Genomic DNA, 57671 nt, shown 5'->3' with positions numbered 1-57671 from the left:
ACGGAGCTGAGCAACCCGGAGACGTTTGTGAAGCTGGGCGCGGGAACGAATGACTACCTGGCGAAGCTGGAGGCGAAGAAGGCGGAGCTGGAGGGGAAGTTTGCGCGGTGGGCGGAGCTGGAGGAGATCAAGGCGGCGTGTGGGGGGTGAGGGGTGGGCATGCGGACATCTCCAAAGGGATGCTTTCATTTCCTTCTTGCCACTCATAACGCCATCCGTTATTACTGTATCATGCATTGATGCATGATACGATCCTTTGCCTGCGACAACACCGAACGCCTGTTCCATCTGGAGAAGGTCCGCGCCTTTCCGCCGGATATTCAGCGCACGGCTTTGCGCAAGCTGGCTCAGCTTCATGCCGTCACTGAACTGTTGCAGCTTCGTGTGCCTCCCGGCAACCGCCTGGAAGCGCTGAAGGGCAGCCGCAAAAGCCAACACTCCATCCGCATCAATGACCAATGGCGCATCTGCTTTCGCTGGGAATCAGACGGGCCGCATGATGTGGAGATCGTTGATTACCATTAACTCTTTCATGACATGAAAAAACACGCCCCCATTCATCCTGGAGAAGTTCTGCGTGAGGATTTCCTGCTGCCGCTGGGCTTGTCTGAATATCGTCTGGCGACGGACATCGGTGTGCCGCCGCGGCGCATCAATGAGATCGTGAAGGGCAGGCGCTCGATCACGGCGGACACGGCCCTGCGTCTGGCGCGGTATTTCCCATGGCCTGCGGAGGTCTGGCTGAACCTGCAATCGCACTATGACCGTCAGGTGGTGGAGGCGGAGATGCGGCCTGTGCTGGCACGCATCAAGCCGTGTGCGCTGGCGGCGTGATCATGGTGAGGGTGGGAGCAAGACCGGGATGCATTGGGAATGCCGAGAGCTAGAGCCTGGCGCGATGGCTCCGTGGCTATGTTCGCCAACGGCTTTTAATACCTGAGGTGTACGCACTGGGCGGAGCTGGAGAAGATCGAGGAGGCGTGTGCGGGTGACTAGGACATGCGCCATATTTGGGCCAATTTCTTCAACTTCGGCAGGGCGTGCGGATTCGCTTCACTTATGGCAAGGGCCATGTTTGTTTCCGCAGCTTGCAAATCACCTGCAAAGTTATAGGCGAGGGCAGCCTTGGCGAACATCTTACTGCGAACGAACTCGGCGGCGACTTCCTCCCAAGTCTTCAGCTTGTTCAACCAAGGCAAGGCGTAGTCTGAAATGTCGTCAGACACTTCATGCATCAATTCCTCCGGGTCGGAACCAGAGGTTACATCCCACCATTTATCGTTCTTGTTCGGAAGCAGGGAGCCAATTCTGGTCCGCAGTTCGCAGTCATATTCTTTGAGTGCTCCCTCCACGGCCGGGGTGCCCCAGGCCGATCTCATAGGAGGTATCGAGATTCCAATGTTGATTGTGAATTTCGCTTCTTCAGCACTGTTAAAACTGGAGAGCTGGATGTTGATCACCTGAGGCCACTCGAGTGATCGAATCCAAGTCGTGCCGGTTTTACCAAATCCAAGCCCCTTCAGGTGCTCTTTATGCAGCGATGATACCATCGCCTTGATGATGTCTTGGGGTTTTGGCATGAGTGAAATGCTAGAACCTGCTTACTCCAGCACCTTGATCTTCAGATTTCGGTAGTAGACGGGGGCCTGGGCTTTGCCGTGGAGGCCTTGGAGGCCGATGGGGCCGGAGCGGGCGAAGTCTTTGAGGGCTTTTTTGAATTTGTTGGGGGTGCCGTCGGGGTTTTTGCCGACTTCGGGCCAGTTGTCGAGGTTGGCATTGATGACTTCGACGCCGTTGAAGAGGACGGTGACGAGGGGGCCTTTGCAGGTGATGGTGTAGTGATTCCACTCGCCTACGGGCTTGGCCGCGCTCTGGCTGGGGGGCATGGCGTCGTAAATGGCGGCGACCATGCCGTATTTGCTGCCGTCCGCACTGTCGTGGACCTGGATTTCAAGGGCGGAGAGGACGTCTTTGATATTGCCGGAGCGGAGGAAGACGCCGCTGTTGGATTCTTTTTCGACCTTGAATTCGAGGTCGAGGATGAAGTCGCCGTAGGAGTCTTTGGTCCAGAGGGTGTCGTGGTCTTTGGCAACGAGGATGCCGTCTTTGAGCTCCCATTTGCCGGGGGCGACGGTGTTGGAGAGGTCGGGGGCGAAGAGGTCCTTCCAGCCGGTGGTGTCGGGGTGATCAGCAGCGAAAGTGACGGAGGCGGCGGCGAGGAGGGCGAAAAGGATGCGTTTCATGGGGTATGGGAGGGGAAGTAACGCGGGATGGCGGGGAAAGATTCTTGTTTTTGGCTCAAATGTGGGTGCTGGGGGTGGGACGGGGCCGCAGGTGTGGGCCGATGTGAGCCTATGAAGATGGGGGCTTGGATTTATAGGATTGCTTTTTTTCCTGGGTTGGCCAATTCTCAGTCAATTAGCCATAAAATTATCTGAATTCATGAAAGCAGTCCACTCCCTGGTCCTCCTCTCGGTCATCTCCGCTCTTTCCCTGACCTCCTGCGGTCAAAGCTGGACCTGGTCCGACCACGGCTACAAGCGCGTGCCGCTCGGTGGTACGTACTACAACAGCAATTTCAACGGAGCGCCGAGCTTTGGCGGTCACGGTGGCGGCTATGGCAACGGCTACAGCGTGTGGCCGCAGCCGACGCTGAACTACGGCGAGTACTTCACCTATGATGATGTGCCGACGAATGTGGGCAACAGCTGGGAACACTAAGAGTGACCGGCCTTTGCGGCTGGCACGCGATTTAAGTCTTTGAAAGAGCCTCCTGCAGACCGCAGGGGGCTTTTTTGTGAGGTGGCTGTATCGTTTTCGCCAACTGATTTGCGGTAGTGTTTGCGTCGAGACGCTCGGCGGAGGCTGGAGGACCAGCCCCCTACCCTGCGCTGGGAGTGCGCGTGCCTGTGAGGTGTGCTTTGCATAAGCGAAGCGGGCGCTTCATAATTGAGGGATGAATTTGAATCTAGCGGGACAGTCGGTGGCGGTGTTTGGAGCGGCGCGTGGCATTGGCCGGGCGATTGCGGAGGGGTTTGTGGCGGAGGGGTGCGTGGTGCGTGGCTTTGACCGGGAGAAGACGGCGGAGTTTGTGACTGCGGGGGATGTGGCGAGCTATGACGCGGTGAAGGCGTTTGCGGGGGAGTTTGAGGCGGTGGACCACGTGGTGTTTTGCGTTGGGATTGGCTCGGGGAAGTTTGGGTTTCCGTTTTGGAATCTGGAGCCGGGTGACTGGGCGCGGGTGCTGGAGGTGAACCTGATCGGGGCGGTGAATGTGGCGCATGCGTTTGCGCCGAGGCTGATCGAGCGAGGTGGGGGATCGATGCTGTTTCTGGTGTCGGTGGCGGGGCAGATGGGGTCGCAGACGGATCCGCCGTACAGCGCGTCGAAGGCGGGGCTGATTAATTTTACTCAATGCGCGGCGAAGGATCTGGGGCCGCACAACGTGCGGGTGAATGCGCTGGCGCCGGGGATGGTGAAGACGGAGCTGAACCAAAGCATCTGGGCGGCGGGGCAGAAGAAGCTGCCGGAGGAGAAGCGGCAGAGCTTTGATGAGTGGGCGGCGGAGAAGATCAAGAAGGTGTCTCACCTGGGCCGCTGGCAGATGCCGGAGGAGTATGCGGCGATGGCGACGTTTCTGGCGTCAGATCATGCGAAGAACATCACCGGGCAGACCATCAATATTGATGGGGGGCAGGTGATGCATGCGTGAGGGGGGCGAAGGTAGATCGAAGGGACGTTCGATTTAGCCGCAGAGGGGCAGAGGGGGCAGAGTTTTTTAACCACGGATTACACTGCCAGCACGGATGAGGTGATCTCGTTTTGTGGGTGGTTTTTAGTGGAGCTGAAGCTGGTGGGCGTGGGGAGATTGAAAACTGAGAACTGAAAACTGGGAATTTTAAATTGGAAGGAGGGCGCGGAGTGCAGGGTGATAGCGAAGCGCCGCACAGGGACTGTGCGAACCCAGGGCTTGCTGCGCCGCGCCCTGGGCTGAGTCCTGCGGGCCGTTGGCCCGCGATGTGGACCGGGGGGCTTTACGCTGATGCACTTCTGCGTTTTGAGATCCAAGGTCGATGTGCCGCGGTGACTTCTGATGTGGGCACAATGGATGAGCGAATGGTGCGCAGGACCTGGGAAGGATCGCAGCCGTAGAGGCCGGCGCCCCAGCAGGGGTTTGATTCGATGATGGCCCAGATGCCGTCGGTTGTTTTACCAATGTCGAGGGTGCATGCTGGAGGAAATGGAACATCTGCGTCTGACAGGATGCTTTCTGCGAAGGTGCGGGCCTCGGTTTCTTCCCGGAGGAAGAACGGCCATTGGTCGTCTGCGGATCGGGCGAGCTCCCCTTCCCTCCAGTAGGGGCTCATGGTCATGATGCGACGTCCCAGAACGAAGCAGCGGACTTCGAGCCGGAAGTCCATGATGCCGGAACGGAGGACGGGGATGTCTTGATCTACCTGCTCTTCGGAGGGGAGGTCGCTGCCAGAAGCATAGACGCGAGGCTCGAAGATCTTGCCGTCGGCGGGTTTGACAAAGGCCGGTGAGTCCAAGAGGCGCGCGCTGCCGAGAGTCATGAACTCGATCTGACGGGAGAGGTATTTCTGAGGAACGGTGGTGAGCCAGTCGATGGAAGGTTCCAGGAGGGCGAGGTCCATTTGATCGGCGACGGCCTCTGCGAAAAGGGGCTCTCCGTAGATGATGATGCTGTTTGGACAGGAGCGCAGTTCTTCGGGAACGCGCCAGGCCTGGATGCGGTGGACAGGCCATTGATTGGCAACGCAGACGCGCCAGATGGCGACGGAGTCATCCGTAGCGCGTGGGCCGAGGAGGACTGTGATTGAACGATCCTCTTTGCCTGGCTCACTCATACAACCTGAAGAGGCCGGAGTGGTCGAGGTCGCCGAGGTGTTTTTCGTGGACGAATTTTTCCCACTGGGCGAGGGAGTTTTTGAGGGTGGGAGAGTCGAGGCCGACGGAGTCGGCGAGCTGGGACATGAGGCGGACGTCTTTGAGCTGGAGGGTGGCGCGGCCGCCAGGGGCGAAGTCGCGGCGGACCATGCGGTCGCCGTGGAGGTCGAGGATACGGCTTTCGGCGAAGCCGCCGAGAAGGGCCTTCCTAACGAGGGCGGGATCGACGCCGGAGAGTTCGGCGAGGCGGAGGGCCTGGGCGACGGCGTCGATGGTCTGAGCAACGATGAGCTGATTGGCGAGCTTGGTGACCTGACCACTGCCGACGGGGCCGAGGTGGGTGATGTTTTTGCCGACGGCCTGGAAGATGGGGAGGGCGCGCTGGAAGTTTTCCGAGCTGCCGCCGGCCATGATGGTGAGGGTGCCTGCCTCTGCGCCGACCTGGCCGCCGGAGACGGGGGAGTCGACCCAATGGACGCGTTCGCCGAATTTTTTGGTCTCGGGGACGCCGGTGGTGCCGAAGTCGATAATGAGGGCGTCTGGGTGCAGGCCTTCGATGAGGCCGCCGGGGCCGAAGACGACGGCTTCGACGACGTCGGTCATGGTGAGATTGATGCAGATGATGCCGGGGCCGATCTCGCGGGCGAGCTCTGGGAGGGAGGCGGCGCGGCGCATGCCGAGGGCGACGGCGGCCTCGGCGGGGGCGGCGCTGCGGTTCCAGACGACGACGTCGGCTCCGGCTTCATGGAGGTGGCGTGCATTGGCGCGGCCCATATTGCCGAGTCCGACGAATCCGATCTTGTATCCTGAGAGTGGCTTGCTCATGTCGGTGGCGAACTCACATCAGGCTGGACCTGATGGCAAACTCCTTCCCAACCCAACTCATGAAAATCATCATCACCGGCGGCGGCGGCTTCCTTGGATCACAGCTGGCACAGAAACTCCTGGAACGCGGTACGTGGTGCGGGAAGGCGATCACGGAGATGGTGCTGCTGGATGCGTTTTTCCGCAGCGAGCCGACGGATGCGCGGGTGAAGCACATCACAGGTGACATCGGCGACCGTGCGACGGTGCTGGCGGCGACGGGGGCGAAGTTTGACGTGATTTTTCACCTGGCGTCGATGGTGAGCGGGGAGTGCGAGGAGCGCTTTGATGACGCGATGCGGGTGAACCTGGAGGGCGGGCGTAATGTGTTTGAGGCGGCGCGTGCGGCGGAGGGAAGACCGCGTGTTGTTTTCGCGAGCAGTGTGGCGGTGTATGGCGGGCTGGACATGTCTCAGATGATGTCTGACCTGACGAAGCAGCTGCCGCAGACGACGTATGGAATGACGAAGGCGATGTGCGAGATGATGGTGAACGATCACACACGCAAAGGCCACTTTGACGGGCGCAGTGTGCGGCTGCCGACAGTGATCGTGCGGCCGGGCAAGCCGAATGCGGCGGCGTCGAGCTGGGCGAGCGGGATGTTTCGTGAGCCGCTGAATGGCGAGCCGTGCATGCTGCCGATCCGCCGCGACCAGCCGCACCCGATGACGGGGTACCGGACGGTGATTGAGTCCTTCATCTTCCTGAGCGAGGTGCCTGAGGAGAAGCTGGGCAAGGACCGCGCGTATGTGCTGCCGGCGCACCGTGTGACGCCGAACATCGCGGAAAAGGTGATCCAGGAAGTGGCAGAGGAGAAAGGCATCAAGCTGGGGCCGATCGTGGATGCGTTTGATGCGCGGATTCAGGGGATCGTGGACAACTGGCCGCAGCAGGTGGATGGCTCGCGTGCGGAAGCCATCGGGCTGCCGAAGCCGCCGACGCTGAAGGAGATCGTGGAACAATATGTGTCGGATTTTGGAATGAAGTAGGGCTTTGCCGCGAGGGGGGAATGGTCTAGCCTCGTGACATGAGCGAGGTACGACCTTTTCCCAATGCGCCACAGATCAGCTTTAATCCGCGCCTGATCCTCACGGCGCTGATCGGACTGTTTGTGGCGGTCGGTGTTTTCTCGGGCGTGTATCAAGTGCCGGCGGAGTCGGTGGCGGTGGTGCAGCGTTTTGGCGGGTATCTGAAGACGGAGAATCCGGGGCTGCACTTCAAGCTGCCGTGGGGGATCGACAGCGTGACGCTGGTGGAGATTTTGCGGCAGCAGAAGCTGGAGTTTGGCTTTGCCACCCGCGGTGCGACGAACCCCTACCAGTATGCGGACTACCGCGAGCAGGAGGGTGAGAAGACGATGGTGACGGGGGACCTGAACACAGCGCTGGTGGAGTGGGTGGTGCAATACCATATCAGCGATCCGGTGGCGTATGTGTTCAACTTCCGCGAGCCGCTGCCGACGCTGCGGGATCTCTCCCAGGCGGTGATGCGCGAGGTGGTGGGCGACCGCACGGTGGATGAGGTGCTCACTATTGGCAGGCAGGAGATGGAGGCGAAGTGTGCCGAGCGGCTGCGGGAGCTGGTGGCAGCGCTGAGCATGGGTGTGCACATTGATCAGATCCAGCTGGGCAACATCAACCCGCCTGCGGATGTGCAGGCGAGCTTCAGCGATGTGAACCGCGCGAAGCAGGAGAAGGAGTCTGCGATCAACACGGCGAGCGGGAACTACAACCAGATCATTCCGAAGGCGCGCGGTGAAGCGGAGCAGAAGATCAAGGGTGCTGAGGGCTATGCGGCCAAGCGCGTGAATGAGGCGGAGGGTGATGCAGCGCGATTCCAGGCGGTGCTGACGGAATACCTGAAAGCACCGGAGGTGACGAAGAAGCGCCTGTATCTGGAGACGATGAGCGATGTGCTGTCCCAGGTGCCGGGCAAGGTGATCCTGGATGACAAGGCCTCGTCCTTCCTGCCGCTGATGAATCTGCGCCAAACCACCCCTGCCCCTGCCACACGATGAAAGCCTCTCTTTTACTGATTGTTGTCCTGTCGCTGACGATTGTGCTGGGCTCGGGCTTGTACACCGTGAGCGAGACGGAGCAGGTGGTGATCACGCAGTTTGGCATGCCGGTGGGCGAACCGGTGAAGAAAGCCGGGCTGCACTGGAAGACGCCTTTTATCCAGACGGTGAACCGGCTGGACAAGCGGGTGCTGGAGTGGGACGGCCCCTCGGCCAACATGACGACGAAGGACAAGGTGATCGTGGTGGTGGATGTGTTTGGCCGGTGGGAGATCAGTGATCCGCTGGTGTTTTTCCGCCAGCTGACGGATGAGCGACGTGCGCTCTCGCGACTGGATGACATCCTGGCGAGCGAGACGCGCATCGTGATTGCGAAGCATGATTTCATTGAGGCAGTGCGGACGACGAAGGACCGCAAGGCGGTGCGTGATGTGTCGAACACGAGCAGCGGCAGCGGGACGGTGCCGTCCACGGCGGACCTGCGGATCGGGGTGCTGCCGCCGATCTCGCATGGCCGGGTGGAGCTGGAGGCGGAAGTGCTCAAGAATGCGATCCCGAAGATCGAGGGCTATGGGATCAAGCTGCTGGATGTGAGGTTCAAACGGATCGACTACGATCCTTCGGTGAGCCAGTCGATTCATCAGCGCATGATTTCCGAACGTGAGCAGATCGCAAAGCTGCACCGAGCGGAAGGCGAGGGTGAGGCGGCAAAGATCAATGGTGAGCGGGAGCGTGATCTGGCGACGATCGAGTCTGAAGCGTACCGGAAGGTGCAGGAGCTGGAAGGTGCGGCAGATGCGAAGGCAACGGAGATCTACGCGAAGGCGTACAACCAGACGCCGGAAGCGGCGCAGCTGTTTGAGTTTCTGAAAACGATGGAGACGTACAAGACGCTGATCACGGCGGACACGACGATGGTCTTCACGACGGAGAGCGAGCTGTTCCGCTTTTTGAAGTCGAGTGATCCGAAGGCGGTGAAACCGGCGGCGAGTGCGGCTGGTGCGAATGAGATTACGCCGCTGCACAAGCTGCCGACGCTGCTGGAAGTGGGGCGGTGAGGTGAGAAAAAAGCGCGAAGTCCAGACGGGGTGACCGCGCGCCTCATATCCGCCGCAGCTGTGAAGAAGTCTCCAGGCAGGTGGCTGTCGGACAGAGGTTGCTTCATGGGATGGGGACATGGCACCGCTCTAACTCGTCATGGCGCTCAATGCCTCAAGGGCTCAGGCTTTTCCACGCTCCAATGACGGCGCACCTATTTGAGCGCCTGCGCAGCCACAGACCCGAATCTTCGGACCCGCACAGCGGTTCCCTACCGGCCGTGCGGCAGGCGCTTATCTTGGATGGCAAGGATGGCTGTGTGCGTGCTTGGATTATACCACCATCTGTTGAAAACGGGTCTGTCTCAGAGGGAGAGTTTGCTGCGGAAGACTTGGGGGGCGGAGTCGTATTGAAGCGCGTTCTGAAAGCGGGGGCCGATGTGCGGCGGAGCGCAAGGCAGACGCTGCTGGTGAACGCGGTGTGATGTAGAAAGTCTTGGGTTTGCTTCCCAGCCGGTGGCTTGCAGACCCAGGGTCGCCTCGCTGAGGCTCGGCTGACCCTGGGCTCAATTACGCAACCCCTTTGGGGTTGGCGTAAAGCGGGGCTGAGTGACGAAAAGAGAACAGACCTGTTTTCAATGGGTTGTGGTATAATACCACACTCCATTGAAAACGGGTCGATTTCGAAGCCAGTGAAAACTCGGTTCTGAAGAAAAGACTTTGTGTTGAGGTGGAGATTTCAAGGCAAATCAGGCAGCCAGTGCTTGCATGCCCACCCTATTTAGACCAGTTCTCGAAAAGCCTGTCACATTGCCCGGGCGGCGGTGCGGCCCCATTGGCTGCGTTGGTCGCTTGCCTGTTATTTTCAAATAGCAGGCGTCGCTCCCGCCTTGCCACTGGGGCCGCTGCGCTCGCCGGTTCAATCGGACATTCTTTTCGAGAACAGGTCTATAGCCATTCGCCAAACTCATTTCCGTTTTAGCGGACTCTCGTGGCGAGAAATTTATGGGCTCCGACGGCGGCTGGCTGGGGACAGCCAGCCCTACCTGCGCTGGGCATGCGCGCGCCCGGCACGAGGATCAACGGATCGAGCGACGGCGGCGGAAGCAGAGGCCGAAGAGGCCGAGCATGAGGAAGAGAAGGCGGGAGGGTTCAGGAACGACGACGATGACGCCGCTGCTGGCAAAGAGGTCAGTATTGAAGGAGAGGCCGCCGGCCAGAACCGCCGAGGTGTAATCGAACGACGGCGTGCCGCCAATGGTGCCGACAGCCGTCCAGTCGACGAGCTTGAAGACATCGCCATAGACCGGGGTGTAGCCGTAGAGGAGGGAGTCGATCTTGATCGTACCATTGATGGTGGGTGTGGAGGAGCCGCTGACCAGGATATTGTCGTGAAGGTTGGTGCCTGGAACGTAGGTGGTCCAAGAGGAAGGCACGCTGCCAACGAGACCGGTGAGATTGTTGCTGGCGTTCATCTGCGCCAGAACCGTGGAGGCGTCGTTGGTGGTGGCGCCGCCAAGCTGCATGAGGAGGGTGCCGCCGGAGCTGATGGTGAGATTGCCGCCGACCGTGAGCCTGCCTTCCGCCGTGATGCCAGGAGCGACTGTGCCACCGGCGTTTACGTTGAGATCTGCGCCGATGGCGCCGGTGCCGGCGAGGGTGCCGTTGTTGACATTGGTGGCTCCGGTGTTGGTGTTGACAGCGGTGAAGACCAGTGTGCCTGCGCCCTCCTTGGCAAGAGTGCCGCCGCCTGTGACGACACCGCTGACCGTCAGGGTGGTGGAAGCAGCAGTCTCAAAGGTGCCGCCGCCAGCGCCCACGGTGACGCCCCGGCTGGCACTGAGGGACATGGTGGCGGTGGTCTTCAAGCTGCCGGTGGTGCTGCCACCGCCGAGGGTGAGCTGGTCGGAGACATAAGCGCCCGGAGTGGTGCCCAAGTTTGCTTCCGAGGAGACCTGGAGGGCTCCATTGCTGACGGTGGTCTTGCCGGTGAAGGTGCTGCTGTTGTCGCCGCTGAGAATCCAGGTGCCGGCACCGACAGAGCTCTTGAAGAGGCGCTGAGAGCCGGTGATCTGGCCGCTGATCTCGCCATTACCCGCGCCGCCGATGACGAAATCCTGGGTGCCTGAGCTGAGGCTGACAGGGCCGGAAACCAGCAGGCTGGAGCCCGAGGCGGAGAGGATGCGGACGCGGTTGGAGGCGTCTGTGCCCGTATTGACGGTGAGGCTGCCGGTCCAGGTGTTGGCACCGTCGGCATTGCTGAGGACGGCATCTCCTGCCGCGCCAGCTGCAAGGGAGAGCGTTTCACCTGTGACGGTGATGCTGTTGGAAAGCTGCAGCGCGCCGCCGGCGGCGACACTGGTGCCGTTGGTGGTGCCGCCGAGAGCGCCACCGTTGGAGATGGCAAGGACGCCCGCCGAGACGGTCGTGGCACCGGTGTAGCTGTTGGCAGTGTCGAGAGCCAGGGTGCCGGAGGTGGTCTTGTTCAGCGTGCCGCCACCGTTGAGTTCCAGCAGGTTTCTGAGAATGCCGGCCTGGGCATTGAAGGTGATGGGGGTTGAGGAGCTGCCAATGGTGCCATTGGTCATGTCGAGCGTACCGCCATTCAAAGTGATGGTCACCGTCTCGGTGCCGACGCCGTTGGTATAAGCGATGTTTCCGCCGACACTGAGGGAGCCGGTGCCGGTGATGTTGATCGCATTATTGATGGCGTTCTGGGCAAAGAGCGAGGTGCTGCCCATGCTGATGTCATTGGTGACGGTCACTGAACCGGCGCTGATGTTCAGCGTGGCGGCGGCCGTGGTGGCGACGCCAGCGGAGGCCTGGTTGGAATTGACGGCCATGTTGAGCGTACCGATGGTGGTGGTGCTGCCCGTGACATTCACGGTGGCCGTAGCGCCGCTGGTGGAGCCAGCAGCTCCGCTGCCCGCGTTGCTGCCCATGTTCAGGGTGGTGATGGAGGTGGTGCCGAAGCCGCTGATATTCAGCGTGGCGGTGGTGGCACCTGTGGTGACCACGGTGCCGGCCGAATTGAAGCCCATGGTAAGGGTGCCGATGGTGGCGGAGGTGCCGACCGTCGTGCCACCCAGGGTGAGCGTGCCTGTGACGGCAGAGGAAGTGAGAGTGGTGCCGCTGCGGATGGCGAGATTGACCGTGGTGGCATCGAAAACACCGGTGTCGAAAACGAAGGAACCCGTGCCATTGCCACCGCTGCCAGCGCTGCGGGTGCCAATGCCGAGGGTGCCCAGGAGCAGGTCAGCGCCATGGGAAGAGAGATCGACCGCGCCGCTGATGCTGAAGCCCGTGCCGGCGTTGCCGCTTTGAACATTCATGTCTGCACGCCCGGTGCCGGCGAGGTTGCGAATCTTAAGCGTACCCGTGGAGCCGCTGAAGTCGAGAGTGCCGACAGCACGGTTGGCCGAGCCGCCGATGGTGACGGTGTTGGCATTGAATTCATTGGTGCCACTGCCAAGCTTGATGGTCTGAGTGAAGTTGCCGTCTGCTGAGTCTGAAGTGATGGTGGTGGCAATGATGGTGGAGCTGGCCGCCAGAATGAGCGTGGAACCCGCCGTGCCGGTGCCGCCCGCATTGGTGCCCTGGCCGACACGGAAGGTGCCGGTGCCGAGGTTGGCATAGAAGGTGGCGAGGCCGCTCATGTCGAAGGTACCGGCGTTGCTGATATTGGTGGTGGTGCCATTGCCGATGAGGACGCTTTGATTGGTGGGGGCACCAGCGGCACCGATGGTGAGGGTGCCCGCTCCGGTGACGGTCAGATTGGTGGTGGAGGTGGAGGTAGAATTGTAGCCGATGGTGACAGCGTTGTTGAAGCGGAGGGTCTGGCCGCTGCCGATGCTGATGGTGTTGGCAGCCGGGAGTGCCGCATTGGTCTGGACCAAGAAGGCACCGGTGAAGGTGGCGCTGCCATTGTCGAGATTGAGCGAGCTCAGATTGGCAGAGCCAGCCGTGGCACCCATGGTGAGGCCGCCGGTGAGAGCCGCTGCGGTGGTGATGGCAGTGGTGCCGCCGTCCAAGGTGGTCAGGCCGGTGTAGTTGCTGGACGCGGTGGAGCTCAGTCCTGCGAGGGTGAGGGTGCCGGTGCCGTCTTTGTTCAGGGTGCCGGTGGTAGTGGCGATGCGGCTGTTGATGGTGACATTCCCCGAGCCGCCGACGGTGAGGCCAAAGGTGGCCCCGGTGATGCTGCCTGCGTTGCTGAGGGTCAGGGTGCCTGAATCGGAATTGATACGAGTGGCGCCGGCGAGGGTCACAAGACCGCCGAAGGCATTAGTGCCAGAGATGTTGCGCAGGACACCACCGTTGCTGATGCCGGTGCCGGTGATGGTGAGAGCCTCGGCCCCGACGGTGATGCCGCCCTGGATTTCCAAAGCCGCGCCAGAGGCGACCGTGGTGCCGGCGGCTGTGGTGCCCAGAGCGGTATTGTTGCGGATATTGAGAACACCGGCGGTGACCGTGGTCAGCCCCGCGTAGGTATTCGCGCCAGCGAGGGTAAGGGTACCCGCGCCGGATTTGGTGAGGGAGCGGTTGTTTCCGCCGTCGCTCATATTGCCACCGACGGTGAGATTCTGCGCAGCAGTGGTGACGGTGAGGCTGGCTCCCAAAGCCACGGTGCCGGTGCCCAGATTGAGGCTTTGCGTTCCCGTAAAGGTGAAGTCGCCATTGAAGTTGAGGGCGCTATTGGAAAGCGTGGCGAGCGCCGCGCCGGTGTTGTTGAGCGTGGTGCCAGCACCGATGGTGAAGGTGCCGGTGCCGAGCGCGCCGTCGCTGTTGAGGTTGAGCGTTCCAGCGGAGAAGGTGAAACTGCCAGCGCCGGAGCTGCCAAGGCCATTCAAGGTCAGGACGCCCGCTCCGGTCTTGGTGACGCTGCCGGTGAAGGTGACCGGGCTGGAGAGGGTGAGGGAGGAAGCGCCGGTGCCGTTCACGGACCAAGTCTGCGAGGTGGCGGCAATGACTGGGGCGCTGATGGTGACCGCGCCGCCATTGGCCGCCACGGCAATGCCGTTGGTCGAGCTCACAGGAGCAAGGGTGAGCGTGCTGGAGGCACCGCCAGTGCCGGAGCTGATGGTGACGGAGGTGATGGAGGCAGGCACGCTGGTGAACTGGAGGCTGTCGATGGCGAAGGCCTGGTCCAGGGTGGTGGCGATGGTGGTGGCGGAGGTGAAGGGGGCATTGGCGGCACTGAAGATGACCGCGTCTGCACTGCCCGGTGCTGTGCCCGGATCTGTGAGGCCATCGGCCGTGCTGGACCAGTTGGTGGAGCCCGTCGGAGCCCAGGAGCCACCCGCGATCTGGCCGGTCCAGTAGCGATTGCTGAGGATGTAGGTGCTGACGGAGACGAGGGTGTCCGTGGCATTGATGATATAATTGAAGCCGCTGGGTGCGTTGCCAAGCACGTAGTTGACGGTGCCACCGGGATTCAGGCCGCCATTGGCAGATTGGAGGAGGTTGTAGGTGGTCAGTCCGGCCACCGAACCGAAGAAGTCGAGGGTGATGGTGCCATCCACGGACGCCGTGCCACCTGCACCGAGGGTGATGCTGTCGTTGGTACCGAGGCTGGTGAGCTCAAGGCCAAGGTGCGCACCGTCATGAAGTGTGAGCGCTGAGGCTGCGCTGCCGAGAGTGAGGGTGTCGATGACCGAGTTGTTGAAGTTCATGCTGCCCGTGCCTGCGACGGTCAGCGTGCTGATGCCGGAGGGGCTGAAGGTGGCCTTCAGGGTGCCGTTGTTTACGATGACGCCTGCAGCGCCGCCGTTCAGGGTGGTGGTACCGGAGATCTGGACAGTGCCCAGACCGGACTTGATGAAGCTGCCGCCGGTGCTGGTGACGCTGGGGATGGTGAGGACGCCAGTGGCATTGGCGACATCCACGGTGCCAGAACTGGTGCCAACAGCGACCGAACGGTTCAGGGAGGTGGTGGTGGAGGCGGTGTAGCTGATGCCGCCGCCATCGAGAGTGACCGAGGTGGTGTTTCCAAGAGGCCCACTGGTGGCAGGGGCACTGCTGAAGGCGATGAAGCCGCCTTTGACCGTCAAGGGACCGGCAAAGGTGTTTGCAGCAGTAAGCGTGAGCGTGCCCGTGCCGGACTTGGTCAGGCCCAGATTGTTTTCGTCGGTGCCGGTGTTGCCGAGCTGGCCGTCGAAGGTTGAATTGGAGCTAGTGTTGACCGTGAGGGTGGAGAGGGTGGGAGAACCGCCGACGATGCTGTTGAGCGTGTTGGCAGCGACGCTGCCCTGGATGCCAGCCACTTCCTGATTGAAGCCATTCAGCTTGTATTTGCCAAAGGTGGTGGTGCCGGAGGTGGCCTGCAGCCTGAGGATGGTGGTGATGGGGAGGGCGTTGTTGACAGCGTTTTGAACGGTTATGCCCTGGGAGGTGAAGGTGGTGAGGTAGGTGTCTCCCGTGTAGGAAGACTGGCCCTGGAGCACGTAGAGGGTGGAGCCGTTGTTGGCCGCACCGCCAGCGAGGGTCAAGTCTCCTGTGCCAACGATGCCCTGGGCGATGTTGATGGTGGCGAGACCGGCCTGATAGGTGTCGAAGGACGCGCCCCCAGAAAGAGTGATGAGGCCGCTGAAGGTCCAGGTGCCGGTATTTGCATTCATCAACACGGAACCGTAGGAGTTTGCCGCCGAGCCCACACCGGTGCCGCTGAGGGTGAGATTCTCGGCGACTGTCAGGCTGCTCTGCAAGCGCAGGGCGGCACCGCTCTGGACGATGGTGCCGCCTACGGTGGAACCCAGAGTGGCCGCAGCGCCGCTGAGAGCCAGCACACCGCTGGAGACGGTGGTGACGCCGTCGTAGGTATTGGCGCCGCTCAGCGTGAGCTGGCCGGAGCCTGCCTTTGTGAGAGCATAGGCGCTGCCCGACTGGCTGATGGCACCACTGACGGTGAGGGTAGTGGCCGTGTCCGTGACGGTCCAGGTCTGATCCGCGCCGAGGATGACGGGTGCGCCGATGGCGAGAGCAGCGGGGGCACCAGTCTGCACATTGATGCCAGAGGTGGCCACGGTGGGAGTCAGCGTGAGAGAGCCGCCGGTGCCGGCATTCACGTTGATGGTGCCGAGCGGACCGGAGCCGACGATGTTGTTGAAGGTAAGGTCCTTGATGCTGAAGGCGGCATCCAAGGTGGTAGTGAGCGTGGTGCCGGTGATGCCGGTGGCGCTGAAATAGACGCTGGTGCTGGCGCCGGGAGTGCCATTGGCGGAAATGGTGCCCTGAGTGCCGGCGCTGTCGGAAGCGAAGTTGGTATTGCCAGTGCCAGAAGCGACGCCGGACCAGCTGGTGCTGACGCCTCCCTTCCAGTAGAAGTCCCCAGTGGCGGCCGTGGTGGAGAGCTGCACGACGGTGGAGGTGGTGGGAACGAGGGCGACTTTGAGACCTGCGACACCCGTGATGGTGCCGAGTGTGTAGGTGGCATTGCTGAGACCACCGCCGGACGCGGTGAGGAGGTCATAAGTACCCACACCCTGACCGGCGAGGAAGTTGAGGTTTAACTGAACGGTGTTGGCCGTGGTGGCCGCGGCGGAAGTGATGTAGCGGTCGTAGGCGCTGAAGGAGCCCAGTTCCATACCGAGGATGGCGGTGCCGGAGCCAGCCCCGAGGTTGAGTGTGCCAGCGCCGAGATTGATGGACTGACCGACGGTGTTCAGGGTGTTGAAGGTGGCACCGCCTGCAACGGTGATGCCAGTGGTCTGGAGGGCTGCTCCGGCGGAGCCAGTGATGCTCAGGACACCCGCGCTGACGGTGGTGGTGCCAGAATAGCTGAGGGTGGCATTGCTGAGGGTCTGGGTGCCGGTGCCGGTTTTAATCAAGGAGATGGCACCAGCGGTGTTTTGGATCACCCCGGCAAAGGTGCTGGTCTGGTCATTGCCCCCCATGCTGAGGCTGGCGGCGCCAGCGGCGGTGTTGTCGAGAATGGTGGTGCCTGCGCCGCTGCTGGCAAAGCCATTGACGGACTGGCTGGTGCCATTGAGATCGAGCGTGGCAGTGACGGCAGTGCCGGGGTTGATCGAGACATTGCCTTTGCCGGTGCCGTTTGGCATGACTGAGCTGGCCCCCATTTTGACCGTGCCGGCCGAGATGGTGGTGGTACCGGTGTAGGTATTGGCACCGCTGAGGGTGGTGACGCCGGTGTTGGTGATGGTCAGCGCGTTGTTGGTGGTGGTGCCGACGCCATTGGCGATGACGCCGCTGACGGTGGTATTGCCAGAACCTGCGATGGTCAGGGTGCGGGCAGTGGTGGTGTCATTGCTGATATCAATGCTGCCAATCGTGAGGGTGCTGCCTGCGCCGATGTTGTTGGTGAGCGTGCGACTGGCGGCGGAGACACCGGTGAGCTTGCCGTTGAGATTGAGGCTCTGCGTGCCGCTGACGGTGACTGCGGTCAGAAGGATGGCATTGGAGAGGCTGCGGGTGGCGTTCAGGGCCTGGATGGTGCCGGCGGTGAGAGTCAGCAGACCGCTGGCGGCGCCGCCATTGGAGCTGCCATTGAACTGAATGGTGCCGGTGGTGAGGGTGATGGCGCCGGAGCTGCTGTTGCTGCCGGAGAGGACGAGAATGCCGGTGGAAGCATTCATCGTGGTGAGGCCGGTGTATGTGCTGGCCCCTGCGAGGGTGGTGGTGGCACCAGCGCCGGTGGTGGAAATCGTGACCGCGCTGGAGAGACCTGCACCGTTGGCGTCCTTGATGTCTCCAAGGATGGTGGTGCTGGCGGTGCCTGCAATGGTCAGGCCGCCGTTCACGGTGAGGGAATTGGAAAGGAAGACACTGGAACCCGCCTGGCCGATGGTGAGGGTGCCGCCGCCGGAGATGTTGTTGGTGATGGTGCGCACGGCAGCATTCACGATCGTAAAGTTGCCGCTCATGGTCAGGCTCTGGGAACCCGCGACCGTGACTGCGGTGAAGAGGGTGGGATTGGAGATGGTGCGTGCTCCGCCAACTGCGGAGATGGTACCCGCAGTGAGCGTGAGAGTGCCTGTGGTGGCGATACCGCCATTGACCGCACCGCCGAACTGCATGGTGCCTGCGGTGAGGGTGGTGGCACCGGTGCCGCTGTTGCTGCCATTGAATATGATGTTGCCAGTGGTGAGAGTGGTGGTGCCGCCGTAGTTGCTGGCGCCATTGAGCGTGATGGTGCCCGTACCACTGTAGGTGAGGCCGCCGGCCGTGGAGGTGCCGCCATTGGTCACGGGACCATTGATGATGACGTTTGCCGAGCCGTTGATCACATCGACGCGGCTGGTGGCATTGTTGCTCAGCGCGTAGCTGCCGAGGACGAGAGTGTTTCCAGCGCCGTTGACCGTGATGGTGTTGGTGTTGTTGCCGGTGGTGTTGGTCATGGCCCCCAGGGTGAGAGTCCTGGCGGTGCCGCCGATGGTGATGGTTTCAGCAGCAACGCTGTTATTTACTGCGCCGGTGCCAAAGTTGAGGTCGTTGCTGCCGGTGAAGGTGAAGCTGCCGCCGAGGGTGACGACGTTGTTCTGGCTAAGAGTCAGGGCAGCGCCCGTGATGTTGTCGATGGTGCCGCTATTGATGATGATGGTACCACCTGCGAGGCCGCCATTGCTGGCTCCGGTGTTGTTGAGGAGCAAGGTGCCGGCATTAAGGGTGGTGCCACCAATGTCGCTGGTGTTGGTGCCGGAGGCTTTCAACGTGCCGGAGGCGTTGTTGACCAGTGTGACACCATCATAGCTGTTGGCTCCTGTGAGTTCCAACAGACCTGAGCCCAGATGCTGCAGTCCACCGCTGCCAGAGACCACGGCGCCAAAGGAGACGGTGTCGCTGCGGTTGAAGGAGAGAGAGCCGTTGTCGGTGATGGTGGTGCCGTTGCTGAGGCTGCCGGTGGTGCCGCCGCTGCCGAGCTGCAGTGTAGCGCCCGAATTGATCTGCGTGACGCCGGTGTAGGTATTGGCGTTGGTCAGTGTGGTGGTGCCTGCAACGATGGTGAGCCCGGTGGTTCTGGTGCCAGAACCCAAAACATCCTGGATGACACCGCCAAACTGAGAGGTGCCATTGATGCTGAAGATGGAGTCCGAGGTGGTGCTGCTGTTGCCGACGGTCTGGCTGGCTGCGTTGGCACCCGCTCCGACAGCAATGGACGCCACCGTCTGATTGAAGCCGGAAAGGTCGAGGACACCATTGGTGGCGCCGAGGCCGAGGGTCAGCGAACCGATACCGAGGCCGCCATTGGCGCCCAGCTGAACCGTGCCCTGGCTGACGGTGGTGCCGCCGGAGTAGGTGTTGGTGTCTGCAAGGACCAAGGTGCCCCCACCCGTGATGCTGATGGCAACGCTCCTCGAAGCGCCATTGGAAACAAGACCACCAAAGGTGCTGGTGCCGGCAGAATTGTAGGTGAGGGTGGAGTTGGTGGTGCTGCTGTTGTTGGTGATGGTCTGGTCCGGGGCGTTGCCTGCGGTGGCCAGAGAGCTCACGGTGAGATTGAAACCATTGAGGTCAAAAGTACCGCTGGTGCCAGCGGCACCTACGACAACCGCCGAGCCGGAGGGCACAGCCGTGGCGCTGCCGAGAGCAAGCACGCCCTGGGCGACGGTGACACCGCCGCTGTAGCTGTTGGAACCGGAGAGGGTCTTGACGGCCGTGGGAGAAGACATGTTGATGAAGACAGATCCCGAGCCGCTGATGTTGCCGGCGAAGGTGGAACTGTCAGAGCGGCTGAAGGCAAGCACGCCATTGTCGAGAATGTTTCCGGTGATGGACCCGGTGGTGCCGCCATTACCGATCTGGAGCGTGCCGCCGGTGATGGTGGTGGAAGAGCCGGTGCCGAAGCTGTTGGTGCCTGCCAGAATGGTGACGCCCGAGATGTTTTCAAAAGTACCGGAGCCGGTGATATCACCCGAAACAAGGAGACCGGTGCTGGTGGTGTTGAACTTGAGGGCACCGTTATTGATGATGTTGCCAGAGATGGAACCGCCCGCGCCGCCGTTGCCCACATTGAGGGTATTGGTGGAGTCGATCGTGGTACCGCCCGTGCTGCCAAGAGAGCCGGTCAGTGTCAGTGTGCCGCCACCAGTGACCTGGGTGGTGCCGGAACCAGTGATATTTCCGGTGTAGCCATAAGAACCTGTGCGGTTGAAGATGAGCACTGCATTGTTGGTGATGCCACCATCTCCGACGAGGGAACCCCCAGCGCCGCCAGCACCGATCTGAAGCGTGCCGCCACTGATGGTGGTGAGCCCGGTGTAGGTGTTGGAGCCCGTCAAAGCAAGGCTGCCATTGCCCGTCAGGGTGAGCCCCAGCTTGCCAGTGGCGCCATCCTGCAAGACGCCTGCAAAGTTGCTGGTAGCATCTCCGCTAGGCGGGCCGCCAGTGGTCTGAAGATTCAGAGTGAGGGTGGCGTCAGAAGCGCCGCCGTTCTCCACGACAGCAGAGCCGGGAGTGGCATTGGTGTTCAAACCGGCGAGGGTGATGCTGTTGGAATTGATCTGGAGCTTTGTGCCAGCGGCCACGTTGGCGCCGAACAGAAGTCCATTGGTGGTGCCGAGCGCGCCTGAGGAACCGAGGCGGATGACACCGCCATTGAGGATAACACCGCCATTGAAGGTGTTGGTGTTGTTGATGACCACGGTGCCAGTGTTCGACTTGGTAAGGTTGGCCGTGCCTGCAATGCCGTTGATGCCTGTGAGGGTGTATGTGAAAGCGGAGCTGTTGTTGAAGGTGACGGATGAGGGCGAGACATTGCCGTCGGAGATGTCCACCGTGGTGGAGCCGGTGGCGGAGTCGTCAAACAGCACCACGTCTCCCTCGATGTAGGAGGTGGCGGTGCCAGCACCGATGAGTTTCCAGTTCGTGACCGGACTGCCCAGCAGCGTGTCATTGGCGGCCCAGCGTGAACTGCTCAGACCCGAGGTTGTGTCGAAGCCAGTCCATTTGGGATTGTCAGCAGAGAGGGTCAGCGTGACTGCACTGCCAGTGTCTGCAAGAAGACCCGTGGTGCGTGAATTGGTGCCGGCAATTGTGCCAAGGGTGAAGGCGCTAAAACCAGCCGAGCCGAGGATGGAGCCGCCAGTGTAGGTGAAGAGAGTGTATGGAGTGGCATTGCTGTAGCCGGAGGGGGAATTGGCGATGACATTGATGGTGATGGATCCAGCGGCCGCACCCACGGTGAGTGCGCCGATGTTCAGGATGTTTGGCGTGGCCTCAGCGATCCGGCCCACATTGATGGCGCCAGCGCCTGCAAATGTGAGACCTCCTGTCAGAGTCAAAGAGCCGCTTCCATTGACGTCGCCGGCCTGGATGGTGCCACCAGCGGACACCGTGGTGAGAGCCGCGATGAAGCCGCTGCCGCCCAGAGTGCCCGTGGATCCGACGGAGACAGCGGAGGTGGCCAGAGTGCTGTTGACGAAGAGCGTGCCGCCGTTGGCGGAGGTGGCTCCCGTGTAGGTCTGCGCGCTGTTGAGAGACATGCTGCCCGTGCCCACCTTGGTCAGACTGCCGGAGGTTCCAGCAATGACCCCGTCATAGCTGGTGATGCTGTTGTTGCCACCAACAGTGAGCGTGGCTGAGCCAAGGGAAACGTTTCCGCCCGTAGTGCCGCCGCCAGCGAGAGAGCCGATGGACTGGTTGCTGCCATTGAGGTCGAGCACGACGCCGCTGGTGTTATCCAGCGTGAATGCGGAAGAGCTGGAGAACACATTGGCTGCGCCTGCAAGCAGCCTGCCACCACTGACCTGGGTAGCGCCACCATAGGTGCTGGAGCCCGTGAGGGAAAGCGTGCCTGCCCCCGTCTTGACGATGCCGCCGCCCGTGCCGCTGTCACTCAAGGAACCGGAGAGCACGGCATCTGTGGACGCCGAGCCATCATTCACCTGAACGGTGCGGACAGCACCATTGGTGTCGATGCCGTTCTGGAAAGTGACGGTGTTGTCGGAGGTGGAGCTGGAGAGCACCAGAGCGCTGCCGGTGGGGACAAAGCTGCTGCTGTTCCAAGTGACGGTGGCCCCTGCCCCGCCGAGGTTCACATTGCGGGCCGCGCCGCTGGCTCCGAAGCCGCCGCTGCCGGTCCACTGCACCTGATTGCTGCCCGTGCCGAGCGCGCGTGTGAAGTCGGCATTACCGAGCTCGATCACGCCCGAGCCGCTGAGGCTGAGGTTGGAGTTGACGGACAAGGCACCTGCTGAACCGAGCCGCAGTACACCTGCCGTGAGAGCCACCTGAGTGCCGCTGACTGCGGTGTTGGTGCCGGTGAGCACCAGCACACCCGAACCGGACTTGGCAAGCGTGCCAGCATTGAGGGTGATGTTTCCTGCCAGGGTGGCGAGCTTGGAGGCGTCCACATTGATGGTGGCTCCGCCGGTGCCGATGGTGACGCCACGGTTGGCGTTGAAAGACATGTCCGCCGTGAGGCGGAGGATGGCATTGTTGCTGATCTGGAGCTGATCGGCAACGACGGTGGAGGGAGGAGAACCGAGGTTCACATTGCTGCTGATCTGAAGTTCGCCACCGGAGAGGATGGTCTTGCCAGTCCATGGTGTGTTGGTGCCGCCAAGGACCACCGTGCCTGCGCCATTGATGGTGAGATCTCCGGCGCCGGTGATAACGTTTGGCAGAGTCAGCGTGGTGCCAGCAGCGGGTGTGAGGGTGCCGCCAAATCCGGCGATACTGATGCCGCGATTGGAGTCGCTGAGAGAAAGGGTGGCAGTCGTGATCAGCTGGCCGCCGTTGAAGGTGAGCTGGTCAGCGGCGGCGGTGGCGGGGTTGGCACCCAATGCGCCCTGGGCCGAAATGGAGAGGGCACCCAGATTCAGGATGGTCTTGCCCGTGTAGGAATTGGCACCACCCAGCATAACCACCGTGCCGGCTCCTTCCTTGGTGAAGCCACCCGTGCCAGCGATCACGTTGGCAGAGGCAATGGAGAATGTCTTGCCGGAGGCCACTTCAAAAATGCCACCAGCCGCGCCGAGCGTAATGCCAACATTGTTGCGGGAGGCATCAAGGGTGACGTTGTCTGTCATGACAAGCCGGCCGCCATTGAGCGTCCATTGGTCGGCGGTGAAGCTGGCTGGATTTCCGCCGAGATTATTTTCAGAGGAGATGCTGATACCGCCGAAGTAAACACCTGATGTCTGGAACTGCTGTCCGGTGATGGTCGTCCTGCCGGAGTAGGTGTTGAAGCCAGTCAGGGTGAAGATATTACCGCCGATCATGGAGAAGCCGAGTGTGCCCACACCGTCCTGCAAAACACCGTCGAACTGAACGGAGCCGCCAAGAGCCATGGAGGAGTTGCCAACAGTGATGACAGCACCGGCTGCGCTGGAGTTTGTAATCACGCTGCTGGAAGAGCCTCCCAGGCCGTCGATGGTCTCACTGTGGCCTGCGAGATCGAAGATGGCGGAGCCATTGAGCTGCACACTCGTCGTGTTAAGAATCTGATCGCCGCTGGCGGTGTCGCCGCCGAGCCTGACCCTGGCACCGTCTTCGACGGTGAGGCCGACATTGGAGAGGACGTTGATGGCGTTGATGCCGACGGCGTTGACATTGCCGCCGGATTTATTGAGAACCAGAGTGCCCTGAACGACATCCACGGAGAGCACATTGTTTGAGCTGCCATCCAAGGAGACCGTGCCACCGCCATTGATGGTGAGCTGCTGGTAATTGGGGCTGAGGAGAGTGCTGGTGACCGTGCCGCTGAGAGACAAGGTGGCGCCGGTGTCCACTGTTATGGTGCTGGCCCGCAGCACGTTGACGCTGCCGTTGGTCAGAGCCCCGGTGTTGGAGACATCTCCCGCGCCTGTGTAATGAAGGACGGCTCCATTAAGACTGATATTGCCAGCGCCCGAGCCAAGGCGATTGACGGCGTCAAAAGTGACCATGCCTGCGTTCAGGAACAGATTGCCGCTGAAGGTGTTGGCAGCGGACAGGACGAGCTCCCCTGCACCGCTCTTGGTCAGCGCGACGGCATTGCCAGCATTGTCGGTGATGCTGGAGCTGATGTTGAGGGTGCTGAGGGTGTTATCCTGATAGATGACGAGGTCCGCACCTGCGGCCGCACCGGAAGCGGTGGTGAGAGTGCCGCCGGAAATCTTGGAGAGACTGGCCCCCACTGACGAGGTGACGAGGATACCGCCGACATTCAGAGTGTTGGAACCAAGCGTCAGGGTGCGTGCTTCGGCCAGGTTAAAGCGCAGACTGTCTGCGGTGGCATTGGCCGCCAGGGTGGTGTCCACACCCGAGGCAACGGTGGCGCTGCCGGAAATGGTGGTGCCGGTGGTGGGCGTGTAGCTGGAGAGAGTGACAATGGTCGTGCCTGAAACCGCCGCCCAATCCGTGATGGAACCACCTTGAGAACCGACGACCATGAAGGCGGATTTTGTGCCTGCGGCATCCACGAGCAGGCCGTTCTGAGACACCAAACCGCTGCTGACCGTGACTGAGGAGGGTCCGTCCGAGGGCAGGGTCAGAGCCACTGTGCCACCGGCAGCGCGAGTGCCCATGGAGGTGAAGGTGGTGCTGAGAGTGGCACCCGCGGAATTAAGAGTGATGGCGCTGGCTCCCTGATTCACCGTAAGTGCAGCGAAGGCCTGGCTGTTGACGGTGGAGCTCTTGCCAACCAGAAGGAGCGTGCCGCCCGAGAGCGTCAGAGGAGCGCCAACGGAGTTTGCCAGCCCGATGATGTTGGTGGCGGCAGCGGCGTTGTTAAAGTCCGCCTTGAGCGTGCCCTGGGCGATGTTGATGCCAGCGTTGCCATAGGTGGAGGCACCTGAGCCTGGATTCAGGATGGCACCAATATCCAATGTACCACCGCCGGTCTTCGTGTATAGCTGGCCAAGGCGAGCGGAAGCTCCTGCAAAGCCGGAAGTGATCTTGAGCGTCTGGCCGACGGGAACGTCCATCGTGCGGTTAGCGTTATTGGTATTTTCCGTGATGGTGATGTTGGCAGAGGTGGTGACATCCCCTGCCCCGGGAAGAATACCGAAGACGGCGCTGCCGTTGAAATTGACCGTGCGGCCTGCCGTTACGGTATCCCCGAGATCACGGTCATGACCGATGAGGAGCGTAACAGCACTGGAAAGGAAAATGGTGGCGCCGTTGTAGTCATTGGGAGCCACGGAGTTGTTGAGATTGTTCAACTGGACCAAGGACGCGCCACCCGTAATATTGATCACGGTGCTGCCGCTGAGCTTTCCATTGAGGGTGAAACCCGTGGTGCGCGGAGTGAGGGCGATGTTTGCCACGCTGCCCGTCACAATGGAAAGCGATCCGGTATAAGTGATGCGACCGGCCTGGGGAGCAGCGTCCGTTGTGGAATCCCCGCTCAGCACGAAGGGGAAGTTGCTGAGGCCACCGGTGTTGTCGATAACGAGGTTGTTGCTGAGGGTGGCATCTCCGTAGATGGAGGCGATGCCCGCAGCGACGTTCACGGCATTGGCGGACTGCGCATTTTTCAGGGTAATGGTGCCGGAGCCGAGCGCAGCGTCACTGGCGATAAACACCATGGCATTGGAACCGCCGCTGGCATTGACCTGCGGTGTGCTGCTCTGGATGTTCACCCCATGAGTGGCATCGCCAAAATTGTTGGATGAGCCAAGCAGGAGAGTTCCTGCGCCGACATCCAGTGTGGAGGAAGAGCCGGAGAGGTAGTTCAAGCGCGGAAGCACCAGTGTATTCAAGCCCGTACCACCAGCGATGTTGTTGCCGGCTGATCCATTGAACTTATAAGCACCTGCGGTACCCGGGGTGAAAACACCCTGGTAAACAATGGTGCCGAAGGCACCGAAGCGAGCCGAGGCGAATCCTGCGGACTGGAAATTGATGTTGTCCGTGGAACTGACATCGAGATTGAAAGCACCACTGGAACTGGAGGAAACGCGCGAATAGAGGCCGCTGAAATTAGTGGCGCCCTGCAGCACAATGCCACCCACGCCGGAGGCAGAGGCGGAAAGGACCAGCCTGCCGGCTGCATCCACTGGCAGCGCGGTGCTGTCTTTGAAGAGCACATTGCCGTTGGAGATCGTCAAGGTACCGAGGAAGGAGGCATTGTTGCTGCCCGTGATCCAAAGCGTGCCAGCGCCGGTCTTATTGAAGCCGCCAGCGCTGGTGCTGGTGAGCTGGCCGGAGAGCCTGGCGTCATAGGCTGCGTTGTTGGAAGCCACGCCGGCGGTGGTAAAGGCGTAGGTGCTGTTTTCCACCTGAATGGTTCTGGTGGTGAGCGCACCGAAGTCGATCGGATTCTGGAAATCGACCACGCCGATGGAAGGATTGAAACCCGTGCCTGCAGTGGTGCCAGCGCCCTGGTTCAACTGAAGCGCCGAGCCTGTGGGCACAAAGCCGCCTGCGCCCCATGTGACGGTGGCTCCGGCCCCGCCAAGATTGACGATGACAGAACCCGTGGCCGTAGCGGTGCCAGCACCAGCGCTGAAGCCACCATTGCCAAGCCATTGCACCTGGCCAGGCAGGGTGCCAAGGCTCCTGGTGAAGGTGGTGCCTCCGTTGGTGTTGAGCTCCAGTTCGCCGAGGTTGGCACCCGCATTGAAGGTCAGATTACTTTCCCCCAAGGCACTGATGTTGTTGGCAATGAGAACGCCACGATTGATGCTGGTGGTGCCAGAGTAGGAGTTGGCTGCGGAGAGCTGGAAGATCGACTGGTCAGTGCCACCACTGATCACCAGAGAGGTGGGGCCGCCGCCATCGCCGAGCGGAGAGGCAAAGGTCATGATACGGCCCGAGTGGCTACCCGCCAAGGTGAGGGTGCGACTGCCGAGCCCGAGGAAGGCCACGGGTGTGGTGGAGCTGTGGCTCATGTTGTTGGCAGTACTGTTATAGGTCAGGGTGCCGCCATTGAGTCCCAAGGTCAGGTTTTGAGTGACGTTGGAGTTGGAGGTGGAGGTGAGGTTGCCACCATTGAGGACGAGAGAAGTGCCGGCCCCGAGGCGGTTGCCTGCGTCGATGGAAATGGTGCCGCCGTTGATCACCGTGGCACCGGTGTAGTTGTTGGCGTTGCTGGTGGTTCCATTGCTGAGGTTCAAGGTACCGCCACCCGACTTGGTGATACCAAAGCCGTCCGTGCTGCCTGCGATGCCGCCTACGCCAGCGCTGATGGTGAGGGTGCCGCCGCTGTTGACATAGATGGCGAGCTCACCGCCAGTGGACGTGCCTGCGCTGACCATGCCGAGACCGGTGGCCAAGGCGGCAGTGCCGGTGATGCTACCTGTGCCGGTGGTGGCGCTGTAAAGGATGCCGCCGCCAGTGACACTATTGATGGTGAGGCTGTTGGCCGTGCCGAGGGCCAGAGCAGCAGTGTTGGCTGTGAGCCTCAGAGAGCCCGGGGCCATGGCGCTGTTGGTTGTGGGGGTAATGGTGCCAGCGCCAATAGTGAAGTTTGTGGCCGATGTGCCTGTGTTGGCATTGCCCGCATTCATGGTCAGATAGCTGCCGGAGGCCAGGGCGATGATGTTGTTGGAGCCGTCCTTGGTGGCCCAGTCCGTGCCATTGTAGGTGGCCCAACCGCCGAGGATGCCCGAGGCATTCAGCGTGGTGCCCGCGCCTACATTGACCGAGGTGCTCGCGGGAACGGTAGAGAAATTGATGGTGCCGGTGCCGGTGCGAGTGAGGGTGCCGGTGTTGAGCGTGAGCGTGGTGGAGGTATTTTTCACCAGGGTCAGAGTGGTGGCACCACCGGAAAGAACGGTATTGGCAAAGGTCTGCGATGGCGTACCTGCCACTGTGCTGCCATTCAGGCTGAAGATGCCGCCCTGAAGCTGCAGTGTGCTGGAGGGGCTGATGATATTGCTGGTGGTGCCGCCGTTGACAAAAGTGAGCGCCAGCGTGCCGGCGCCCAGAGTGGTGGCACCGGTGTAGGTTTCGCTGCCAGTGGCGGGTCTGAGCCCAAGAATACCCGCGCCGACCTTGGTCAGACCGGAGGTGGAGGCATTGCCAAAAGCGGTGGCGTAATTGACCGTATTGCCGCTGGTCATGACATCGAGCAGGAAGTTGCCACCATTGGTGAGGGTGAGCGATGAACTGTAATCTGTAGTCACCGTTCCGGTGTAGAGCAGGCTGCTGCCAGCGGCCGAACCGATGGTGATGGCACCGGGAAGTGCGTAGGTGGTCAGCAGGCCGAGGACACCACCATTGATGGTTGTGGCACCGGTGAAGTTGGCGGTGGACGGGCCAAGGATGAGCGCACCGCCGGTGACATTGATGCCGCCTGTGAAGGTCTTGTCTCCCAGGAGGTAAACGACGCCTGGACCTGTGGCATTGAAGGTTTTAGCGCCACCGGATTCTCCCACGGCGCCAGTGATGACGAGCGTGGTGTTTGCAGCCGCGCCGAAATTTACCGTGCCGGTGGATTTGGCAATGGTGATCGGTGTGGAAATGGTGCCAATACCACCCAGGGCCATGCCGAAACCGCCTGCATTGGCCACTGAGAGAGTACCCGTGGTGACCGTGGTGATGGTGGTGGTGCCTGTGCTGCCATCACGAATGACGAACGGATTTGAGACGATCGTGCCATCAGCGCCGACAGCGAGAGTGGCAGCGCTGCTGCCGGAGGTATCCCCGACGTTGATAGTAGCTCCTGAGGCTGCATTTGCGGCCGTGTAAACCACGGTGCCGTTGGTAACATTCACTGTGCCAGTGCCCGCAGCACCTGTGCCGGCGAGGACGAGGTAGGTGCCGTTGGTGACGTTGATAGTGCCGGTGTAGGTGCCGGCTGTGGCGCCGCCAATGGAAAGCGCCGAGGCGGTGCCTGTCGTGGTGAGGGTCATGGTCCTGGCGGTACCGCCATCATTCAAGACTCCAAGACCCAGGGTGCTGATGCCGACGCCGTTGACGTTGTTGAGGTTGAAGGTGGGGTTTCCACTGAGTGTGGTGGAAGTGAAGGCAACGTTGGCGACGGCCGGGGAGGTGTTGCCATTGCCGTTGGAGGTTGTGATGGTATTGCCGCCCATCGAGAGGGCGCCCATCGTAATGGTGATGTTTGTGGCCGCGGCTGTGACACGGCCGGAGCTGAGTGTGATGTCTCCATTGAGGGTCACGTTGTTGCCAACGACACCACCTGAGTTGATACGCAGGTCAAGTGTGGTGCCTCCAGCCATGACGATGGCAGCCTTGGCACCCGTTCCACCCAGAGCGGAGATATTGCCCACGCGCAGAGTGCCTGCGTTCACAAAAACGCTGGTTCCGGCTGCCACAGAAGCGCTGTAGTCATTGCCGACCCAGAAGACCCCGGCACCCGTCTTGGTCAAATTGCTGGCCATGCCGAACTGGCCGGCATCATCCATCTGCAGAGTGCCTCCTGAGGCGACATCGAAGGTGCCGCCGCCCACACCCACCACAAAACTTTTGCCGCTACCCGAGGTGATATTCACCGTACTGGCGCCGCTGAGGCTGATGGTGCCACCGTTTTGCACGGTGTAGGAATGAGACCCTGCGGCACCCAGGGTGGAATTGGCATCGGCGTTGTTGAGAGCGGTGGTGTTGAACGAAAAGATGGAGCCTGCGCCGTCAACAACCACGTTTCCGGTAAAGGTGTTCGTGCCCGCGACGGTCAGAGTGCCACCGCCATTGACAGTGAACGCGGTATTCGCAGCTCCGGCCGCAGGTCCGCCGCTGATGACGCCGGTGAGCGTCAGGTTACTTCCGGATGCGACAGAAAACGTCTCGCCTCTGGCACTGCCCGCAAGCGTGCCAAGCGCGATGGCGCGGGAGGTGCTGGCATTTGCGCCGATGTAGGAAAGTGTGGCGACACCTGATGATGTGCCGAGGGTGAGGGTGTTTTGGAAATTGCCCAACTGACCGTCCGCGCTGAACTGCAGAGTTCCTGCCTGGACATTGATGCTGGTGCCGCTGCCACCGAAGACATTGCTAACATTCCCGCTGAGCACCAGTGTGCCTGATCCGGCTTTGGTGAGGCTGACACCGGCAAGGCCGCTGATCAGGCCGCTAACATTGAGCGTGGAAGCGCTGTCGGCCACCGTCCAGGTCTGAGTGGAACCCAGTGAGACGGGTGCGGAGATGCTGACGCTGGCAGGAGCGCCAGTCTGAACATTGATGCCATCTGTGGCGGAGGCAGGCGCGATGGTGAGGGTGTTTGAGCCAGTGCCTGAGGCGATGGTGAGCGAATTGAGAGGACCTGAGCCCCTGTTGCTGTTGATGACCAGATCATTGATCGAGACGTTAGCGTCCAGCGTGGTGGTGAGCGAGGTGGCGCTCAGGCCATTGGCGCTGAAGACCACGGTATTGGCCGATCCTGGTGTGGTCTGGGCATTGGTGAGACCGGAGAGATCGGTGGTCCAGTTGGTGTTTGCACCGCTGAAGGTGGTCCATGAGGAATCCAGGCCGCCTTTCCAGTAGAAGCTGCCATTGACGGCTGCGGTGGGAGTGATGCTGACCAGGGAACCGGTAACGCTGCTGGTGAAGGTGTAGCCACCGAGAAGGAGTTTGTAGGTCGCGGAGTTGAGGCCGCTGGGAGCGGCGAGAAGATTGTAGGTATTGCCCAGTGTGAAGCCCGCGATCGGGGTGACATTGAGATTGATTGTTCCGGTGGTGATGGCGGCGTTGCTGGAGGTGAGAGTGCCGGTGGAGGTGCCTGCCTCAAGGCCGAGATTGGCGGGACCGACGCCGCTGCCGAGATTGAGTGTGGTGAGACTGGAGAGAGCTGTGCCTGCGCCGGTGAGGATGTTCAACGTGCTGCCACCATTCACGGTGACACCCGTAATCGAAGAGGGGGTGCTGATCGCACCACTGATGATGATGGTGCCACCTGTTGCATTCAGGGCTGGCACGTTGCTGATAGAGCCGCTGCCGAGAACCCTGATCCTGCCACCGGCATTGGCTGTAAGGGATGAAGAGCCAGTGATGGAGCCAGAAACAAAAAGGGTGCCGGAGTTTGCCGTGGTGGCACCCGTGTAGGTATTGGCCCCGCCCAAGGTGAGCGTACCATCGCCGGTCTTGGTGAGACCGCCGCCGATGTTGGCACCGGTAGCGACGGCGCCATCCGTGCTGGCCGCTGTGACTGCTCCACCACCGGTGAGGGTATAGGTCGGGGTGCTGGTGTAGCCCACACCGGGATTGGTGATGGTGAAGCCTGCGACTTTGAAAGTGCCAGAGCCGGTGCCGTCATCGACCATGTTGGCGATAGCCGTGGCACCAGTGCCGCCGCCGCCGGTGATGAGAACGAGCGGGGCGCCGATGTAACCAGTGCCCTGCGTGGCGGGTGCGCCGATGCTGACAACACCATTGCCAGTGGGGGCGATCAGCGGCTGATTGATGGTGATATTATAGCCATTGGTGTCGATGACGGCCCCACCACTGTAGGAGCCAAAGGCAGCGTTGACATAGGCATTGCCTGCCAAGGTCATACCGGTCGTCAGGTCCATGAATGACGTGGTGCTGGCGGTCGCCTGCAAAATGCCGCCATTGAAATTGAAGGTGGCCGTCGAACTGCCAGTCGCGCCTTTGACGATGTTGAAGGTTTGCAGGGTTCCGCTGTTGAGATTGGCAATGTTGGTTGCGCCAGAGGCGTTGTTCTGTCCAAAGGAAACCGAACGAACCGTGCCGTTCATGATGGTGCCGCCCAACACATTGAGAGTATAGGTGCCTGTGGTGGCACCAAATCCGATGGCCAGATTTTGAGTCCCGGCAGAGTGATCAATCGTGCCGCCGGTGATGGACACCGAAGCGCCGGCACCAGTTGAGCGTCCGAAGATTAAATATTCTGCCACTGTCAAGGTGCCTCCCGACATCATCACGACGCCCGTCCCTGCATTCCCCGGCTGGAACCGGCCCACACTCACATTGCCGCCTGACATGTTCAAATAGCCGTAGGAAGACGAGACGGCGCCAAACGCGAAGTTGGCGTCAGCCGTCGAAGCTGGATTGATGACCGCCGTGGCGCCCGGAAGAATGTTCAAAGCGGCGTTGGCACCAGAGAAGTTGCCCACAGTGATGCTGTTGCTCGTCATGCTGGAGCCCGGGTTCAAATTAAGAACGGAATTGCCAGCCACACCACCCAAGGTCCATCCGTTCGTAGTGCCGGTATTGACTGTACCATTGATGGAGGTGGCGTAGGTGCCGTTTGCGACTGCTGTGGCACCGTTCAAGGTCATCGCCCCTGTAGCCGTAATGCTGCCAGTCAGCACCAGTGTGCCCGCACCTGTGGCGGTGATGCCGCCGGCACCGGAGATGTTGGAGGTGATGGTCAAATCTGCCGAAGCGCTGGTGCTGTTGGCGATGCTGAAGGGAGACGCCGCAGTCGTCAGATTGATCGTGCCGCCGTTGACCTGGCCGCCCAGGACGTTGGTGGTGGCGGAGAAAGCAATGCCCTTGGCTCCTGAAAAGGTCAGGGTGCCGCCATTGAGATTGATGACAGGTGTGGCCGTGGTCGAAGCACCGGTACCGCCCAAGGTGATCGTTTGAGCGGTGGTGAAAGCACGACCGTTCAAATCAAGGCCAGAAACTGTGCCCGCCACGGTGGGAATGATGCTGATCGTGGAGGATGAGGACAAGGCATTGTCCACTCCGAGCTGGATGTAGCCGTTGTTGATGATCGTGGCGCCGGTGTAAAGGCTGACAGCCCCGAGGGTGAGTACTCCGGAGCCGTTTTTGGTGAGCGCCAAGTTTGCGGCTGTGCCGCTTCCCTGCAGCACGCCAGAGTAGGTGGTGGACATGTTGTTGCCACCCACGGTCAGGATGACGCCTGCTGTCGCCCCGCTGTTGAAGATGCTGCCCGCGCCTGAGATGCCACCGGCGCTGAGCGCGAGGTTGTTCATGTCCAGCGAGCCATTGACGATGACCGTGCCGCCGGAAGCGACCAGGGAAGTGGCCACCGTGGGCTTGTAAGTGACGCCGGTGCCAATGGTCGTCTGACCGGTGTAGGTGGCGGCGACACTGGGGGAGTAGATGGAGCCTGCGGTTCCGGAGTTGATGAGTGAGAGACCGCCTGCGGTTCCACCGACGGCACTGGCGATGGAGAGAGTGGTGCCACTGCCGACGATGTCAAAGGTGGCGGTGCCGCCTGTGAGCGCGAAGGTGTGCGAAGCCGCACCACTGCCGGCGATGGAGAGCGACGAAGTCGTCTGGAAGGTGGCGCCGTCGTTGAGGGTGATGACCGTGGCGGAGGTGGCGTTGCCGAGCTGGTTGTTGTTGCTGACGCTGAGCGTGCCGTTGTTGATGGAGATCGCGCCGGTGAAGGTATTGGCGCCTGAGAGAATCAGACGGCCCGTGCCCGCCTTGGTCAGTGCGGTGGCTCCAGTAGTGCCGTCGGCAATGATGGCACTGATGGTCAGATCGGCTGTGCTGTATTGATGGATGACCAGATCTCCCGTGGTGGCGGAGTTGCTGGAAAGGGTACCTGTGGTGCCGGTGATGCTATAGGCATTGGAACCGGTGAAAAGCAAACCACCGGCGGTGAGGGCCAGATTATTGGCCCCGAGAATGTAGGACTGGCCGGCACCCGAAGGGGCGATCTTCAGGGTGTTGGTGGTGATGGTCCCTGCGGGGGTGACCGTGCCTGTTGCCAGGGAGTTGTTGGTGTCTGTACCGGCGGCCGGAGTGGCGCTCAGCGTGGTGTAGGAGCCCGCAGCAAGACCTGTGATGGGATTGGTGGCCACGCCTCCGTTGGTGGCCCAGTCGAAGGCGACGCCGTCGCTGGTGTAGACGGAACGGAAGCTCAAGATGTTTTGGGCGAGCGTGGTAGTGGAGGTCAGAACCGCCGTGGTGGATGCAGGGGCATTGATGAGCAAGGATGCGCCTGCCGTGGTGACTGCGCCCAGGCTGCCAAGCTGAAGGGTGGTGAGCGTGCCGCCGCTGGGAGCCACGACCATTTGTCCGCCGCGTGCGCCGAGGGTGATGTTGCCAAGGGTTTCTGTCACGCTAGCCCCGCTGCGGCCGGTGACCTTGAGCGTGCCGCCGCCCAGGGTTATGGCGCGGGCGGTGGTCATGCTGCCAGTGGCAGAGCCGTTGACGGTGTAGTTGATGTCCACGGTGCCGGCATTGAGCGTCCAGGCACCGTTGTTGGTGCCCACGCTGGCCGTGGGAGTAGCGATGGTGAGGGTGCCGCCTGAGTTTTTGACCAAGGTCATATTGCCAGCCGTGGCCGAGTTGAAGGTTCCGGACCAAGTGGTGTTCTGGGGCCCGGCTGAGTTGCCGAGGGTCAGCACGTTGGTGGTGGTACTGCTGTTGTTGATGATACCCGAACCGCTGATGGAAGCGACGGTGACGGCGAGGGCATTGATGTCAAAAGTGGCGCCTGAATTAACCGTGAGAGCAGTGCTGGCGGGGAGCGAGCCTGCGACCCCGTTTTGGAGGGTGCCAAAGGCGACGGTGGTGGAGCCTGCGTAGGTGGAAGCGATATTGAGCTTGACCGTGCCGGTGTTGCCGGACGAACCCACTGTGAGTGAACCAGGACCGTTGATGGCGGTGGTGTCGGTCAGGGTCTGGCCCGCAGCAGCAGCAATCGTCCCCCCTGAGGCACCCAGACTGATGATCTGGCCGGCAACCGTCGAGGTGGTGGCGGTGTTGAGCAGGGCGCCGCCATTAAGCAAGACGTAGCCACCGCCGAGAGTGGTGCTGAGGCCGAAGCTGACCGTGCCGGCATTGACGATGGTGTTAACGAGTGCCGAGCTGTTGCTGGTGCTGGAGAGGACAAGCGTGCCGGTGTTGTTTTTGATGAGATTGACCGTGCCTGCTGCTGTGGCACTCCCTGTAATGCCGATGGCAGAAAGAGCCCCGGCAACCGTCAGAGAGTTGGTGCTGGTGACGTCCATGACTGCACCGCCGATGCCGATGGCGACCGAGCGAGTGGACCCAAGACTGAAGGAGCCCGCAGCCTGGAGCGTGCCGCCGTTGAACCTGAGAGTGTTTGAAGCACCGCTGCCGCCGAGATTGCTGGCCGCAGAGATGACCGTTGTTCCGCCTGCGAGGGTCACCAGACCGCCAAAGGTGTTGGCACCGCCGAGCGTGAGGGTTCCGGATCCAAATTTGGTAAAACCAAAGTTTGAACCACCGTCGCTGACCACACCTGAACTGAGGGTGAGATTGCCAAGGCCACCGAGCAGCACGTTGTTACCGAGCACTACATTGGAGGTGATGGTGGCCAGCGTTGAAGCCGTGGTGACATTGACGACCGGAACGAGGCCGCCGGTCCCGCTCAAAGTCAGGGAGTTTCCTCCTCCTGCCAGTGTGTAGCCGCCGACACCGAAGGTGAGGCCACCTGCGGTGATGGCAGATCCAAGCGTGACGGTGCCTGCTGTACCTGTGAATACTGCCGTATCGCCAGCGTTGAGTGAATTGCTCCAAGTCTGGTCATTGATTGACACACCATTCCACCAGCCAGCGTTGCCGATGTTGTTCCAGGTGCCCGTTCCACCCAAGCCAGTGCCCGTTGTTGCATTGCCTGTGGCTGAAAGATCACTGTCCCAGTATAGCGTCGCAGCCCACACGGGCTGTCCAATCTGCCAAAAGGCCATAAGCCCAATCATTACTGAGCTGATGGATTTGCGATGGGTACGTAGTGACTTAATCATAGAGAGTTCTAAAGTACGCTGAAGCACGAATGAGCCATTCAGCGAATAAAGCTTCGGCGCTCCAGTATGAGGGACGGCATTATTTCAGAACAAGAAAAAAGTTGGCTGCATATTTTGACGATTTTTGAAATATTCGGGGCCCTGTGAAAGTTAACGCAGGAGAAATTCAGAAAAATAAGAACATTTGCTAAAATAAATGTTTACGTACCGCTCTCTTTACCCCGAAAGAAAAATGAGCAAACCATAAATATAAAGCTTATTTTTGAGCTGATTTGGCAGCTTTTTTGAAGGGGATGACCGACAATGATGCCCCTCTTATTCACAAGTAGGCCTAACGCCTGTTTTCGACAGCTCACTGGACATCCCTGAACGGGGTCTTTGCCTGATAAAGCTGCATGGCCGCCTGAATGGCTTCCGCCAGAGAGGTGTTTCCGAGCACCTGAGCCATGCGCCTGGCCGATGCGGCGGACTGCAGGGCTTCATCAAACTGTCCGGCCTCGGCATAAGCAGCGGCGAGGGTGCGCAGAACGAATGGGTTTTCCTCGCCTGCGGCTTTGCTGGACTGCCGGGCCAGAGACACTGCCCTGACTCCATCGCGCACAGAAGCCTGCTGTGAGGTGGCGAGGATCCATGCGAGGTTGTTGAGAACCACCCAATTGTCGGGGCTGCTCTTGAGAGCCAGCTCAAACTGCTGCACGGCCTCGGAGATTTTGCGAGCCTGAAGGTAGGCATTGCCAAGGCTGTTGTGGGAAAGCAGCTCTCCTGGCGCGAGCTCCACGGCACGCTCAAGATGGTCCACAGCCGCGGTGACATCTCCCAGCTGCAGCAGCAGGTTTCCGAGATTGATCCGGGCATCGGCGCGTGCGGGCTCGCTCTGCACGGCCAGCTGATACTGCTGTACGGCCTCTTTGACATGGCCGGTGCGGCTCAGCGCCACACCGAGGCCATAGAGTGCATCGCCGTAACCGGGGCGCACCTTGAGCGCGCTCTCGTAATGCTGGATGGCAGCTTCGAATTTACCCTCTTCGCTGAGGCATTTGGCCAGGTTGCAATGGGCCTCGGCATTGGTGGGCCTGAGCTCCAGGGAGCGCTGAAGGTGCTGCATAGCCTCCGGCGCCCTGCCCTTTTGCAGGAGGGCCATGCCCAGATTGTTGTGCGCGCCGGAGTGGTCTGGCTGAAGCTTCAGCGCCTGCTCGTAAAGAGCGACCGCTTCATCGACCTGCCCACGACCAAGCAGCGCGGCGCCGAGATTGACCATGGCCTCGACATTGGAAGGCCTGAGCTGCAAGGCGCGGCGGTAATGGCTGATGGCGTCATCGACCCGGTTCTTCTGCACCAGCGCCACGCCGAGATTGTTGTGGGCGTCGTCGTAGGCCTCCTTGAGGCTGAGTGCTTTTTCAAAGCGGGAAATCGACTCGTCGAATTTACCGGCCTGAAGCAGGGCGCTGCCGAGATTGTAATAGCCTGCGGCATTCCACGGCTCCAGATCAACGGCGCTCTGAAATTCAGCGATGACACGATCCAGCTCTTTCTGGTAGTCGGCGAAGAGGCCTTTGCGCAGAAGCGCCTCGCCCAGGTTGTTATGCGCCTCGGCGTAGTGAGGCCTGAGCTCCAGCGCTTTGCTGAAGAAGGAGATGGATTCATCGATCTTGCCCTGCTGGAGGATCAGGTTTCCCAGATTGTTCCAAGCCATCCAGCAGCCGGGATTTTTCTCCAGCGTGGAACGCCAGAGGGTCTCCATGCTGCGATACTGGCCAGCCTGCCGCCAGCTCTGCAACGCCAGCAGGAGGAGCAGCAGGCCATAGAGCCCCTGACGGAGCCCCTGGTGCTGGAGCCGCTGCATCACTGCCACGAGGCCAGCGGCCATCAATGCCAGCAAGGGCAGGGTGGAGACATAAACCCAGTGGTCTGCCACCACGGAGAAGCGCATGCCGTACACATTCATGAACCCGAGGACGGGAAACAGGGTGCCGGCAAAGAGACAGGCAGCCGCCAGCGGCCCGCGGCCCAGGCGGGCACGAGCCAGCCACAGAACCACAAACACCCCCACGGCGGAAACCAGCATGAGCCAGTGGAAGACGGAGCCGGCATCCGGGGTCCACTGTGGATAGATGAAGCTGAGCCCGAGCGGCAGGAAGACCTTGCAAGCGTAGAACCACAGGGCCCTGCCTGCGAGGAGGAAGCGCTGCGGCCATGACCAGTCCCAGTCCGGACCACTGGCACCGACGGTGTGGGTCTCCAGCCATGCGATGCCGAGACCGAATGCGATGGCGACGGCAAAGAAGGGCAGCAGCGGCAGCACATCTGCACGCCAGCGGATGCTGCCACGCCGCCACCAGCACAGCACCAGCAGCACCGCCGGAAAAGCAAAGGCCGTGACCTTGGCCAGAAGGGCCAGGATGAAGAAGACCATGGCAGCGGTGTACGCACGCCAGCCACCTGCAGCCCTGTCTTCAGAGTGCCAGAATGAAACGAACCTGCCGTAGGACAGCAGCGCGGCCAAAAAGAACACCAGGGAGAGCACGTTTTTGCGTTCGGTGATCCAGGCCACCGACTCCACCATGACCGGATGGACGGCAAACACAGCAGCCGCCAGCCACGCGCCGGGCACCTGAAACTGGACCAGCACGCGCCAGAACAACAGCGCCGCCGCGAGATGCAGCAGCAGATTTTCCACATGGTAGGGGAGCGTCCACCAGCCCCAACATTGAAAGTCGAGCCAGAAGGTGGTGCCGCTGAGCGGGTAGTACTGCTGCAGGGCGGTGGGATCGCGCCACATCTTCCACAGGCCCGCGCCGTCCCGGAGCATAGGCTCGATGTTGGCCGTCCACGAATCATCATCCCAGACAAAGCCGCCGTTCAGGGATGGATAGTAAGCCGCAAAGGCCAGCAAGAGCAGCGCCAGCATGAACGCCCACTCCGGCAGACGGCGTGGAGCGGGTGCAGCACTGGCTGCGGGCTGGTTTTTCTTGGGGCTGCTTTTCGGCATTAAAAGGCAAGGCTAACGTGCCGGGCTGGCTGGGTCAAAAAAATGTCGCTCCAAGCTGTGGTCTACAGCGAGATGCGAGCGGCTTTCAGGGTCCGCTGTCGCGGAAAGGCCTGCCCGACTCAAAGAGGATCTGCTCCTCTCTGATGAGGCGGGAGAGATCTGTGTTTCCCTGCTGCAGGGCCAGGTCCGCCGCCTGCCGGGATGCCACCCGTGCATCGTCAAAGCGGCCCGCCTCCGCATAGGCGGCAGCGAGGGTGTTTTTGATCACGGGGCTGGTGCCGCCTGCGATCTTGTCCGCATGCAGCATCAGTTCGACGGCAGCAGCGCCATCGCGCAGGGATGCCTCTCTGGAAGTGGCGAGAATCCAAGCGAGGTTGTTGAGAGTGGGGATGTGGTCGGGCGCGGCTTTGAGCGCGGTCTGGAAATGCTCCACCGCCTTGTCGAGGCGGCGCTTTTGCATCCAGGCATTGCCGAGGCTGTAGCTGGCCTCGGCGTAGGCCGGGCGGAGTTTCAGGGCCTGCTCGTAGAAATCGATGGAGGCATCGATCTGACCTTTCATCAGATGGGCGTTGCCGAGATTGAAGGGAGCATCTGCGGATTCGGGCTGCAGGTGCTGCGCTTCGCGATAGCATGGGATGGCATCGTCAATGCGGCCCTGCTGGAGAAAGGCGTTGCCGAGATTGTTTTGTGCCTCCGCGTAGCCGGGCCGCAGCTCGATGGCTCTGCGGCAGTGCTGCATGGCTTCATCGATCTCGTTTTTGCGCAGGAGGAGGAAGCCGAGGTTATTGTGCGCCTCGGGGTAGTCGGGGCGGAGCTCCAGGGCTTTGCGGCAGAGTTTTATTGCTTCGTCGATCTCGCCTTTGCGCGTGAGGGCCGTGGCCAGGCTGTTGAGGGTTTCCGCGCGTGAAGGGCGCAGCTCGAGGGCACGCGTGAGATACTGCATGGCCTCATCGATCTCGCCTTTTTGCAGCAGGGTGTTGCCAAGGTCAAAGTTGCAGGCGGAGCTGCCGGGATTGAGGGAGACGGCCTTGCGGTAAAGCTGCAGCGCCTCGTCTGTGGCACCTTTTTTCATCAGCGCGGTGGCCAGATTGTTGAACCCTTCCGCATAGTCGGGCCTGTGCTTCAAGGCCTCGCGGTAGTGGGATATGCCAGCGTCGAGGCGGCCGTCTTCCACGAGCAGGATGCCGTAGTTGTTGTGCGCGAGCCAGCACTGCGGGTTTTTCTCCAGCGTGGAGAGCCACAGGGCCTCCATGCCCTGATACTGCCACGTCTGACGCCAGGCCAGCACGGGCATGAGAGCCAGCACCACCACCATGCATGCCAGCTCTCCGCGCTTTCCCAAGAGCTTTCCACTGCCTGCCAGCGCGTACGCCGCCAGCACGATCAAGCTCATGCCGGGCAGGTACACCCAGTGGTCTGCCACCACGGAGAAGCGCATGCCGTACACGTTCATGAAGCCGAGCAGCGGAAAGAGCGTGCCGGCGAAATACCAAACCGCCACCACCACGCCGCGCCCGACTTTTTTGCGCGCCAGCCAGACACCAACGATGACGGCAAGCGCGGACAGCGCGCAGACCCAGTGCCACCATGAGCCGGCATCCGGATGCCACTGCACATAGATGAAGGACTGCCCCACGGGGAAGAACATCTGCCGGGCGTAGAACCACAGGGCATGGCCTGCGATGAGAATGCGCTCAGCAAAGGTCCAGTCCCAGTCGTTCCCGACAGCGCCCACACTGTATTTTTCCAGCCAGGAGATACCAGCACCTACCACGACCGAAATGACCAGAAACGGGATCAGCGGCAGCAGATCCTGCCGCCAGCGGAGTGTGCCGCGCCGCCACCAGCAAAGGAGCGCCAATGCCACCGGAAAGGCAAAGACCGTGATCTTGGCCAGCAGCGCCAGCACAAAGAGCCCCAGTGCCAGCCCATACATGCAGCGCCTGCGGGGCGGAGTCTCCTCCTTCCAGAAACCGGTGTAATGACCATAGGCCAGGAAGGCCCCGAGGTAGAAGACCATGGAGAGCACGTTTTTGCGCTCGGTGACCCATGCCACCGACTCGACCATGACCGGATGCCAGGCAAACAAGGCTCCGGCCAGAAAGGCACCGCGCACCTCCAGCCGCCGCAGCAGACGCCAAAACATGACGGCGGCAATGCCGTGCAGGAGCACATTCTCCACATGGTAGGGGAAGGTCCAGCTGCCCCACAGACGGCCGTCGATCCAGAAGGTGGTGCCGCTCACAGGGTAGTACTGCTGCAGGGCCTTGAAGTCGCTCCACATGCGCCAGAGCCCATGCCAGCTCTGCCTCAGTTCCTCGATGTTTTTGGTCCACTCCTCGTCGTCCCACAAGAAGCCGCCGGGCAGCGCCGGGTAGTAGGCCAGCAGCGTGACTACCAGGATGAGTGCTGTGCCCGCCCAGTCTGGAAAAGTCTGCGCCGGAGCTGCGGCCACAGGGGCCGGACATGCCGCTGGAACTGAACAAGCCGCTGGAACCGGACTCTTTTCCGGTCGGGGCTGCGGAGCTGGCTTGGGCGATTTTCTGCGCTTGGCGGACATCAAACTTGGAGACTATCGCCTCGCGTCTTTGAGGTCAAAAGTTATGCAGCATTGATGCACGACGGGCCGCAAGATGGACGCCTGGGCTGCGTTTCACCCCGCCGCATGAGACTCCCGACCTTACTCGCCACCACCGTACTTGTCCTCGCTTCGCAGCTTCATGCCGCGCAGCGGCCGAATGTGCTCTTCATGATGGCGGACGACCTGAACAACAGCCTGGGCTGCTACGGGCATCCGCTGGTAAAGACGCCGAATCTGGACAAGCTGGCGGCAAGGGGCGTGCGCTTTCAAAATGCGAACTGCCAGTTCCCCCTGTGCGGCCCGAGCCGGAACTCGATGCTGACGGGGCTGTACCCGAACAGCACGGGCATCTTGACCAACTCGCAGGTCTTTCGGCAGTCGATCCCGAAGGCGGTCAGCCTGCCGCAGGCTTTTCGCAGGGATGGCTACTTTGCGGCCAGGATCGGGAAGCTTTACCACTATGGAGTGCCCAACTCGATCGGCACCAATGGCCACGATGACCCGGCCTCGTGGGAGCTGGAGCTGAACCCCGCTGGCGCTGACCGCCTGCTGGAGCACCCGAAGATTTTCTCCCTGCTGCCTGGCAACTTTGGCGGCACGCTGAGCTGGTATGCCTCTCCGGAGCCGGATGAAAAACACACGGACGGCCTGCAGGCCAAGGACGCCGAGTGGGTGCTGGAGCGCTGCGCCAAGGAGAAGGACCGGCCGTTTTTTCTGGCGGTGGGTTTCTTCCGCCCGCACACGCCGTATGTCTCGCCTGAAAAGTGGTTCAAGGGCTACCCGGAGGCGCAGATGCCGGTGGTGCAGGGAGTGAAAGAAGATCAGGCAGACCTGCCCGCTGCGGCCCTGGGCAGCTACAAAAAGGAGCAGGACAAGCTGACGGATGATCTGCGCAGGCAGGCGGTGCAGGCGTATTATTCCGCGATCAGCTTCATGGATGCGCAGGCGGGCAAAGTGCTGGATGCGCTGGACCGTCTGGGACTGGCGGAAAACACGATCGTGGTCTTTACGAGTGATCACGGGTACCACCTGGGCGAGCATGGCCTGTGGCAGAAGCAGAGCCTGTTTGAGGAAAGTGCGCGCGTGCCACTCATCATCGCTGCGCCGGGCATGAAGCAAGGTGCGGTGGCGCAAGCGCCGGTGGGGCTGATCGACCTGTATCCGACGCTGGCGGAGCTGTGCGGGGTAAAGAGTCCTGAAAATCTGCAGGGGCAGAGCCTGGCACCGATGCTGAAGGACCCCACGGTGAAAGGACGCGGCTGGGTGCTGAGCCAGGTGGTGCGTGGTGGTGGCTTCAAGCGCATGGGCGCGAGCGCCGCGAAGGGAGATGATGGGAAACGAATCTTTGGCTATGCGCTGCGCACGGACCGCTATCGCTACACCGAGTGGGATGAAGGCAAGGCGGGCAAGGAGCTGTACGATCATGAAACCGACCCGAAGGAGCTGACTAATCTGGCGGACAAACCGGAGCAGGCCGAGGTGCAGGCGAAGCTGGCCGAGCAGCTCCATGGCATCGTGAAGACCACCTTCCCTGCTGATGGTGTGACGCCTGCGATCCCACAGGGAAATGTGATGTACAATCCTGAACTGGTGGATCCTTGAGCATTCGACTTCTTCTTTTCATGAAACCCCTGCTCCTTATTCTCTCTTCATTCACTCTGCTGTATTCCGCCTTCGCCGCCGAGACGCCGAACATTGTGCTGATCAACATTGATGATCTGGGCTATGCGGACATCGGGCCGTTTGGGGCGAAGATCTCCACGCCTCACCTCGACCGCATGGCGAAGGAGGGGATGAAGCTGACGAGCCACTATGCCGCGCCGGTGTGCACGCCATCGCGCGCAGCGATGATGACGGGCTGCTACCCGAAGCGTGTGCTGCCGGTGCCGCATGTGCTGTTTCCAGCAGCGGCGGTGGGCCTGAGCCCGAAGGCGACCACGGTGGCCGAGGTGCTAAAGGGCGCAGGCTATGCAACGGCGTGCATCGGTAAATGGCACCTGGGTGACCAGCCGGAGTTTCTGCCCACGAACCAGGGCTTCGACAGCTACTATGGCATTCCCTATTCCAACGACATGGGGCCGGGAGCGGAGGGCTCGAAGAGCAATCCTGACCAACCGCTGCCGAAGGCTGCCGCGAAGGGCAAAGCAGGAGCAGCCAAGGCCGACGCCGAGCCGGAGACGGGGATCAAGGGACAGGCGCAGCCACCGCTGCCGCTGATCGAAGACCACAATGTGGTGGAGCGCGTGAAGGCGGCGCAGCAGCACACTTTCACACGACGGTACACGGAGCGTGCGGTGAAGTTCATCCGCGAGCATCAGAAGAAGCCGTTCTTCCTCTACCTGCCGCACAATGCGGTGCATTTCCCGCACTACCCGCATCAGGAATTCATGGGCAAATCAGGCATCAGCCTGCAGAAAGACTGGGCCATCGAGGTGGACTGGTCTGTGGGGCAGGTGCTGGACACGCTGCGTGAGCTGAAGCTGGATGCGAACACACTGGTGGTCTTCACCAGCGACAACGGCGGGCCGCTGAATCAAGGCGCGGACAACACGCCGCTGCGTGGCAGCAAGGGCAGCACGCTGGAGGGCGGCATCCGCGTATGCACGATCGCGTGGTGGCCGGGCAGGATCCCCGCAGGCACGGAGACCAAGGCCATCACAGCGCACATGGACTGGCTGCCGACCTTTGGCGAGCTGGCGCACTGCAAGAGCGTGGGCGAGCTGAAGCTGGACGGGAAGGATATCTCGCCTGTGTTGCTAGGCCAGAAGGGCGCGAGCGGGCATGATGTGTTTTATTACTATGCGGGCTTCAACCTGCAGGCGGTGCGCAGCGGGCCGTGGAAGCTGCACCTGGGCAAGAACGAGCTGTATAACCTGGAGGAAGACATCGGCGAGGCGAAGAACGTGGCCGCAGAGCATGCGGACATCGTGGCGCAGCTGGAGAAGCATGCGGAGACGATGAGGGCGGACCTGGGAGACAAGACCAAGGACGCGCCCGGCGTGCGTGAGCTGGGACGCGTAGAGAATCCGCAGCCGCTGATCAGCGCGGATGGAACGGTGCGCGAAGGGTTTAACAAGATCGCCAAGACACTGCCATGAAGTTTAAAGCCGTCCTGTTTGCCCTGATCGTCTCCTCAGCCCTGGGTGCCGAAGCTCCGCTGCTGAAGGATGAGTTTCTTCCGACGACTTTTGAAGGCCGCCGAGCCATGCGTGGCGAGTGGAAGTTTGCGGAAGGCAGCGCCACGTGCACGCAGGATGATGCGCTGTTCAAGAAGAACAAAGATCATGGGCCCATCCTTTTTTATGATCTGGCTTACACAGACGCGGCGATCCATTTCGCGGTGAAACCGGATGCGGCGAACAAGACGATCGTCTTTACCGCGAACGGTAAAGAGGGGCATGTGTTCCGGGTGGTTTTCACCCGGGCCGGGATGGGCGTGCGCGCCTTTCCGCCGGATGAGAAAGATCACAAATCGATCTCACTGGGGAACGAGAAGGCGGTGGTGCTGAAGGCGGATGCGTGGACGAAGATCCGCGTAGAGCTGCGAGGCAGCAAGGCCACGGTGAAGGTGGGCGATTTTGTGAAGACGTATGAGCATGCGTCCATCGCGCGTGCGAAGGCGAATCTCAGCGTGGGGTTCAGCTACGGCACGGTGAGCGTGACGGAGATGGTGGTGGACAAGTAGGAGCGGGCTGCGCGCAGCTACCGCTTTCTGCAGGCTGGACGGCGTGCGGAAGCCATCATGCTGCCCGAAAGCACTCACCGCATGCCGGACGGCAGGCTGTGGCCGAAGCACGTCCAAAACCCCGTGAAAGCGGTAGCTGCGATGCAGGCCTGCGCCTTGCATCTTCGCGACCGCACTCCAAATGCTCTCGCATCAAAGGCCGCCGAGCTTGCAGATGCGTTCCCAGTGCTTGGCTTCCACTGGTGTGATGGAGAGGCGGTTGCCGCGGCGGAGGATGAGCATGTCGGCGAGCTTGGGGTCGGCGCGGAGCATGTCGAGGGTGACGAAGGTCTTGAAGTCGGCCTCCCATTTTACATCGACCATGAGCCAGCGGGGGTCTTCGTGCTTGCTGCCTTTGTCGAAGTATTCGGAGGAGGGGTCAAACTGCGTGGGATCGGGGTAGGCTTCCTTGACGATCTTCACAATGCCAGCGATGCCGGGGACGTCGCAGCTGGAGTGGTAGAAGAAGCCGAGGTCTCCGAGGGACATGTCGTCGCGCATCATGTTGCGGACCTGGTAATTGCGCACGCCGTTCCAGGGCTCGGTCTTCTTGGGCCGCTGCTTCAGGTGGTCGAAGGAGAAGACGTCGGGTTCGGATTTGAGGAGCCAGTGGTTCATGGGGATGGCCTACGGAATACACGGAAGGCACGGAAAGGAAACCACCAAATGCTCGGGTAGACTTCCCGTGCCGCAGTCATTTCAAACGCAGCGGCCGGATTTGACTCGACAGCTTGCATCCTCACCTCCTTGTTCGGAGAAAACTGCGCAATCCATGTTCGATTTCTTCAAAAAGCTCGGCAAGAAAAGAGAAGCACAGAAGGCGAAATCAGCCCTTGTTCAGAAAATCATGGCTGACTTTGAAATTGGGCGGGGTAATGCCTTGGAAATTGCGCTGATTCTCCATTTGTCCGAGGAAAACCAAGAATCCCTCTGTCACCTGCTGGTGAACTTTGGTGGTTCCGAAGTTTTTATTTTAACCAAAGGAGACAAACGTCTCTCCGATGCTGCAATCACAACCCATGCGGGTGACATCCCATATGTTGCAGCTTTTACTTCCAGAGAACGAGCTCTGTCAGAAGCGAAAAACTGGGGACCTTTCGACAAAGCCGTCGAAATTCCTGCCATGGAACTTGTTTTCGGCCTCCCCGGTTTGGCCGGCATTGTATTAAATCCAAATGATGAGCACCTCCGCTGGGCTTTCAGCCCCGAACAAACCTCGAACCTCAAAACTGTTTTTGAGAGTAGTTTTAAGTTCCAAGTTGGAGGCTTGTATTCGGTTTGGTCACAAGATTCGTATAAAGTGATCAAGCTTTTACAAGCTGACGACGGAGGTGTTCATATCCGCACTTATGCAAACAAGTGGAGTGAACGGCCCAAGGAACTAGAACAGGCTCAACTCACGATGACGGGAGAGAATCATGATGCAGTTGAGTCCATTGGTCATCTGCCATTAACCAGAGCATGCTTCCTATCGATGGGTCCAAAACTCATCGTCACCGGCTCAGTTCATGAAGATGAACTCGATGGCTACAAGATGTGGAAAGAAGCGAAGGGCGGATATTTTGATGTGTAGGCTCCAGCCATTCACACTGTGATCAGCCTATTCCTCGCCGTGATGGGCCAGCGTTCGGTGGTCTTGCAGCCTTCGATGATGTAGGCCTCTCCGTGCATGGAGACGGTGGGGCAGACGTGGCGGGGGATGCCGTGGAGGGCCTGGCCGATGGTGAACTGATGGGCGCGCTCGGTTTCGAGGACGAGGTGCTCCTCGCTCTGCATGATGGCGACGGCGTCTGGCAGCTCCTCGAAGCGGACGCGGGGGTGCGGATTCTCGGGAGCGACGGACTTGTGGCCGAGGTCGAGGGTGAGGCGGTTTTTGCCGGGCTTGCTGATGACTCGGGTGAGGAGCACGGCGGCAGGCTGGAAGGGCAGGTCGCCAGGGTATTTGTCGCCGTAGCCGAAGTCCCAGAGGACAGTGGTGCCGGGGCTGAGGGTGCGGTCGGCATGGGCGGCGTGGATGCCGAAGGTGGGAGAGCCGCCGGCGACGAGCTCCTTCACAATGATGCCCTCTCCCTGGAGACGGCAGCGGAACTGGAGGACGGAGGCGAAGGCGGCATCGCAGCGCTCCTTGCGCACGTCTAGGCTGTCATCGTGGATGTGGCCATCGTAGGCGTGCAGGCCGCAGAACTGGAGGCGGGGGGTGTCTTTGAGGTCGTGGGCCAGAATGGCAGCCTCATCGCCAGGGACGATGCCGGTACGGCCCATGCCGCAGTCGAGCTCGAGATAGACGCCGAGGGTGACATTGTGCTGCTGGGCAGCGGAGGCGAGGAACTGAATGGTCTCCTCGGCATCGGCGATGCTGGAGAACTGGGTGTCGGGGAACTTGACCGCGAGATCGGCGAGGCGATGAGCATTGATGCCGACGCAGGGCATGGCCACGAGGACATCGGTGGCACCGACGGCGGCGCACATCTCGGCCTCGGCAATGGTGGAGGCCTTGAACCGGGTGATGCCCAACCGGATCTGCATGGCGATGATCTCGGCGGTCTTGTGCGTCTTGACATGAGGCCGGAGGCGCTTGGGATCTCCGGCGATCTTGATCATGAGGGCCAAGTTTTCCTCAATACGCTTGCGGTAGAAGAGGAGGGCCGGAGAGGGGATGTCAGCTTCGTTTTCGACGTGGAACCAGGCGGGATGCATGGTCCCTATCGTGGCGAGAACTGCGGGCGCGGTCAATTGCGCACCCTGAGAATTGAAATGGATTTAGGGCAGGAGCCCGGAAATCAGGTGTTTTTGGGGATCCAGTCGCCCTCGCGGTAGTCGAGCGGCTTTTCCTTGTCCGTGTCGTGTTCAATCTTTACAGGCTGGAATCCGCTGCAGCCAGCGAGCAGGGAGAGGAGGGCGGCGAAAAGAAACAGTGACGGTTTCATTCCTAGAATGAAGCGCGGCCCCCGAAAAGGAGCAAGCTAACAAATCAGGGGGATGAAAACCCTTCATGCAGCCGCCGCAGTGAGGGCTTGACCATGCCGCCACACACCGTCAGCATCCGGACAGCCATGACCCGATCCACCATCGCCTTTGCTTTTGCCGCCCTGACCACCACCGCGATCGCGGGGGAGAACTTCCTCGTTTACTTCGGTACGAGCACCACCGCCAAGAACGGCAGCAAGGGCATCTATGTGGCCCGGTTTAACACCGCGACGGGTGAGCTGACCCAGCCGCAGCTGGCCGCCGAGGCGGGCAATCCTGGCTTTCTGGCGATCCACCCGACCAAGAAATACATGTATGCCTGCGGAGATGTGGTGAAGGCAGACGGCCAGAAAGGCGGCGGGCTGAGCTCCTTTGGCATCAACAAGGACACAGGCAAGCTGACGCTGATCAACCAGTCTGCCACCTCTGGCGCGGGCCCCTGCCATGTGAGCGTGGACAAGACCGGGAGTGTGGCGACGATTTCCAACTACGGCAGCGGCAGCATCGGCTCGTATGCGATCAAGGAGGACGGATCGCTCTCGCCTGAGGCGAGCTTTTTCCAGCACGAGGGCAGTGGTGCCGACCCCAAGCGCCAGGCGGGACCGCACGCGCACTCGGTGAACTTCAGCCCGGATAACCGCTATGCCTATGCCTGCGATCTGGGCCTGGACAAAGTGCTGATCTACAAGGTGGACACCGCCAGCGGCAAGCTGACGCCGAATGATCCGGCCTTTGCCAAAACGCCTGCAGGCGGCGGACCGCGCCACCTGGCCTTTCACCCGAATGGCAAGTATGTGTATGTGAACAACGAAATGGCGATGACGGAGACCGTCTTTGCCTACGATGCAGCCACAGGAGGGCTGACGGAGATCGAGACGGTGTCCACCCTGCCGGAGGCGGACCGGGGCATGAAGGGCCTGAGCACGGCGGAGACGGTGGTGCACCCGAACGGCCGCGTGGTGTATGTGAGCAACCGCACGCATGACACGATCGCTGTTTTTGCCTGCGACCCGGCCACCGGAAAGCTGACCCTGCTGCAGAATGTGCCCGTGGAGGGCAAGATCCCCCGGAACATCTGCCTGGACCCCACGGGCAAGTGGCTGGTGGCCGCGCATCAGGACAGCGCCACGGCGGCCCTTTTCAAGGTGGACCAAGACAGCGGCAAGCTAACCTTTACCGGCACCAAAGTGGATGTGCCCGGCAGCATTTGCGTGCGTTTCCTGGCGCTTGATTAACCTGCAGCAGCCCTTACTCTCAGACCCCCAAAAACCAGACTATGACCCAGCTCGACCAGCTCAAGCAGCACACCGTGGTGGTCGCCGACACCGGCGACTTCGAAGCCATGAAGGCCTACAAGCCCCAGGACGCCACGACCAACCCTTCCCTCATCCTCCAGGCTTCCCAGAAGGCTGAGTACAAGTCGCTGTTCGACAAGGCTGTGGCTGATGGCAAGTCCGGCGGCGTGGACGCCGTGATGGACAATCTCGTGGTGGCCTTTGGCCTGGAGATCCTCAAGATCGTGCCCGGCCGTGTGTCCACCGAAGTGGACGCCCGCCTGTCCTTTGACACCCAGGCCAACATCGACAAAGCGCGCCACCTGATCGGCATGTACGAGAAGGCCGGCATCAGCCGCGAGCGCATCCTGATCAAGATCGCCTCCACGTGGGAAGGCATCAAGGCCGCTGAAGTGCTGCAGAAGGAAGGCATCAACTGCAACCTGACCCTGCTTTTCAGCCTGGCCCAGGCCGTGGCCTGCGCCGAGGGCGGCATCAAGCTGATCTCCCCCTTTGTGGGCCGCATCCTGGACTGGTACAAGAAGAGCACCGGCAAAGATTTCGTGGGCGCTGAAGATCCGGGCGTGCAGTCCGTGACGCAGATCTACAACTACTACAAGCACTTTGGCTATAAGACCGAAGTGATGGGCGCGAGCTTCCGCAACAAGGGCGAGATCACCGAGCTGACCGGCTGCGACCTGCTGACGATCAGCCCCGGCCTGCTGGGTGAACTGGCTGCGAGCGAAGACCCAATCACGCCGAAGCTTAACGCCGCGAATGCGAAGTCCTTGAAGATCGAGAAGATCGGCAGCGACGAGAAGACCTTCCGCTGGCTGTTCAACGAAGATGCCATGGCGACTGAAAAGACCGCCGAAGGCATCCGCAACTTTGCCAAGGACATCGTGAAGCTGGAAACGATGGTGGCGGCCGCCCTGGGCTGAGACTGAGCCGAAAGAGCCCTACGAAGTGAAAAAATCGGAGGATTCGTCCTCTGATTTTTTCCTTTTTGGGCATCACCTGCGTATCCCCTTTTCCCTATGCTGACCAAACGCATCATCCCCTGTCTCGACGTGAAGGAAGGCCGTGTCGTGAAAGGCACGAAATTCCTGCAGCTGCGCGATGCAGGCGACCCCGTGGAATGCGCCCAGGTGTACAATGCCCAGGGCGCGGACGAGCTGGTGTTTCTGGACATCACCGCGAGCCATGAGGAGCGCAAGACGATGGTGGATGTGGTGGCCCGCACAGCGGCCAGCTGCTTCATGCCGCTGACGGTGGGCGGGGGCATCCGCACCGTGGCGGACATGCGCGAGATGCTGCTGGCAGGCGCGGACAAAGTGGGCATCAACACCGCGGCGGTGAAAACCCCGCATGTGATCGACGAGGCGGCCAACGCCTTCGGCTGCCAGTGCCTGGTGGTGGCCATCGATGCGAAGCGCAACGAGCACGGCTCATGGACGGTTTACACGCACGGTGGACGCAATGCGACTGAGCTGGATGCTGTGGAATGGGCGGCTGAAGTGTGCAAACGCGGTGCAGGCGAGATTTTGCTGACGAGCATGGACTCGGATGGCACCAAGGCGGGCTACGACATCGGCCTGACGAAAGCGGTGAGCGAGGCGGTGAGCATTCCCGTCATCGCCAGCGGCGGCGCGGGCAATCTGGACCATATGGTGGATGTGCTGCGCAATGGGAAGGCGGACGCGGTGCTGGCGGCGAGCATTTTCCACTTTGGTGAATACACCGTGGGGGATGTGAAGAAGTATCTCGGCGGGCATGGCGTGCCGGTGAGGCTGTAAGCAGGCGCTTCTTGCCTGCTGGCAAAAGTGGCATACACTGGAAATCATGAGCCTCACGGATTTCCCTGATCTTGCGCGCCTGCCAAAAGCCCAGCGGATGAAGCTTGCTGACGAACTTTGGCAGTCCAGTGTTGATGATGGGACGAAGGTTCCTGTCTGGCACCAAGAGACGTTGGATCAACGGTGGAATGACTATCGCAGTGGCAAAGTGAAACGCATTTCGCTCAAGGAGCTTGAACGTCGCCTAGCCAAACGGTGAAAAGCCAGCCGGTCGAATTTCTGGAGCCCGTGGAGCATGATCTCCGCTACGTCCGTGAGTTTTATGATTCATGGAAACTTAACGGGGCGGAAGACTTCCAGGAACGTTTTCGCGAATGTGTGTCTTGGATTGAATGGAATCCGGTGATGTTTCCAAGGCAGTATCGTGTTTTCCGCCGCGCCATCATCAGACGATCCTATTTTGCCGCCTACTATGTGATCGAGCCAGGGGTGACCACCATCGTTGCCGTTCTCGACATGCGCCGTGAGCCGCAATCCATTCAAAGGTTGCTCAAAGGAAGGAAGCCATAATCTCTTCTTGGAATCCCGCCCCCCATCCGTGTAGGCTGCGGGCATGACTCCATCCACGCTTTCCCGTCGTCAGTTCGGAACTCTTGCCAGTGTCAGTGCCATCGCGGCGATGCTGCGATCAGAGGTGGAGGCGGCAGACAAGGCTGCGGGTGGCATGGGCAAAGTGAAGCACTCGGTGTGCAAGTGGTGCTACAAGCAGATCCCGCTGGAGGAGTTTTGCGTGGCCGCGAAGGAGATCGGGCTGGAGTCGGTGGAGCTGCTGAATCCGGAAGATTTTGCGACGGTGAAGAAGCACGGGCTGCATTGCGCGATGGTGAGCTATCCGACGATCGAAGCACCCGGCGGCGTGAAGCTGGGGCCGATACCCAAGGGCTGGAACCGTGTGGAGCACCATGACCTGCTGGTGCAGGCCTACGAGCCGCTGCTGCAGACGAGCGCGGAGGCGGGATTCAAGCAGGTGATATGCTTCAGCGGCAATCGCGATGGCATGGATGAGGCGCAGGGCCTGGAGAACTGCGCCAAGGGCCTGACACGCCTGATGCCGCTGTGCGAGAAGCTGGGCGTGACGCTGGTGATGGAACTCCTCAACAGCAAGGTAAACCACCCGGACTACATGTGCGACCACAGCGCTTGGGGAGTGGCACTGTGCAAGAAGATCGGATCGCCGCATTTCAAACTGCTCTATGACATCTACCACATGCAGATCATGGAGGGCGATGTGATCGCGACGATCCAGCGTGACCATGAGTACTTCGCGCACTATCACACCGGCGGTGTGCCGGGGCGCGCGGAGATCGACGAGACGCAGGAGCTGAACTACCCCGCGATCATCAAAGCCATCCAGGAGACGGGATACACCGGCTATCTGGGGCAGGAGTTCATCCCGAAGCGTGCGGACAAGCTGGCCTCGCTAAAGCAGGGAGTGCAGATTTGTACGGTGGGGTGAAAGGACTGAGATCGGCACCGCTGAGATTTGGAGAACGCAGAGATTTTTATGACCGAGGTGGAAATCAATCATCTTACAGAACGGGTGATTGGGACTGCACATGGCGGTGCATCGGCGGCTGGGACCTGGACAGGATGAAGCGATGTATGAAGAAGCCTTGATGACCTGGTCTTGGAGCAAAAGATGGAAATTGAGATGGTTGTCGGAGAGCAGCTTCCCCTGCTAATCCTGACCGTGGATCGTTTGACGCCCATTGTTGAAGCTCAATTTCGGGCCAAGCTCAGGCTCGGCGGCTGGACAAAGGATTGATTTTCAACTTTAGTGCCGCGCTCATGAAGGATGGACTAAAGCGCGTGACATCGACTCTGCATTGAGTGGATTTCAAAATTCACTCTGCATAGGTTTGGAGCGTGCAGAACACAGTTTTCCATTTTTCTCTGCGTTCTCCGAATCTCTGCGGTGCAAGATCTCATCACTTGGCCTTGCCCGCATGGGCAGCGGGGCCTTGATCAGACTCAGGGCACGATCTTGACCGGCGTGCCCACGGAGGAGTGGTGGAAGAAGATCTCGGCCATGCGCTGGGGAAGACGGATGCAGCCGTGAGAGGCGGGGTAGCCGGGCAGGTAACCCTCGTGCATGCCGATGGCGCCGGTGATGCGCATGAAGTAGGGCATGCGCGCTGCGTCAAACAGAGCGCCCGGAGGACGCGGATCTTTGCGCACATCGATCTCGCGTTTCAAGACGGTGCCATCGCGGCTGACGTAGTCGCCAAAGAGGGAGGAGGCGTGGTCCCTGTCCTTCTCGATGACTGAGAAGCTGCCCGCCTTGGTGGCCATGCCTTCGCGGCCTGAGGAAATGGGCGAGACACCGGCCAGCTGGCCGCCTTTGTAAAAGTAGATCTTCTGCTCGCTGAGGCGGATGATCATGCTGGGAGAACCAGACATGGTGTCGCCGTGCCACTCACCTTCATCTTGCCGGGGAGCCAGCCGTTTTGAGGCCTTGGGTGTCCGGGGTTCACGCGGCCGTTTGTACACCGGCACTTCTTCAATCCAGAAGGCGCCCGTGCCAGGAATAGGATGGCGGACGGTGACCGTGCGCTGAAAGGAGCAGGCCACCATGCTGAGCGACGTCAGCAAAAACAAAAAAACGCGCACTGCACCACGCTGCAAGGAGAGTTCATGAGATGACAGATCCACCCGTCCGGAAAACCACAACTCCTCAGTATGCGCAACCGTTTTCGAGCAGCGGTGGCGTCATGTCAGAAGAACAACTGTAACAGCTGGAGCTACTATACCAGTTCTCGAAAAGCCTGTCACATTGCCCGGGCGGCGGAGCGGCCCCATTGGCTGCGTTGGTCGCTTGCCTGTTATTTTCAAATAGCAGGCGGCTCTCCCGCCTTGCCACTGGGGCCGCTGCGCTCGCCGGTTCAATCGGACATTCTTTTCGAGAACAGGTCTATGATTTTGCGTCCGGGGACTTCAGATTTTCCAGCTCCTCCGTGGCCTTTTCCCACTCGGTGGTGATCTTGGCCAGCTTGGGCTCCAGCTCTTCCAGCTCCTGGCTGAGAGAGCGGAATTTGGCGGCGTCGGCATAGGTGGCTTCGTCTTGCAGGAGGCCGACGATTTCGGCTTTGCGTTTGTCCAGCGTGGCCAGCTCCTGCTCGATTTTGAAGATGCGCAGGTCCAGCTCCTTCTTGGCCTTGCTGTAGGCATTGCGAGCCTCGGCCTCGGCACGGCGCTGCTGCTTGCTCTTGGGCGGCTCCTTTACTGCGGGGGCGCTGCTGCTGTAGCCGGTGGGCTGGGCATTGTGCAGCGTGGCGGTCAGCGCCTCGCGTGCAGAGCCCGCCTTGGTTTTGTCGAGGTAGTACTGATAGTCGCCCGCATAGGGGGTGATGATGCCGGCGCTGACATGCAGGACGTGTTTGGCCATCTGGCGGATGAAGTGCACGTCATGGCTGATGAAGACGAGCGTGCCCTCGTACTGCTCAAGCGCGCCGATGAGGGCGTCGATGCTGCCCATGTCGAGGTGCGTGGTGGGCTCGTCCATGAGGAGGAAATTGGGCGGATCGAGCAGCAGGCGCACGAGGACGAGGCGGGATTTTTCACCGCCGCTGAGCACGCCGACAGGCTTGAACACGTCATCGCCATGAAACAGGAATGAGCCCAGGAGAGTGCGGCAGAGGTTTTCCCCCGGACGGCTTGGCAGGTCCATGGCGGACTGCAGCACGGTGTGGCGCATGTTCAGCACATCGCCGCGATACTGGGCGAAGTAGCCCAGCTTGACGTTGTGACCGAGCTCGTAGGTGCCCGACTGCGGCTTGAGCGCGCCTGCGAGGAGTTTGAGAAGCGTGGACTTTCCGGCGCCGTTGGGGCCGACGAGCACGGTGCGCTGGCCGCGCTCGATCTCGAGATCGAGCCCGGTGTAAACGGGCGTCTGGCCGTAGGCGAAATCGACGTCCTTGACGCGGATGACGCGCTGCCCGCTGCGTATGGGCTGTGGGAAGCGGAACTTCACCGTCTTGGCATCGGCCACGGGGGCATCGATCTTCTCGATGCGGTCGATCATCTTGGCCTTGTCCTGCGCACGAGAGGCAAAGTTGGCCTTGGCTTTGAACTTGTCCACCCAGGCCTGCATCTTGGCCAGCTCGCGCTGCTGGTTGTCATACGCGCCCTGGAGCTGCTCCATGCGGGCGGCTTTTTCACGGACGTAGTCGTCGTAGTTGCCCGTGTAGCGTGTGATCTTGCTGTGCGCGATCTCGAGGATGCAGTCGGTCAGCGCGTTCAAAAACTCGCGGTCATGCGAGATCATGAGGATCGCGCCCGGATAGCTCTGCAGGTAGGTCTGGAACCAGATGAGGGATTCGAGGTCGAGGTGGTTGGTCGGCTCGTCGAGCAGCAGCAGGTCGGGCTCCTGCACCAGCAGGCGGGCCAGGTGAGCGCGCATGACCCAGCCGCCGCTGAGGGTGCGGGCATTGCGCTCAAAGTCGGACTCGCGGAAGGCCAGGCCGCTGAGGATGCGCTTGGCCTTGGGCTCGACCTCCCAACGGCTGTGCTCGTCCACGTGGCCGGTGGCCAGCTCCAGCACGGTCACGTCATCGATGGGGGCGCTCTCCTGCGGCAGGAAGCCGAAGCTGATGCCGCGCTCCATCACGACCTTGCCCTCATCCGGCACGGTCTCCTGCAGCAGCAGCGAGAAGAGCGTGGACTTCCCCGCCCCGTTCGGTCCGATCAGGCCGATCTTTTCGCCACGGTTGATGTGAAACGACACCTGGCTGAACAAAGTGCGGCCGGCGTAGGTTTTGCTGACATTGGAAACGGAGAGCATGGGGGGTGTTCAGTGAAACAGAACTGGCCGAAACTCAAGCTTGGCTCGGTGCGTTCTTTGTGAAAGCTTGCCGTTCCACTGTATGAAACTGAAATTCGTCTGTCTCTTCACCCTTGCCGCTGCGTCTTTGCAGGCGGCGGAGGATTTGTCGAAACCCATCGAGACGCTGCGTGCGGTGCAGCGGGAGGGGCAGGGCAATGAGGCGGCCGGGCAGGCGTGGCAGCAGATCGTGAAGGCGGACCCCGCCGCGCTGCCGGAGGTGTTGAAGGGCATGAACGGGGCCAACCCACTGGCGGAAAACTGGCTGCGAGCCGCCGTAGGCGTGCTGGCGGACGAGGCGCTGCAGGCCAAGAAGCTGCCGGTGCAGGCGCTGGTGGCGTTTCTCAAAGACACGCACAACAGCCCCGGCGCACGCGTGGTGGCCTTTGACCTGATCCATCGTGCGGATGCCAAGCTGGCGGAGGACCTGACCCCGACGCTGCTGGAAGACCCCAGCTCTGACCTGCGCCGCCATCCGGTGGCCAAGCTGATCGAGGACGGCAATGCGGCGCTAGAAAAGAAAGACAAGGACGCGGCCATCGTGGCCTTTGGCAAAGGGCTGGGTGCGGCACGCGACGAGGACCAGATCAAGACGCTGGCCAAGAAACTGCGGGAGCTGGACCAGAAGGTGGACCTGCCCAAGCACTTCGGCTTTCTCATGAGCTGGAAGATGATCGCACCTTTCAGCAATGCAGACCGAGGCGGTTTCGCCACGGAGTATCCGCCGGAGAAAGAGCTGAAGTTTGACGCCACCTACGAGGGAAAGACCAAGGAGGCCAAGTGGGTGGACTTCACCAGCACGGATGAGTACGGCAAGATCGACTTCAACAAGCCCTTTGGCATGGAGAAGAGCGTGGTGGGCTATGCGGCCACTGATTTCTACAGCACCGAGGACCGCCCGGCGGAGATCCGCATCGGCTGCAAAAACGGCTGGAAGGTGTGGCTGAACGGCGAGCTGCTCTTTGCGCGCGATGAGTACCACCGTGGAGCGAAGCTGGACCAGTACAAGCTGCCCTGCCAGCTCAAGAAGGGCAAGAACACCATCCTGGTGAAGTGCTGCCAGAACGAGCAGACGGAGCAGTGGACGGTGGAGTGGGAGTTCCAGCTGCGCGTGTGCGATGCCACGGGCACGGCGATTCTCGCCAAAAACTAAAAGATGAAATCTGAAACATCCAAGAATCTGATCGTGTCATGAAGACCACCTCACTCCTTTTAGCTTTTAGCTTTTATCTTTCAGCCTCCGCCCACGCCGACTGGCTGCAGTTCCGCGGGCCGAATGCCTCGGCGGTTTCCACCGAGGCCAAGACTCCGGGAGATGACCTCAAGGTGGCGTGGTCGGCGGACCTGCCGGGGCGCGGGCTCTCGGCACCGATCGTGGTAGGGGACCGTGTGTTTGTGACGTGCTCCAGCGGCCCGGGCCAGGAGACGCTGCATGTGTTCTGCTTCAATGCAGCGGATGGCAGCAAGCGCTGGGAGCGTGCGATGCGCACCACCGGCCGCACCATGACGCACAACAAGACCTGCGTGGCGGCCAACACCCCGTGCAGCGATGGCGACCAAGTCTTTGCGCTGTTTTCCTCCAATGACCTCTTTGCCTTCGATCTTGATGGCAAGCTGCTCTGGCTGCGCGGTCTGACGTATGACTACGCCAATGCCAGCAACAGCCTGGGCATGTCCCAGAGCCCGGTGGTGGTGGACGGCACGCTGGTGGTGCAGAGCGAGAATGACAGCGAGTCCTTTGCCGCAGGCCTGGACGTGGCCACTGGCCGCAACAAGTGGAAGCTGGAGCGCCCGAAGGCAGCCAACTGGAGCAGCGCCACGGTGTGGAAAAACGTGGTGGCTCTGCAGTCCAGCAAAGGCATCCTGGCCGTGGAACCCGCGACAGGCAAAACGGTGTGGGATTACAGCGACGGCGCGAGCACCATCCCCTCCAGCGTGGGCACCGGCGAGGCACTTTATGCGGTGTCTCATGGCATCACGGCGCTGGCTCCGGAAAAGGGCGCGGTGACGCAGCTATGGCGCAATGAGAAGCTGAACCCCGGCACGGCCAGCCCGCTGGTGCTCGGAGACTCCATCTACGTGGTGAATGGCGCGGGCGTGCTGATCAAGGCGAGCGTGAAAAATGGCGACGAAGCCTGGAAGC

32 protein-coding genes (2 of these 32 only partly in view) are annotated in these 57671 nt (G+C 61.0%); 20 read left to right on the top strand and 12 right to left on the bottom strand.

The features are described 5' to 3' along the window. The 3 genes from HNQ65_RS17125 to HNQ65_RS17115 form a co-directional block, all read left to right on the top strand. Positions 1–150, top strand: partial view of an ABC-F family ATP-binding cassette domain-containing protein gene (locus tag HNQ65_RS17125; RefSeq protein ID WP_184341145.1) — the 3' portion only. 1749 nt of this gene lie to the left of the window's left edge; the window shows 150 of its 1899 coding nt (coding positions 1750–1899); the start codon falls outside the window, past its left edge; its stop codon occupies positions 148–150. Between the two features lie 93 nt (positions 151–243). Next, complete coding sequence (locus tag HNQ65_RS17120) at positions 244–525, top strand: type II toxin-antitoxin system RelE/ParE family toxin (RefSeq protein WP_184341143.1); 282 nt, start codon at positions 244–246, stop codon at positions 523–525. Between the two features lie 12 nt (positions 526–537). Next, entirely contained in the window at positions 538–834 is a 297-nt protein-coding gene (locus HNQ65_RS17115; RefSeq protein ID WP_184341141.1) for a HigA family addiction module antitoxin, read from the top strand. Positions 835–992: 158 nt separating this feature from the next. Here the strand turns inward: HNQ65_RS17115 and HNQ65_RS17110 are convergent, their stop codons facing one another. After that, complete coding sequence (locus HNQ65_RS17110; protein WP_184341139.1) at positions 993–1580, bottom strand: DUF4304 domain-containing protein; 588 nt, start codon at positions 1578–1580, stop codon at positions 993–995. Positions 1581–1601: 21 nt separating this feature from the next. Beyond that, positions 1602–2243: a 3-keto-disaccharide hydrolase gene (locus HNQ65_RS17105; RefSeq protein WP_184341137.1), complete on the bottom strand. Its 642-nt coding sequence runs from the start codon at positions 2241–2243 to the stop codon at positions 1602–1604. Between the two features lie 199 nt (positions 2244–2442). Between HNQ65_RS17105 and HNQ65_RS17100 the strand changes: the two genes are divergently transcribed. Then, positions 2443–2721, top strand: a complete 279-nt coding sequence (locus tag HNQ65_RS17100; RefSeq protein WP_184341135.1) for a hypothetical protein — start codon at positions 2443–2445, stop codon at positions 2719–2721. 235 nt (positions 2722–2956) lie between these two features. Beyond that, positions 2957–3712, top strand: a complete 756-nt coding sequence (locus HNQ65_RS17095) for an SDR family NAD(P)-dependent oxidoreductase (RefSeq protein WP_184341133.1) — start codon at positions 2957–2959, stop codon at positions 3710–3712. A gap of 322 nt (positions 3713–4034) precedes the next feature. Here the strand turns inward: HNQ65_RS17095 and HNQ65_RS17090 are convergent, their stop codons facing one another. Next, complete coding sequence (locus HNQ65_RS17090; RefSeq protein ID WP_184341131.1) at positions 4035–4868, bottom strand: ATP-grasp domain-containing protein; 834 nt, start codon at positions 4866–4868, stop codon at positions 4035–4037. Next, a complete protein-coding gene (locus HNQ65_RS17085; protein WP_184341129.1) occupies positions 4861–5733 on the bottom strand; it encodes an NAD(P)-dependent oxidoreductase in 873 nt (290 codons plus the stop codon). The genes HNQ65_RS17090 and HNQ65_RS17085 overlap by 8 nt, the downstream gene beginning before the upstream one ends. Positions 5734–5792: 59 nt before the next feature. On the opposite strand from HNQ65_RS17085, the gene HNQ65_RS17080 reads away from it, so the two are divergent. From HNQ65_RS17080 to hflC, 3 genes are read left to right on the top strand one after another with little or no spacing between them, the layout of a single operon-like run. Continuing rightward, positions 5793–6761 carry an NAD-dependent epimerase/dehydratase family protein gene (locus HNQ65_RS17080; protein WP_184341126.1) on the top strand — a complete coding sequence of 323 codons (969 nt, stop codon included), beginning with the start codon at positions 5793–5795 and terminating at the stop codon, positions 6759–6761. A 38-nt stretch (positions 6762–6799) separates the two neighbouring features. Next, complete coding sequence (hflK, locus tag HNQ65_RS17075; protein ID WP_184341124.1) at positions 6800–7789, top strand: FtsH protease activity modulator HflK; 990 nt, start codon at positions 6800–6802, stop codon at positions 7787–7789. After that, complete coding sequence (gene hflC / locus HNQ65_RS17070) at positions 7786–8847, top strand: protease modulator HflC (RefSeq protein ID WP_184341122.1); 1062 nt, start codon at positions 7786–7788, stop codon at positions 8845–8847. Before hflK ends, hflC begins: the two co-directional genes overlap by 4 nt. A 1058-nt stretch (positions 8848–9905) precedes the next feature. On the opposite strand, the gene HNQ65_RS17065 is transcribed toward hflC, so the two are convergent. From HNQ65_RS17065 to HNQ65_RS27000, 3 genes are all read right to left on the bottom strand, one after another. Continuing rightward, the gene (locus HNQ65_RS17065; protein WP_184341120.1) at positions 9906–35261 is read right to left on the bottom strand and encodes an autotransporter-associated beta strand repeat-containing protein; all 25356 of its coding nucleotides are present in this window, start codon (positions 35259–35261) and stop codon (positions 9906–9908) included. Between the two features lie 409 nt (positions 35262–35670). Continuing rightward, a complete protein-coding gene (locus HNQ65_RS17060; protein ID WP_184341118.1) occupies positions 35671–38307 on the bottom strand; it encodes a tetratricopeptide repeat protein in 2637 nt (878 codons plus the stop codon). Between the two features lie 85 nt (positions 38308–38392). Next, the gene (locus HNQ65_RS27000) at positions 38393–40762 is read right to left on the bottom strand and encodes a tetratricopeptide repeat protein (RefSeq protein WP_184341116.1); all 2370 of its coding nucleotides are present in this window, start codon (positions 40760–40762) and stop codon (positions 38393–38395) included. A gap of 210 nt (positions 40763–40972) precedes the next feature. Here HNQ65_RS27000 and HNQ65_RS17050 point away from each other — a divergent pair, with 210 nt between their 5' ends. From HNQ65_RS17050 to HNQ65_RS17040, 3 genes are read left to right on the top strand one after another with little or no spacing between them, the layout of a single operon-like run. After that, positions 40973–42490, top strand: a complete 1518-nt coding sequence (locus tag HNQ65_RS17050; RefSeq protein ID WP_184341114.1) for a sulfatase — start codon at positions 40973–40975, stop codon at positions 42488–42490. Between the two features lie 20 nt (positions 42491–42510). After that, entirely contained in the window at positions 42511–43986 is a 1476-nt protein-coding gene (locus tag HNQ65_RS17045) for a sulfatase family protein (RefSeq protein ID WP_184341112.1), read from the top strand. Further along, positions 43983–44573: a hypothetical protein gene (locus HNQ65_RS17040; RefSeq protein ID WP_184341110.1), complete on the top strand. Its 591-nt coding sequence runs from the start codon at positions 43983–43985 to the stop codon at positions 44571–44573. The genes HNQ65_RS17045 and HNQ65_RS17040 overlap by 4 nt, the downstream gene beginning before the upstream one ends. 192 nt (positions 44574–44765) lie before the next feature. On the opposite strand, the gene HNQ65_RS17035 is transcribed toward HNQ65_RS17040, so the two are convergent. Continuing rightward, on the bottom strand, positions 44766–45230 hold the full coding sequence (locus HNQ65_RS17035) for an EVE domain-containing protein (RefSeq protein WP_184341108.1): 465 nt from the start codon (positions 45228–45230) through the stop codon (positions 44766–44768). 154 nt (positions 45231–45384) lie between these two features. Between HNQ65_RS17035 and HNQ65_RS17030 the strand changes: the two genes are divergently transcribed. Further along, a complete protein-coding gene (locus HNQ65_RS17030; protein ID WP_184341106.1) occupies positions 45385–46185 on the top strand; it encodes an SseB family protein in 801 nt (266 codons plus the stop codon). Between the two features lie 11 nt (positions 46186–46196). Here the strand turns inward: HNQ65_RS17030 and HNQ65_RS17025 are convergent, their stop codons facing one another. Continuing rightward, the gene (locus HNQ65_RS17025) at positions 46197–47309 is read right to left on the bottom strand and encodes a D-TA family PLP-dependent enzyme (RefSeq protein WP_184341104.1); all 1113 of its coding nucleotides are present in this window, start codon (positions 47307–47309) and stop codon (positions 46197–46199) included. Between the two features lie 83 nt (positions 47310–47392). Beyond that, a complete protein-coding gene (locus HNQ65_RS17020; RefSeq protein WP_184341102.1) occupies positions 47393–47539 on the bottom strand; it encodes a hypothetical protein in 147 nt (48 codons plus the stop codon). Between the two features lie 126 nt (positions 47540–47665). On the opposite strand from HNQ65_RS17020, the gene HNQ65_RS17015 reads away from it, so the two are divergent. The 6 genes from HNQ65_RS17015 to HNQ65_RS16990 all read left to right on the top strand — a co-directional run bounded on the left by HNQ65_RS17015 (position 47666) and on the right by HNQ65_RS16990 (position 52165). Next, complete coding sequence (locus HNQ65_RS17015) at positions 47666–48814, top strand: lactonase family protein (RefSeq protein ID WP_184341100.1); 1149 nt, start codon at positions 47666–47668, stop codon at positions 48812–48814. Between the two features lie 41 nt (positions 48815–48855). Beyond that, on the top strand, positions 48856–49794 hold the full coding sequence (gene tal / locus HNQ65_RS17010; protein ID WP_184341098.1) for a transaldolase: 939 nt from the start codon (positions 48856–48858) through the stop codon (positions 49792–49794). Between the two features lie 96 nt (positions 49795–49890). After that, positions 49891–50649 carry an imidazole glycerol phosphate synthase subunit HisF gene (gene hisF / locus HNQ65_RS17005; protein ID WP_184341096.1) on the top strand — a complete coding sequence of 253 codons (759 nt, stop codon included), beginning with the start codon at positions 49891–49893 and terminating at the stop codon, positions 50647–50649. A 46-nt stretch (positions 50650–50695) separates the two neighbouring features. Continuing rightward, positions 50696–50908, top strand: coding sequence for an addiction module protein (locus HNQ65_RS17000; RefSeq protein ID WP_184341094.1), 213 nt, complete (start codon positions 50696–50698; stop codon positions 50906–50908). Next, on the top strand, positions 50905–51219 hold the full coding sequence (locus HNQ65_RS16995; protein ID WP_184341092.1) for a type II toxin-antitoxin system RelE/ParE family toxin: 315 nt from the start codon (positions 50905–50907) through the stop codon (positions 51217–51219). The genes HNQ65_RS17000 and HNQ65_RS16995 overlap by 4 nt, the downstream gene beginning before the upstream one ends. Positions 51220–51262: 43 nt before the next feature. Continuing rightward, entirely contained in the window at positions 51263–52165 is a 903-nt protein-coding gene (locus HNQ65_RS16990; RefSeq protein ID WP_184341090.1) for a hydroxypyruvate isomerase family protein, read from the top strand. A gap of 515 nt (positions 52166–52680) precedes the next feature. Here HNQ65_RS16990 and HNQ65_RS16985 read toward each other — a convergent pair. Together HNQ65_RS16985 and HNQ65_RS16980 are read right to left on the bottom strand one after the other, a co-directional pair. Continuing rightward, the gene (locus tag HNQ65_RS16985; RefSeq protein ID WP_221306197.1) at positions 52681–53301 is read right to left on the bottom strand and encodes a L,D-transpeptidase family protein; all 621 of its coding nucleotides are present in this window, start codon (positions 53299–53301) and stop codon (positions 52681–52683) included. Between the two features lie 319 nt (positions 53302–53620). Continuing rightward, positions 53621–55489 (bottom strand): ABC-F family ATP-binding cassette domain-containing protein, encoded by a 1869-nt coding sequence (locus tag HNQ65_RS16980; RefSeq protein ID WP_184341087.1) that lies wholly within the window; start codon positions 55487–55489, stop codon positions 53621–53623. 82 nt (positions 55490–55571) lie between these two features. Here HNQ65_RS16980 and HNQ65_RS16975 point away from each other — a divergent pair, with 82 nt between their 5' ends. Both HNQ65_RS16975 and HNQ65_RS16970 read left to right on the top strand, forming a co-directional pair. Beyond that, positions 55572–56681 carry a hypothetical protein gene (locus HNQ65_RS16975; RefSeq protein WP_184341085.1) on the top strand — a complete coding sequence of 370 codons (1110 nt, stop codon included), beginning with the start codon at positions 55572–55574 and terminating at the stop codon, positions 56679–56681. Between the two features lie 38 nt (positions 56682–56719). Continuing rightward, positions 56720–57671 carry the 5' portion of an outer membrane protein assembly factor BamB family protein gene (locus HNQ65_RS16970; RefSeq protein WP_184341083.1) on the top strand. It continues 218 nt past the right edge of the window, so only the first 952 of its 1170 coding nucleotides appear in the window; it begins with the start codon at positions 56720–56722; the stop codon falls past the right edge of the window.

Source organism: Prosthecobacter vanneervenii (assembly GCF_014203095.1).
GTDB classification, from domain to species: Bacteria; Verrucomicrobiota; Verrucomicrobiia; order Verrucomicrobiales; family Verrucomicrobiaceae; genus Prosthecobacter; species Prosthecobacter vanneervenii.
The sequence above is the reverse complement of the archived record's forward strand: the minus strand, read 5'-3'. Positions and strand labels throughout refer to the sequence as shown.

Coding starts and splice junctions, on each gene's coding strand:
- HNQ65_RS17045 (WP_184341112.1), top strand. CDS start 42,511: ATGAAACCCCTGCTCCTTATTCTCTCTTCATTCACTCTGCTGTATTCC.
- HNQ65_RS17080 (WP_184341126.1), top strand. CDS start 5,793: ATGAAAATCATCATCACCGGCGGCGGCGGCTTCCTTGGATCACAGCTG.
- tal (WP_184341098.1), top strand. CDS start 48,856: ATGACCCAGCTCGACCAGCTCAAGCAGCACACCGTGGTGGTCGCCGAC.
- HNQ65_RS17085 (WP_184341129.1), bottom strand. CDS start 5,733: ATGAGCAAGCCACTCTCAGGATACAAGATCGGATTCGTCGGACTCGGC.
- HNQ65_RS17060 (WP_184341118.1), bottom strand. CDS start 38,307: ATGCCGAAAAGCAGCCCCAAGAAAAACCAGCCCGCAGCCAGTGCTGCA.
- HNQ65_RS17120 (WP_184341143.1), top strand. CDS start 244: ATGATACGATCCTTTGCCTGCGACAACACCGAACGCCTGTTCCATCTG.
- HNQ65_RS16975 (WP_184341085.1), top strand. CDS start 55,572: ATGAAACTGAAATTCGTCTGTCTCTTCACCCTTGCCGCTGCGTCTTTG.
- HNQ65_RS17030 (WP_184341106.1), top strand. CDS start 45,385: ATGTTCGATTTCTTCAAAAAGCTCGGCAAGAAAAGAGAAGCACAGAAG.
- HNQ65_RS16980 (WP_184341087.1), bottom strand. CDS start 55,489: ATGCTCTCCGTTTCCAATGTCAGCAAAACCTACGCCGGCCGCACTTTG.
- HNQ65_RS17090 (WP_184341131.1), bottom strand. CDS start 4,868: ATGAGTGAGCCAGGCAAAGAGGATCGTTCAATCACAGTCCTCCTCGGC.
- HNQ65_RS17025 (WP_184341104.1), bottom strand. CDS start 47,309: ATGCATCCCGCCTGGTTCCACGTCGAAAACGAAGCTGACATCCCCTCT.
- HNQ65_RS17035 (WP_184341108.1), bottom strand. CDS start 45,230: ATGAACCACTGGCTCCTCAAATCCGAACCCGACGTCTTCTCCTTCGAC.
- HNQ65_RS16990 (WP_184341090.1), top strand. CDS start 51,263: ATGACTCCATCCACGCTTTCCCGTCGTCAGTTCGGAACTCTTGCCAGT.
- HNQ65_RS17110 (WP_184341139.1), bottom strand. CDS start 1,580: ATGCCAAAACCCCAAGACATCATCAAGGCGATGGTATCATCGCTGCAT.
- HNQ65_RS17105 (WP_184341137.1), bottom strand. CDS start 2,243: ATGAAACGCATCCTTTTCGCCCTCCTCGCCGCCGCCTCCGTCACTTTC.
- HNQ65_RS17095 (WP_184341133.1), top strand. CDS start 2,957: ATGAATTTGAATCTAGCGGGACAGTCGGTGGCGGTGTTTGGAGCGGCG.
- HNQ65_RS17000 (WP_184341094.1), top strand. CDS start 50,696: ATGAGCCTCACGGATTTCCCTGATCTTGCGCGCCTGCCAAAAGCCCAG.
- hisF (WP_184341096.1), top strand. CDS start 49,891: ATGCTGACCAAACGCATCATCCCCTGTCTCGACGTGAAGGAAGGCCGT.
- HNQ65_RS17100 (WP_184341135.1), top strand. CDS start 2,443: ATGAAAGCAGTCCACTCCCTGGTCCTCCTCTCGGTCATCTCCGCTCTT.
- HNQ65_RS17015 (WP_184341100.1), top strand. CDS start 47,666: ATGACCCGATCCACCATCGCCTTTGCTTTTGCCGCCCTGACCACCACC.
- HNQ65_RS17115 (WP_184341141.1), top strand. CDS start 538: ATGAAAAAACACGCCCCCATTCATCCTGGAGAAGTTCTGCGTGAGGAT.
- HNQ65_RS17050 (WP_184341114.1), top strand. CDS start 40,973: ATGAGACTCCCGACCTTACTCGCCACCACCGTACTTGTCCTCGCTTCG.
- HNQ65_RS17065 (WP_184341120.1), bottom strand. CDS start 35,261: ATGGCCTTTTGGCAGATTGGACAGCCCGTGTGGGCTGCGACGCTATAC.
- hflK (WP_184341124.1), top strand. CDS start 6,800: ATGAGCGAGGTACGACCTTTTCCCAATGCGCCACAGATCAGCTTTAAT.
- HNQ65_RS17020 (WP_184341102.1), bottom strand. CDS start 47,539: ATGAAACCGTCACTGTTTCTTTTCGCCGCCCTCCTCTCCCTGCTCGCT.
- hflC (WP_184341122.1), top strand. CDS start 7,786: ATGAAAGCCTCTCTTTTACTGATTGTTGTCCTGTCGCTGACGATTGTG.
- HNQ65_RS17040 (WP_184341110.1), top strand. CDS start 43,983: ATGAAGTTTAAAGCCGTCCTGTTTGCCCTGATCGTCTCCTCAGCCCTG.